General features: G+C 68.6%; 52 protein-coding genes (1 of these 52 running past the window's edge). 24 read left to right on the forward strand and 28 right to left on the reverse strand.

The features are described 5' to 3' along the window. Positions 1-223 precede the first annotated feature (223 nt). Positions 224-1,027, reverse strand: coding sequence for a hypothetical protein (locus IPG50_38400; protein MBK6698014.1), 804 nt, complete (start codon positions 1,025-1,027; stop codon positions 224-226). A gap of 252 nt (positions 1,028-1,279) precedes the next feature. Continuing rightward, positions 1,280-2,959: a methylmalonyl-CoA mutase gene (locus tag IPG50_38405; protein ID MBK6698015.1), complete on the reverse strand. Its 1,680-nt coding sequence runs from the start codon at positions 2,957-2,959 to the stop codon at positions 1,280-1,282. 26 nt (positions 2,960-2,985) lie between these two features. Here IPG50_38405 and IPG50_38410 point away from each other — a divergent pair, with 26 nt between their 5' ends. The 3 genes from IPG50_38410 to vanZ all read left to right on the forward strand — a co-directional run bounded on the left by IPG50_38410 (position 2,986) and on the right by vanZ (position 4,504). Further along, positions 2,986-3,276, forward strand: coding sequence for a hypothetical protein (locus IPG50_38410; protein MBK6698016.1), 291 nt, complete (start codon positions 2,986-2,988; stop codon positions 3,274-3,276). Positions 3,277-3,383: 107 nt separating this feature from the next. After that, positions 3,384-3,968, forward strand: coding sequence for a hypothetical protein (locus tag IPG50_38415; GenBank protein ID MBK6698017.1), 585 nt, complete (start codon positions 3,384-3,386; stop codon positions 3,966-3,968). Between the two features lie 101 nt (positions 3,969-4,069). After that, positions 4,070-4,504, forward strand: a complete 435-nt coding sequence (gene vanZ / locus IPG50_38420) for a VanZ family protein (GenBank protein ID MBK6698018.1) — start codon at positions 4,070-4,072, stop codon at positions 4,502-4,504. A gap of 93 nt (positions 4,505-4,597) precedes the next feature. On the opposite strand, the gene IPG50_38425 is transcribed toward vanZ, so the two are convergent. Continuing rightward, a complete protein-coding gene (locus IPG50_38425) occupies positions 4,598-4,903 on the reverse strand; it encodes a hypothetical protein (protein ID MBK6698019.1) in 306 nt (101 codons plus the stop codon). A gap of 213 nt (positions 4,904-5,116) precedes the next feature. On the opposite strand from IPG50_38425, the gene IPG50_38430 reads away from it, so the two are divergent. The 8 genes from IPG50_38430 to IPG50_38465 all read left to right on the forward strand — a co-directional run bounded on the left by IPG50_38430 (position 5,117) and on the right by IPG50_38465 (position 11,544). Continuing rightward, positions 5,117-5,566, forward strand: coding sequence for a hypothetical protein (locus tag IPG50_38430; GenBank protein ID MBK6698020.1), 450 nt, complete (start codon positions 5,117-5,119; stop codon positions 5,564-5,566). 789 nt (positions 5,567-6,355) lie between these two features. Then, complete coding sequence (locus IPG50_38435) at positions 6,356-7,171, forward strand: MBL fold metallo-hydrolase (GenBank protein MBK6698021.1); 816 nt, start codon at positions 6,356-6,358, stop codon at positions 7,169-7,171. Between the two features lie 42 nt (positions 7,172-7,213). Continuing rightward, positions 7,214-8,062 carry a phytanoyl-CoA dioxygenase family protein gene (locus tag IPG50_38440; protein ID MBK6698022.1) on the forward strand — a complete coding sequence of 283 codons (849 nt, stop codon included), beginning with the start codon at positions 7,214-7,216 and terminating at the stop codon, positions 8,060-8,062. A gap of 330 nt (positions 8,063-8,392) precedes the next feature. Further along, positions 8,393-9,130, forward strand: a complete 738-nt coding sequence (locus IPG50_38445) for a hypothetical protein (protein ID MBK6698023.1) — start codon at positions 8,393-8,395, stop codon at positions 9,128-9,130. Between the two features lie 361 nt (positions 9,131-9,491). After that, positions 9,492-9,644: a hypothetical protein gene (locus tag IPG50_38450; protein MBK6698024.1), complete on the forward strand. Its 153-nt coding sequence runs from the start codon at positions 9,492-9,494 to the stop codon at positions 9,642-9,644. A gap of 254 nt (positions 9,645-9,898) precedes the next feature. Next, a complete protein-coding gene (locus tag IPG50_38455) occupies positions 9,899-10,057 on the forward strand; it encodes a hypothetical protein (GenBank protein ID MBK6698025.1) in 159 nt (52 codons plus the stop codon). Between the two features lie 61 nt (positions 10,058-10,118). Further along, positions 10,119-11,066 (forward strand): GMC family oxidoreductase, encoded by a 948-nt coding sequence (locus tag IPG50_38460; GenBank protein MBK6698026.1) that lies wholly within the window; start codon positions 10,119-10,121, stop codon positions 11,064-11,066. After that, entirely contained in the window at positions 11,053-11,544 is a 492-nt protein-coding gene (locus tag IPG50_38465; GenBank protein ID MBK6698027.1) for a hypothetical protein, read from the forward strand. Before IPG50_38460 ends, IPG50_38465 begins: the two co-directional genes overlap by 14 nt. 5 nt (positions 11,545-11,549) lie before the next feature. Here IPG50_38465 and IPG50_38470 read toward each other — a convergent pair whose 3' ends face one another. Beyond that, a complete protein-coding gene (locus IPG50_38470; protein MBK6698028.1) occupies positions 11,550-12,710 on the reverse strand; it encodes a hypothetical protein in 1,161 nt (386 codons plus the stop codon). Positions 12,711-12,737: 27 nt separating this feature from the next. Here IPG50_38470 and IPG50_38475 point away from each other — a divergent pair, with 27 nt between their 5' ends. Together IPG50_38475 and IPG50_38480 are read left to right on the forward strand one after the other, a co-directional pair. Continuing rightward, entirely contained in the window at positions 12,738-13,691 is a 954-nt protein-coding gene (locus IPG50_38475) for a putative metal-binding motif-containing protein (GenBank protein MBK6698029.1), read from the forward strand. Next, entirely contained in the window at positions 13,618-14,829 is a 1,212-nt protein-coding gene (locus IPG50_38480) for a hypothetical protein (protein ID MBK6698030.1), read from the forward strand. The genes IPG50_38475 and IPG50_38480 overlap by 74 nt, the downstream gene beginning before the upstream one ends. A gap of 40 nt (positions 14,830-14,869) precedes the next feature. On the opposite strand, the gene IPG50_38485 is transcribed toward IPG50_38480, so the two are convergent. Further along, positions 14,870-15,379 (reverse strand): hypothetical protein, encoded by a 510-nt coding sequence (locus IPG50_38485; GenBank protein MBK6698031.1) that lies wholly within the window; start codon positions 15,377-15,379, stop codon positions 14,870-14,872. Positions 15,380-15,496: 117 nt separating this feature from the next. Here IPG50_38485 and IPG50_38490 point away from each other — a divergent pair, with 117 nt between their 5' ends. Continuing rightward, positions 15,497-16,003: an acyl-CoA thioesterase gene (locus tag IPG50_38490; GenBank protein MBK6698032.1), complete on the forward strand. Its 507-nt coding sequence runs from the start codon at positions 15,497-15,499 to the stop codon at positions 16,001-16,003. Here the strand turns inward: IPG50_38490 and IPG50_38495 are convergent. Further along, on the reverse strand, positions 15,982-17,442 hold the full coding sequence (locus tag IPG50_38495) for a glycogen synthase (GenBank protein ID MBK6698033.1): 1,461 nt from the start codon (positions 17,440-17,442) through the stop codon (positions 15,982-15,984). The two genes, IPG50_38490 and IPG50_38495, sit on opposite strands and share 22 nt — an antisense overlap. 213 nt (positions 17,443-17,655) lie before the next feature. On the opposite strand from IPG50_38495, the gene IPG50_38500 reads away from it, so the two are divergent. Both IPG50_38500 and IPG50_38505 read left to right on the forward strand, forming a co-directional pair. Further along, positions 17,656-19,674 carry a methyltransferase gene (locus IPG50_38500; protein ID MBK6698034.1) on the forward strand — a complete coding sequence of 673 codons (2,019 nt, stop codon included), beginning with the start codon at positions 17,656-17,658 and terminating at the stop codon, positions 19,672-19,674. Further along, positions 19,671-20,309, forward strand: coding sequence for a hypothetical protein (locus IPG50_38505; protein MBK6698035.1), 639 nt, complete (start codon positions 19,671-19,673; stop codon positions 20,307-20,309). Before IPG50_38500 ends, IPG50_38505 begins: the two co-directional genes overlap by 4 nt. Positions 20,310-20,322: 13 nt before the next feature. Here the strand turns inward: IPG50_38505 and IPG50_38510 are convergent, their stop codons facing one another. Genes IPG50_38510 through IPG50_38535 form a run of 6 tightly spaced genes read right to left on the reverse strand, consistent with a single transcriptional unit; the run spans position 20,323 to position 26,785 of the window. Beyond that, positions 20,323-21,153, reverse strand: a complete 831-nt coding sequence (locus IPG50_38510) for a hypothetical protein (GenBank protein ID MBK6698036.1) — start codon at positions 21,151-21,153, stop codon at positions 20,323-20,325. Beyond that, a complete protein-coding gene (locus tag IPG50_38515; GenBank protein ID MBK6698037.1) occupies positions 21,150-22,310 on the reverse strand; it encodes a hydrolase in 1,161 nt (386 codons plus the stop codon). Before IPG50_38515 ends, IPG50_38510 begins: the two co-directional genes overlap by 4 nt. Further along, complete coding sequence (locus tag IPG50_38520) at positions 22,307-23,308, reverse strand: MoxR family ATPase (GenBank protein ID MBK6698038.1); 1,002 nt, start codon at positions 23,306-23,308, stop codon at positions 22,307-22,309. Before IPG50_38520 ends, IPG50_38515 begins: the two co-directional genes overlap by 4 nt. 35 nt (positions 23,309-23,343) lie before the next feature. After that, a complete protein-coding gene (locus tag IPG50_38525) occupies positions 23,344-23,589 on the reverse strand; it encodes a hypothetical protein (protein MBK6698039.1) in 246 nt (81 codons plus the stop codon). A gap of 48 nt (positions 23,590-23,637) precedes the next feature. Further along, positions 23,638-24,741, reverse strand: coding sequence for an SDR family oxidoreductase (locus IPG50_38530; protein MBK6698040.1), 1,104 nt, complete (start codon positions 24,739-24,741; stop codon positions 23,638-23,640). A gap of 43 nt (positions 24,742-24,784) precedes the next feature. Further along, positions 24,785-26,785, reverse strand: coding sequence for a hypothetical protein (locus IPG50_38535; GenBank protein MBK6698041.1), 2,001 nt, complete (start codon positions 26,783-26,785; stop codon positions 24,785-24,787). 327 nt (positions 26,786-27,112) lie between these two features. On the opposite strand from IPG50_38535, the gene frr reads away from it, so the two are divergent. The 3 genes from frr to IPG50_38550 all read left to right on the forward strand — a co-directional run bounded on the left by frr (position 27,113) and on the right by IPG50_38550 (position 30,747). After that, entirely contained in the window at positions 27,113-27,670 is a 558-nt protein-coding gene (frr, locus tag IPG50_38540) for a ribosome recycling factor (GenBank protein ID MBK6698042.1), read from the forward strand. Positions 27,671-27,798: 128 nt separating this feature from the next. Then, the gene (locus IPG50_38545) at positions 27,799-28,848 is read left to right on the forward strand and encodes a Stp1/IreP family PP2C-type Ser/Thr phosphatase (GenBank protein MBK6698043.1); all 1,050 of its coding nucleotides are present in this window, start codon (positions 27,799-27,801) and stop codon (positions 28,846-28,848) included. Positions 28,849-29,148: 300 nt separating this feature from the next. After that, the gene (locus tag IPG50_38550) at positions 29,149-30,747 is read left to right on the forward strand and encodes a methylmalonyl-CoA mutase family protein (GenBank protein ID MBK6698044.1); all 1,599 of its coding nucleotides are present in this window, start codon (positions 29,149-29,151) and stop codon (positions 30,745-30,747) included. A 208-nt stretch (positions 30,748-30,955) separates the two neighbouring features. On the opposite strand, the gene IPG50_38555 is transcribed toward IPG50_38550, so the two are convergent. The 12 genes from IPG50_38555 to IPG50_38610 all read right to left on the reverse strand — a co-directional run bounded on the left by IPG50_38555 (position 30,956) and on the right by IPG50_38610 (position 45,290). Next, positions 30,956-31,594, reverse strand: a complete 639-nt coding sequence (locus IPG50_38555) for a MarR family transcriptional regulator (protein ID MBK6698045.1) — start codon at positions 31,592-31,594, stop codon at positions 30,956-30,958. Between the two features lie 294 nt (positions 31,595-31,888). Beyond that, a complete protein-coding gene (gene hemG, locus IPG50_38560) occupies positions 31,889-33,313 on the reverse strand; it encodes a protoporphyrinogen oxidase (protein MBK6698046.1) in 1,425 nt (474 codons plus the stop codon). Next, the gene (hemH, locus tag IPG50_38565; GenBank protein ID MBK6698047.1) at positions 33,310-34,248 is read right to left on the reverse strand and encodes a ferrochelatase; all 939 of its coding nucleotides are present in this window, start codon (positions 34,246-34,248) and stop codon (positions 33,310-33,312) included. Before hemH ends, hemG begins: the two co-directional genes overlap by 4 nt. 3 nt (positions 34,249-34,251) lie before the next feature. Beyond that, a complete protein-coding gene (gene hemE / locus IPG50_38570; GenBank protein MBK6698048.1) occupies positions 34,252-35,277 on the reverse strand; it encodes a uroporphyrinogen decarboxylase in 1,026 nt (341 codons plus the stop codon). Positions 35,278-35,316: 39 nt separating this feature from the next. Further along, positions 35,317-36,753: a Si-specific NAD(P)(+) transhydrogenase gene (gene sthA, locus IPG50_38575; GenBank protein ID MBK6698049.1), complete on the reverse strand. Its 1,437-nt coding sequence runs from the start codon at positions 36,751-36,753 to the stop codon at positions 35,317-35,319. Further along, a complete protein-coding gene (locus IPG50_38580; protein MBK6698050.1) occupies positions 36,750-37,571 on the reverse strand; it encodes an HDOD domain-containing protein in 822 nt (273 codons plus the stop codon). Before IPG50_38580 ends, sthA begins: the two co-directional genes overlap by 4 nt. Positions 37,572-37,761: 190 nt before the next feature. Then, the gene (locus tag IPG50_38585) at positions 37,762-39,618 is read right to left on the reverse strand and encodes a hypothetical protein (GenBank protein MBK6698051.1); all 1,857 of its coding nucleotides are present in this window, start codon (positions 39,616-39,618) and stop codon (positions 37,762-37,764) included. Positions 39,619-39,696: 78 nt separating this feature from the next. Continuing rightward, the gene (locus tag IPG50_38590; protein MBK6698052.1) at positions 39,697-40,104 is read right to left on the reverse strand and encodes a hypothetical protein; all 408 of its coding nucleotides are present in this window, start codon (positions 40,102-40,104) and stop codon (positions 39,697-39,699) included. A 64-nt stretch (positions 40,105-40,168) separates the two neighbouring features. Next, positions 40,169-40,633, reverse strand: coding sequence for a hypothetical protein (locus IPG50_38595; GenBank protein MBK6698053.1), 465 nt, complete (start codon positions 40,631-40,633; stop codon positions 40,169-40,171). Positions 40,634-40,709: 76 nt separating this feature from the next. After that, complete coding sequence (locus tag IPG50_38600; protein MBK6698054.1) at positions 40,710-42,572, reverse strand: 4Fe-4S binding protein; 1,863 nt, start codon at positions 42,570-42,572, stop codon at positions 40,710-40,712. Positions 42,573-42,934: 362 nt separating this feature from the next. After that, on the reverse strand, positions 42,935-43,987 hold the full coding sequence (locus IPG50_38605; GenBank protein ID MBK6698055.1) for a DUF362 domain-containing protein: 1,053 nt from the start codon (positions 43,985-43,987) through the stop codon (positions 42,935-42,937). Positions 43,988-44,210: 223 nt separating this feature from the next. After that, entirely contained in the window at positions 44,211-45,290 is a 1,080-nt protein-coding gene (locus IPG50_38610; protein MBK6698056.1) for a hypothetical protein, read from the reverse strand. 107 nt (positions 45,291-45,397) lie between these two features. On the opposite strand from IPG50_38610, the gene IPG50_38615 reads away from it, so the two are divergent. Continuing rightward, complete coding sequence (locus IPG50_38615; protein MBK6698057.1) at positions 45,398-46,849, forward strand: MATE family efflux transporter; 1,452 nt, start codon at positions 45,398-45,400, stop codon at positions 46,847-46,849. Between the two features lie 34 nt (positions 46,850-46,883). Further along, on the forward strand, positions 46,884-47,846 hold the full coding sequence (locus tag IPG50_38620) for a pyridoxal-phosphate dependent enzyme (protein ID MBK6698058.1): 963 nt from the start codon (positions 46,884-46,886) through the stop codon (positions 47,844-47,846). Between the two features lie 31 nt (positions 47,847-47,877). On the opposite strand, the gene IPG50_38625 is transcribed toward IPG50_38620, so the two are convergent. Beyond that, positions 47,878-49,584 carry a hypothetical protein gene (locus IPG50_38625; GenBank protein MBK6698059.1) on the reverse strand — a complete coding sequence of 569 codons (1,707 nt, stop codon included), beginning with the start codon at positions 49,582-49,584 and terminating at the stop codon, positions 47,878-47,880. Positions 49,585-49,631: 47 nt separating this feature from the next. On the opposite strand from IPG50_38625, the gene IPG50_38630 reads away from it, so the two are divergent. Beyond that, positions 49,632-51,689: a serine/threonine protein kinase gene (locus tag IPG50_38630; GenBank protein MBK6698060.1), complete on the forward strand. Its 2,058-nt coding sequence runs from the start codon at positions 49,632-49,634 to the stop codon at positions 51,687-51,689. Between the two features lie 41 nt (positions 51,690-51,730). On the opposite strand, the gene IPG50_38635 is transcribed toward IPG50_38630, so the two are convergent. Together IPG50_38635 and IPG50_38640 are read right to left on the reverse strand one after the other, a co-directional pair. After that, positions 51,731-53,203: an MCE family protein gene (locus IPG50_38635; GenBank protein ID MBK6698061.1), complete on the reverse strand. Its 1,473-nt coding sequence runs from the start codon at positions 53,201-53,203 to the stop codon at positions 51,731-51,733. Between the two features lie 57 nt (positions 53,204-53,260). Next, positions 53,261-54,700, reverse strand: a complete 1,440-nt coding sequence (locus IPG50_38640) for a M23 family metallopeptidase (protein ID MBK6698062.1) — start codon at positions 54,698-54,700, stop codon at positions 53,261-53,263. A 455-nt stretch (positions 54,701-55,155) separates the two neighbouring features. Here IPG50_38640 and IPG50_38645 point away from each other — a divergent pair, with 455 nt between their 5' ends. Both IPG50_38645 and IPG50_38650 read left to right on the forward strand, forming a co-directional pair. Then, positions 55,156-55,872 carry a tetratricopeptide repeat protein gene (locus IPG50_38645; GenBank protein MBK6698063.1) on the forward strand — a complete coding sequence of 239 codons (717 nt, stop codon included), beginning with the start codon at positions 55,156-55,158 and terminating at the stop codon, positions 55,870-55,872. Positions 55,873-55,893: 21 nt separating this feature from the next. Continuing rightward, positions 55,894-57,006, forward strand: coding sequence for a DUF2062 domain-containing protein (locus tag IPG50_38650; protein MBK6698064.1), 1,113 nt, complete (start codon positions 55,894-55,896; stop codon positions 57,004-57,006). Between the two features lie 15 nt (positions 57,007-57,021). Here IPG50_38650 and lipB read toward each other — a convergent pair whose 3' ends face one another. Further along, positions 57,022-57,671 carry the 3' portion of a lipoyl(octanoyl) transferase LipB gene (lipB, locus tag IPG50_38655; protein MBK6698065.1) on the reverse strand. Its footprint extends 91 nt past the window's final position, so 650 of the gene's 741 nt are visible here — the last part of the coding sequence; the start codon falls outside the window, past its right edge; it ends in the stop codon at positions 57,022-57,024.

Genomic DNA, 57,671 nt, shown 5'->3' on the forward strand with positions numbered 1-57,671 from the left:
CTCATGATGGGCACGCCAGCACGTCCCGTGCCGTCTTCGTTCCAGCGCGAGGAACATGCTGAAAGACCTCGCCAACGGTGCGATCCAACATCGACGGCCACGGCACCCGCGAGCGGGCCTCCCGTTCGTGTGCAGACGAGTTGCACCTCCTGTGCACTCGGTCCAAGCGGCCCGCCTGGTCCCCGCGTGGCCCAAGGGCGTCGCCGCACGAAGGGGCGCCTCGCTACAGCGCCTCCACGACGGAGTGGACGCGGTTGCCCTCGACGTCGAAGCCGATCACGATGGCGTCCTGGTAGTCGGGCTCGCCGGAGCCGCGCCCGTAGACGGCGTAGGCCACGACGTTCGTCTTCGCGGCCGTCGCGAAGACTTCATAGATGGCGTGCGTCTCGGCCGAGTAGTCCGTCCCCGGCACGCGGCGCTCGTTGATCTCGCGAACCGCTGACGAAAGGGGGCCCGCGAGGCTCGCCGGCGCGTCGCCCACCTCGATGGCGTTGGTCAGCGCTGCCGCGCCGCCGCGACTTGGATCGATAGCCTCGAGGATCGCGTCAAGCGCGGGGGCACCGGCGTCGCTCGGAACCGCGCCCCAGAGCGCCCCGGTCAGCTCGAAATACGTCGTCGCCGAGGCGAACCCTACCCGACCTCGGATCGCCCGCTGCGCGCTGGTCGGGATCGTCGCGGTGTCCGCAAATCGCGTCCAGACTTTGCCAAGCGAAGGAGTGCGCGCCTTGAACGCGCGCGTATACGGGCAGCGCACGTCGGCGGGGCCCGTCGCGCTCTCCACGAGACCGTAGGTGTGGCCCGTGTCGCTGCGCGTCAGGTAGACGACACAAGTGCTCGCATCCAGGAACGTGCCCGTCACTGTGCCCACGAGCCGGCATTGCAGAGTGTCCGCGTTGCTCGCGGTGCGACAGCTGCGAGCGGTGATGGCGTCCGCGCTCTCTTCGTCGACGTCGTCGACGGAGCGCAGCGAGCCGCCGCAAGCGATGGTGGTGAGCGCGAGAGCGAGCATGAGAATCGGAGAGCGCATGTGCCCGCCGGTGCAGGTCGCATGCCCACGAGCCATCGCGCGAACACCGCACCGTTGACGGGCGAAAACACGAGGAGCGTGACTCTTCTGCGCAGGTCCTCGTCGCAATAGGCGACCTTGCACGGCAAAAGCTCAACGCGTCGCCGACACGTGTGTCGACACAGTCTGCTGACGTGTCAGGCGGGGCGGGCGCAGAGCTTGGCCTCAGCGTTGAGATACGCCCCTTCCGGGCGCTTGCGACGCGGCCCCCTTCTAGAGGACGACCGTCTCCACGTGCTCGCCCCACACCTCGCGGAGCACGTCGGAGATCTCCCCCACCGTCGCGCTCGCCCTCACGGCGTCGAGCACGAGCGGGACCAAGTTCGCGTCACCGCGCGCCGCTTGGCCAATCGCCAAGAGCGCGGCGGTCACCTTCGCACCGTTTCGGCGCGCGCGCACAGCGCGAACGCGCTCGACCTGCTCGCGCTCGATCTTCGGGTCGATGCTCATGACGGGCACCGGCGCCGAGTCCATCACGAAGGCGTTTTGCCCCACGATGAGCCGCCGCTTTTGCTCCACGTCGAGCTGATACTCGTAGGCGGTGTTCTGGATCTCACGCTGCGGGTAACCTTGCTCGATGGCCGGCACCATGCCGCCCATCGCGTCGATGCGTGCCAGGTAGGCCTTCGCCCCCTCTTCGATCTGATGCGTCAACGTCTCAACGGCGTAGCTGCCCGCCAGCGCATCGACGAAGTCCGCCACGCCCGACTCCTGCGCCACGATCTGCTGCGTGCGGAGCGCCACCGTGACCGCCTCGCTCGTCGGCAAGCCGAGCGCTTCGTCGTAGCTGTTGGTGTGGAGCGATTGGCAGCCGCCGAGTACGGCCGCCAGCGACTGCACGGTGACGCGCGCCACGTTGTTGATGGGCTGCTGCGCGGTCAGCGTCATGCCCGCCGTCTGGCAGTGAAACCTGAGCGCGCGGGCCCGATCGGTCTTGGCGCCGAAGCGCTCCGCCATGAGCGTCGACCACAAGCGGCGCGCCGCGCGAAACTTCGCGACCTCCTCGAGGAGGTTGTTGTGCACATTGAAGAAGAACGAGAGCTGCCCACCGAAGGAGTCGACGTCGAGCCCCGCGCGGAGCGCCGCCTCCACGTACGCGATGCCGTCGGCGAGCGTAAAGGCCACCTCTTGGATGGCGTCGCAGCCGGCTTCGCGGATGTGGTAGCCGCTAATGGAAATCGTGTTCCATTTCGGGACCTCCTTGCCGGCGAAGGCGAAGATGTCCGTGATGAGGCGTAGCGACGGGCGCGGCGGGTAGATGTACGTGCCGCGGGCCATGTACTCCTTGAGGATGTCGTTCTGAATCGTGCCGCGGAGCGCGGCGCGGGGAACGCCGTTCTCTTCCGCCACGGCGATGTACAGGCAGAGCAAGATCGACGCCGTCGCGTTGATCGTCATCGACGTGGAAATCTTGTCGAGGGGCAAGCCCGCGAGGAGCACGCGCATGTCTTCGATGCTGTCGATGGCCACGCCCACGCGGCCAACCTCACCAAGGGCGCGGGGATCATCCGAGTCACGGCCCATCTGCGTGGGCAGGTCGAAGGCGACGCTGAGGCCCGTCTGCCCTTGCTCGAGCAGGTAGCGGTAGCGCTCGTTCGACTCGGCGGCGGTGCCGAAGCCGGCGTATTGGCGCATGGTCCAAAGGCGACCGCGGTACATGTTGGGCTGAACCCCCCGCGTGAAGGGCGGGCGACCGGGGACGCCAAGATCGCGTGACGCGTCGAAGCCGATGGCCTCCAAGTCGTCGGGGCCGTAAAGGGGCGCCGCGTCGGCGTGGCCCGCGAGCACCGGTGCGCGCTTTCGGGGTGCGTCCTTCGCCTCGCTGGGAGCGAGCGTCGTCTTTTGCCAGGTCTCTTTGAGCGAGCGGTAGTCCGCCGTCGTGTCGCGCGTCATGGGGGGCATGTGATAGAACGCCACGGGTGAAGCGTCGAGTACCGACGGTGGTGCTCAGCTTGATGTTTCTCACATCCGGCTACGCCGCCTGGGACAACGTCCTCTCCGACAACGCCCCGGTGCGCGCCGAGGCGGAAGCGCTCGCTTGCGGTCGAAAAGCCTGCAGCGAGAAGCACGGCATGACCAAGGCCGATCGCGATCCCTTCGGGCAGACTTTCGAATTTACCTGGCGCGATGCCAAGGTGCGCGTCGAGTGCCGGCGGCCCGCGTGGATCGTGGGGGCGCGACGGTGCGCTGCGGGGGAGGTTCGGCACTAGGTGCCTTGCGGGTGGCATTGAACGCTCGTCTCGGTCGTCGGGCAGCGGAACGACACCCGCGTCGATCGTGCGTGGCAAACGCGGACTCTCGATGTAGAAATCGTGCCATGAACCGTCGTGACCTCGCCTCTGCGTCGCTGGTCATCCTGATCTTGCTGCTCTCAGGGTGCGACCGCGCCAACAGCGCAGCCGGAACCGCCGCTTCCTCGGCAACCCCTTCCTCGGCAACCCCTTCCGCGGCGCCGCCGAGCACGGCGGCGACCGCTGCACCGGCCGCCGTCGATCCTTTCAAGTGGGGATTCTGCGAGCTCAGCCTAGACGGAGCGCCGGCGACCAAACACCCCGGGGGCGGTTACAAGGTCGCCTCACGTCACTGGGCCGACGGCCCAAACCGCGCCAAGGTCGAGCCGCTCATCCTCAACTGCGGCCCCGTCGACTTGAGCACGTCAACCAGCAACGAGGCGCAGTACCCAATGAAGGCGGGAAAATACAAGGTCGCGCAGTCGGCCACGCAGCCCGGATGGTTCGTGTCCTCCACAGTCCCGAATGCCAAGGGCGACCTCGTGATTGACGCGTGGGACAAGAGCGGAATCCGAGGCTCCTTCGAACTCACCGGTACTCCGGCCGGCAAGGCGACCAAGTACGCAGGCAAGTTCGACTTCAAGTGCCCGCCCACGCTGGCGTGCAAGTAGGCTTCGCTGCCCCCTGACGCGCGCTCGGCCACCTGGCCCAACGGTCGCCGACGGCCGCCGAGCGGTCGAATGCATAGGCACGCCCAAGCGTCTTAGTGGTGATGCGCCATCACGCTCGTCGTCCGCTCGTTTCAACGGCTCCGTCGCCGACGCTCCGCTGGTGGCTCGCGTTCGTCGCCGCGGCCGCCATCGCCGCCCTCGGGGCCGGCATCGCGTATGCGCGGCTAGTCCCGCCCTTCGTTGCCGCCCGCGGTCTCGACAAGGTTCTCCACTTCGCCATGGGAGCCATCCTCGCGGGGCTCCTTGATGGCGCGCTCCGGGGCCGGAGCCTTCGCCCCGGGTCGCGATGGGCCGCTCACGTGCCGCTCGCGGCGGCAGCCATCTTGTTGCCGGCGGGACTCGAAGAACACATGCAGCGGTTCTCGTCGTCGCGGTCGTCGTCGCTCGCGGACTTCGCAGCGGACGCGCTGGGCGTCGCCGTTGGCATTGCGGTTTCGCGCTTGGGAAGGCGCGCGTGGACCACGACCGCGCCCTAGCGGACGCGGTCCCCCGCCGGCGTGTGCCGCCAACGAAGCGCGGGCAATGGCCCAGCGTAAGTCCCAGCAGGTGAGTCCCGCCGCCGCAAGTCATCAGGCGCCGCCGTCCGAGTACTCGTAGCCGCTCGGCGCCGAGAACCCGGGGTCCACGTCATAGGAGTAGCCGTCCATTCGCGAGACGTTGCTCGCGTCGAGCGTCGCGAAACCTGCTTCGTAGCCCCCCTGGCTGTCGTTGCTGCTGTCGTTGCTGCTGCTGCTGCTGCTGTCGCCGCAGCTACCACCGTCACCGCAGCCTCCGTCGCCGTCGTCCCCTCCCGTGATTTCCGCGAGGGCGCCCTCGTCGAGTTCCATGAGCGTCGTTGAGACCAGAGCCGCGGACTTGGGTGATTGACCGTTCATGCACCCAACGTCAGCATCGGCCGTGCCGGCCGCGCCGTGCCCAATTTGTGGGGAGAAACGGCGGATGACCGGCGGGCGCGTAGGATGTCCGTTGCCTCCCCGGGCAACGGCGCCCGCCGAGAGCGCAACGCGCGACCTGCGATCAGGTGACGCGCCCCCGCACGGCTTGATCGTAGGGGACCGGTCGCCCGCGCCGCCGCGTATGCTCGCGGCATGAGGAGCGGCGGAAGCTCTTGGTGGTGGACCTGCACGATCGGCTTGGCCGCAGCGGTCGGCTGCGGAGCGCCGTTGCCCGCGGCGTCGGTGGAGCCGTCACCTGTGGCGCCGGCCGCACGCGCCGCCCCGCTGCCGAAGCGCGCGGGCGCACCGCGCGACGCCGAGGCTCCGGTCGTGCTCGTGGTGCACGAGAGCGGAACCTCCGGAGGGCGCGACTTGTTCGCGCCGGGTGCGTCACCGGAGTCGGCCGTGTCGCACTGCGGCGGCGGGCGCGGGTACGTGCTCCTCCGAGCGCAGCTCGTCGATACGCGGCTCGTCGTCGGGAGCCCCCTCGAGCGTGAAGGACTTAGTGACGGTGACGTCCAGTGCGTCCGCGAAGCCCTTGGAGCGGTCCCGCTCGCCGGCGGACGCGCCGGCGAACAGCTCGTCTATGTCCGGCTGCGGTAGCGCCGGCGACCGCCTCGATCGGGTAACTTTGGCACCCATGCCAACGGAACTTCTCCAGCTGAGGGTCTGCAACGTTTCGGCGGTGCCTGTTCAGGCGCTGACACTCCTGCTCGCGCTCGCATCGCGAGGGCTGCTTGACGCCCAGAGCGCAATCGCGCGGCGGTTCTTAACACCCAGTCTGCACTTCACGGCTGGCGGGCGGAGTCGCGTGCTCCAAGAGGTCGTGGATGCCTGGCTGCTAACGTGCGCGGACCCGAAGGCGCCTTCGGTGAGTGAACTAGAGCACCTGCTGGACACCGTCCCCGAGTTTCGCGAGGTCTACGATGTGGTGATCGAAGGCACAACCTGGAGCCTGCGCGCACGGCCGCCCTCTCGACCTTTGCGAAAGGGCGATTGGGCCAAGAGCCAGTGGCAGTTCGTGTTCCCACTTGGGCGCCGTCGTCACTTCTTCGCTGTCGCCGGAGAGGAGTTCCTGGCGCTCACAGACCTGTTTCAGTACCTCAACGGCACCCACACGGCACGGCAACTGAGCGCGTTGTTTCCCAGCCATCGACCGCTGGTCAAGCGCTTCCTCGCCTTCGCCCGAGCCCATCGCCTGCTCGTCCCGGTTCGCCGAAGAGCGGCGCGCCCTCGACCGGGCGTCGAGTTCATCTCACACTCGAGCCTCCAATTCACCACGAGGAGCGCCGTTGTTCTCGTCGACCCTTGCTTCGTGCTGAGCGAGGGGAACCTGCCGCCACAGACCGTGATCGCCGCCGGTTCGATGCCAAGTTCCAACAGGTGGAACATGTGTCGGCAGTGCTTCTCACGCACGCGCACTGGGACCACGCTCACTTGCCCACGCTCTTTCGGTACCGTCGGGACGTCCCCATCTTCGTCCCCAAGGTCACGAAGGAGACCTACTACAACCCGGCGCTCGCACCTTTGCTTCGAAGCCTTGGCTTCACCGACGTACGCGAAGTCACCATGTGGAAGCCGGAGCGCATCGGCGATGTCACCTTCACGCCGGTCCCATTCTTCGGAGAGTGGTTCGGCCCCGGCTCGCACTTTGACGCCTTCTGCTACCTCATCGAGGCCAACGGGGTGCGGTACTTGGGCACCGTCGACAGTGAACGGAGCGAGCGCGGAGACATGGACGACGTGTTCAAAGAGCTGCGCGAGCGGACCGGCCCGGTGGACTGCGTGTTCTTCTGTAGCTCCGGCCAGACCCACGCCAACCCCGTTCTGTGTGGCGCGCCCGCGCAGTACTCCAACGGCTTCGACGTGCACGCGGCGCTCATGCGCTACCACCCAAACACCGACGCCATTGCGCGCTGGAGTCGCGTGCTGGAGCCACGCGTCATCATCCCGTACGCCGAGTTCATCTTCTCGGCGACGCCTCCGCGGCCGCCGGTGGACCTCCAGGCGATCAAGGGGACGTCGCACTTCAACCACTACTGGCGCGACCTCCAAGCGCACGCAGCAGGGGGCCCGGGGCTCGCCGCATGGAAGCGCGCCCTCAAGAGCATGCTCCCTCGATTGCCGAAGAAGACCCAGTTGCTCATGATGTCACCCGGGGAGCGCCTGCGGCTGGGTCAGGCCGTGCGTAGCGATCGGCCGCAATAGAGCAATCGAGCCCTCGGAAGGCACGCAACTGGAGCTGACACGATGACGAAGAGCACCAAAGCGATGAAGCGACCGGACGTTGCCAGGGAGCGCAAGGAACCCCTCCGGAGGGGCATCTGCGCGCTGCGGAAGGTCTCCGTGGCAGAGCTCGAACAAATCGCTCGCGAACGCATCGCGCGAGGCGAAGCCATGAGGCCCATCGAACCATCGGTGAAGCTGGTGGCCGCGCAGATTCGCGACCGTGTCCAACGTGATGGTTTCGCGGTCGTGCGCGAGCTCGTGCCCACCACCCTCGTCGACGAGCTCCGTCGCCAGGTATACGCGGCGGTTGCCCGGGGCGGTCTCGAACACCGCGCCCGTGGCGACGCATCGGCATTTCACCTCGCCCACGTACCGGCAGACCTCATTAAGTTCAACTCGCGCGCTTTTGTGGCGCGACTGGCCTCAGGACGACCGTTTCGTGCGCTGGTGGATCACGCGCTCAAGGCGCTGAGACCGGTGACCGGGCCCGCTTGGCCGATTCAGGCTGAGCACGGCCGTTGGCTACGGCTCGGGATGCCGCGAGGTCTCAACCGCAGGATGCCCCCGCACCAAGACATCTTCTATCTGCCCGGATCGGAGAAGTTCATGACGGTCTGGATGCCTCTACACCACTGCCCCCGCGGTTTGGGCGGCCTGCGCGTCGTCCCCCGAAGCCACCTTCACGGGGCCTTCTTCCACGATGGGAAGAACGGGGTCCCGGTGCGGGGGGCCAGACTGACTTGGAAGAGCTTTGACCTTGAGGTCGGCGACGCGATCATCTTCGACCGACATCTGCTTCATGCCTCGGGCATCAACCGCTCCAAGAATCAGGTCCGCTTCTCCTTCGACTTCCGGCTCGCCATGCTTTGACCAGCGGCCCGTCGCGCCGTTGCGCGTGACATTCGGCGCAGTTAGCGTGCGCGCATGGCCCTGCCCATCATTGGAGACAAAGTAATTGGACTGATCGGCCCCGACGAGCTCCGAGGCCGCGCTCCACGGCCTGCGCCGGCCTGGCTTCCCGAGGTCGTCCAAGAAGCCGCGACAGCCGCCCAGGCTCGCTTGCGTCGCAGCGCATGGTCATCCAATCGATCCGTCCACGCGTTGGTCCACGCGATTTTTGAACAATCGGTGTGGTCGGGGCCCTTGTTGTCGGCGCGCACCGCCAGCTCACTGTGGGGAAAAGCCGCGCTCGTCCGAGCCATGCCGAAGTACCGTCTCGCAGACCTGGTGGTCATGCGAGACAACAAGCCTCTCGACTTGTCGCCGCTCGGCAAACCAACGGCGCGACTCGGTAAGAACGTGGAAGTCTTGCTGCGGGAGTTGCACAAGCCGAACACGGGCTTTCGACTGGGCAGCGTGCAGCTCTACCACCCCCGCGTGAGGACGTTTGCAGACCGCCTCGCAAAGATCCTGGCGACCAAAGTGAACGTGAACGGCTATGCCTCGTTCTCTCAAGGCACCATTTTCCCAGAGCACTGGGACGCGCATGATGTCGCCCTCGTGCAAACGCACGGCAGGAAGGAGTGGCGCGTTCGTCCGAACTCGCTCCCGATGCCCGTCACCGCCCACCGTAGCGTCCTCAGACCTCACCGCGGCGCCCGTCCCACGACCTTTCGGCTAGCGCCGGGAAGACTGCTCTTCTTGCCAAGGGGCCATTGGCACGTGGGCAAAGGCCTCGACTCCATCCACCTCACATTCGGGCTTCCCGAGGACACGGTCGCCCTTCGAATCGCGGACGCGGCGCTTTGGACGCTCGCTCGACATATCCAAGAGGTCGCCTACCGAGCGCCCATGTTCGTGTTCGATCCCCAATCGCCGCAGGCGCACACCGCGCTGCGAAATTGCATCGAGGGATACCTCTCCGAACTACGCTCGGCGCTGCTCGACACGAAGCAATTGAGCAACCGCCCTGCCTTCTTCGGTCGCCGCTTCTTCTAGCTCACTCGAGACCGGGCGCCGCCGGCGACGGTCTACGACGGTCCACACGAAGTGCGGCCTGCGCGGCGGCCGCCCTCATGGATCAGCACTTCCACAGGGGAGAGCTGGCGGACGCGACGTTTCGGTGCCGCGCCCGTTTGCCAGGGGGGCGGAGGACGCCCCCGAAAGGGGGGGGCGTCGGGGGGGAATTCTCCGCGGCTGGCGCGCGACGGTGCACGCCGGCAGCCGTGAGAGGAGTTCCTTGCGCAGCTCACGAAGACTTTCTCGATGGTTCGACTTCGACCTCTTGCGACGCATCGCGCGACTGGTACGAGGCTTCGTCGCGAGGAACGACGAACCAATTCCTCCGCAGGGAGCGATCATGAAGAAGCAAGCGCAGCCGAAGAAGCCGAAGCAAGAGCAGAAGAAGGACAAGCGATCGGAGAAGCAAGTCGTTGTGCTTAGCGATCTCGAGTTGAAGCACGTCAGCGGCGGCCGAACCGCGGCCGCGTTCTGCACGACCCCCTGGGACTGAGCAGACGACCCGCAGGCGCTCGCCCGTCCCCCGCAAGGGGGACGGTGTGACTCTGTTGCGGGGCCGGAACACGCCCAGAAGAATGTGTCGGCACATGTGCTGGTGATCGTGTCGGGCTTCTGCCGTGCAAGGGTGTCGCTCGCGCAGGCATTCCGCGGGATTGGCCTGCAGAAACGAGCGATCGCCCGGCGGCATGAGAGCTGCAGCCATGCGGAGAGGAACAGAGAGTTCCGCCGCAGGGAGCGACAGCGACCATGAAGAAGCAAGCGCAGCCGAAGAAGCCGACTCAAGAGAAGAAGAAGAAGGACCAGCGATCGGCGAAGCGGATTGTTGTCCTCAACGACCTCGAGTTGAAGGAGGTCAGCGGCGGACGAACCGTCGCGGCCATGTTCTGCACGTGCCCCTGGGACTGAGCCTCCCGAGCCGTCGGTCGCCGTCTCCCCGCAGGGGGGACGGCAAGGCTAGAATGCCCCCGTGCCTTTGCCGGACGTAGACGTCATCATTGTCGGCGGTGGCTTCACGGGTCTCATCCTTGGGGAGCTGTTGTCGGTCGCCGGCCTTCGATGCCGAATCCTCGAAGCCGGGCCTGCGCTTCGGGCGACGCCTTCGCTTGTCGACGCTGCCTCGCTTCAGCAACACCCCGATCCTGCACGATGGGAGAGTCGCTTGGTGGGCGTCGGCGACGTTGCGGCCGGTTTGCCGGGTGCACGAACCCGCATCAGAGCCGTGGGAGGCCGTTCGCTAGTTTGGGGAGGCTGGTGCGAACGCTTCGACACAACTGCACTCGCCGACGCGCGGAAGGTTGGCGCGCCGTGGCCAGTCAGCGGCGAAGAGCTCCTGCCCTTTTATCGCAAGGTCGAGCGCCTCCTGACGGTCCGTAGTCAACGCGGCGGCTTCGAAGGACTCGCGACCAAGCTGGGCCTCAATGTTCAGCCACCGCGCATCGCTCGCGATGGTCAGCGCGTGCGGACGGCCCTCAGCCTACGGCGCGCTCGACGACACGTCGTCACGGAGGCCATCGTTCGCAGGGTCGTGTTTCGCGATTCGCGGGTTCGCGGAGTCGAGTATTGGAACCGTGCAGGGCGCCTGGATCAGGTCTGCGCGCCGGTCGTCGTGCTCTGCGCGTCGCCAGAAGAGACGATTCGGATTCTCCTGACGGAGCCTCCTCCGCCGATCGCGGACCGCGCGCATTTGGTGGGACGCGGCTTGGTTGATCACATGATGCTCAGCTACGTGGCGGCAGCGCCAGGTCCCGCCAAGACCGGTTCCCCCGCACCGGCGGAAAGGCCGCGTTCATTCCGCGCTTCGTCAACACGAGCCGTGCAACCCGACGTCACTACATCGGTGGCTTCAGCTGGGGGTCCACGGCCCCATCGGCGCCTCGAGCCTTGGTGCGAATTGGTTGCCGATGCTTCGCATTGACAAGGACCGCGCGCACGAGGCGACCGCTTACATCGTGAGCGCCATGGGAGACGCGCTCCCCCACACAAGCCGGTTTATCGAGCTGCACGCGAGCGCGAGGGACACCTTGGGCCGACGCGTGCCCGTTATCCACCAGTTCACTAGCGAAAACGACCGTCTCATGATCGCCGACATGAAGGAGTCGGCACTGAGCGTCATCGACGCCATCACGCCGCACGGGAGCATCATCGTCCCCTTTCGCGATCCGATCCGGCACCGTGCGCTGTTCCACGAGGCCGGTGGCTGCGCCATGGGAAACAACCCCAAGACCAGCGTTACCGACGCCATGGGCCGCGTCCGGGGCACCCAGGGCTTGTACGTCGCCGACGCATCGGTCCTTCCAACGGGCGGAGATCGCCATCCAACGCTGACCCTCTTGGCGCTGGCGGCACGGGCCGCAGACAACATTGCCCGAGCCTCCAAAGCGGGCCTCCGGTAGCTCCGCTACTCCCCCTTGGTCGCCAAAATGCGCGCGAACGCCTCGCCGGCGGCGCGTGTCAGCTCATCGAGGTGACGCATCGCGAGCTCGGGCTTCTCCATCCCTTCGGCCAGCATCAGGACGAGCGGCCGGCCGCGCAAGCGCGCCGCCGTCACCGCGACCGAGTCCGAGACGGCGGGCAGGAGCGCCAAGAGCGGCACGTGCGCGGGCGCGGAGTAAATGGGACCGAAATACGTGCCGCCGGTGGCCACCGTCGCGAGCATGCTTGGCTCGTCGAGCGGCACCCGAAGGTCACGAATGGCGGCCTCGTCGCCCATCGTCGGCGTGCACAGGAGGCCACCGAAACCGTCCCTCCGGACGGCGAACAGGATGACGCGCCTGGCGTGCTCCATGGCGCCTTCCAAGAGCAGCCGCAAGATCTCGTTTCGGTCCGTGGCCGTCCGCATGGCGATGGCGGCGGGGCTCTCGACGGAGCGCGGCACGCGACTGTACGGGGAACGAAGCTCAAGCACCGGCTCTCCGTCGCTCATGCGACGCACCAACGGGATCGGCATCGACGGTTCTTGCGAGCGGCGCACGAGGGGAATGGCCGACGCGTCAGCGCCGCTCGCCGAGAGCGGCACGGCGCTCGGCGGCGCCGGTGGGCGCGCTGCGCCGCGTTCGCTTGGCGGCAGCACGATGCCTTCGGGAGCGCGCATGCTCACGAGCGTGCTCTCCATGAACGACTCCTCGGCCTTCGGCTTTGGCAGCGCAGAGACGGCGGCGCTCATGTCCGATAGCGACGCCCGCACCGCGACAACCTCCGCGCCCAGGTGGAACGTGAGCTCGCCGAGCGCGTGTTCGTCGCGCGGGTCGGCGAGCGCGACGACGGCTTGCTTCTTCCCGCCGGGGCCCGTCGCCTTGCCAACGGGGAGAGCCAAGAGACGTGCGCAGAGCCCCGGCGGGAGCTTGGCCAGCCACGTCACGTCAGGCACCAACGTCTTCGCGACCGGCGCGTCGGCGCGCGCAAGCTCCTCCTCGAGGCGCTCGCGCGGCAGAAGGTTGAGCTCGAGGACCGCGTGCAAAAACGGCACGTTCTTGGTCGTCGACAAGAAGAGCGCCTGGGCCACGGAGGACCACGGCAGGACTTCCGTGAGGACGAGCGCGCGGGCGAGGGCGGTGGACACCGGGCCCTAGGATAGTAGAGTCCTTTCGTGAGGCTGCGAAGGCGATTTTTCACGCTCCCCGAGCGGAGCGGCGTTGCGGGCCCTCGCGTCTTCGCCGCGCCGCGTCGCGCCGGCGCGGAACGGGGCGTCGCCATCGCCATCGCTTTGACGTGCAGCGCGAGCGTCGCGTGCGGCGACGGGACGAGCGCCGACCCGTTCGTGCGCGCGCCAGCCTTGGCCGACGCCGCCGCGGACGCACCCGCCGACGCGCCGACGGGCGTGACCGACGCGGGAAAGCTCGACCCTTCGTTAGGCGGCCCGTGCATCGACGACGGCCAATGCAACGACAACATCGCCTGCACACTCGACGCCTGCGACAAGACGGTGCCGGTGGGCGGCGCCGAAGGCGGTGTAGGGCGGTGCCGCTTCACCGCCGACGACGCACAGTGCGCCGACGACGCCTTCTGCAACGGTCGGGAGCGCTGCCTCCTTGGCGTGGGCTGCCGTCCGGGCCCGCCCGAGACCTGTCAAGATCAAGACAGCTGCACCATCGACTCGTGCGACGAGGCGACCAAGAGCTGCAAGCACGCACCTCGCGACCTCGACGGCGACGGCGATCCCGACGATCGTTGCTCCGCGAACCACGACTGCGACGATCAAGATCCCGATGTCGCGAGCACGCGCGGTGAGGTCTGCAGCAACGGACGCGACGACGACTGCGACGGCCAAGTCGACGAGGTCGCTTGCGTGTCCCCGAAGGCCGACACCTGCGCCGCTGGTCTCGCCATTACCGCGCCGGGCACCTACGGCCTGACGCTCGCGGCGGCGGCCGCCGACTATTGGCGCGAGCGAGCTCGTCTGCCGCTCCGCCGACAGCGCCACGCGCGTTCGGGCCCGCAACCTTGCCCCCGGCACCTACGCGGTCGTCGTGAAGTCCGTCGTCGAAGCCGACGTCGAGCTCGCCGTCGACTTCTTGCCTGCCTCGGCGCCGCCGGCCAATGAGACCTGCGCCACCGCAGCGCCGCTAACCGTCGGCACAGCAGAGCTCGTCAGCTTCATCGACGCTGCAAAGGACGTCGCGAGCGCGTGCACGCTCGCCGCCGGAGAGCTCACCTATTCGTTGTCGCTCGCGGCACCAGCCGACGTGAAGATCTTCACCAGCGTCCTCGCGGGCGCTGGCGTTCCCGTGGTTTCGCTCCTCAAGAGCGCGTGCGGCAGCGGCGACGAGGTACGTTGCAAGCAGGGCCTAGGCTTGCCGCTTTTCGCGCGAAACGTCGCCGCCGGCAACTACGTCGTCACCGTGGGCGCTTCGACGCCGATGGATCTCTCGGTGCTCGTGGTCGCGTCGGCGCCGACCATCGCCGGCCCTGGCGACAGTTGCGTCGCGGCGCCGAAGGCCGTGCACAACGCGGCGAACCTCTTCGACCTCGGCGATCGCGACGACGACATCGACGACAGTTGTTTCGAGCAATCGCCGGACTTGGCCTTCGACCTCGAGCTCACGGCGCCGAGCGACGTGCTCCTCGTCGGACGTTTTCCACCCGGCGACACGGGCTCCGTCTCCCTTGGGGACGCCACCTGCAGCAGCACGGGTCGCCTCGCGTGCGGCGTGTCCGACAGCCCCGTGCGCGTCAGCCGGCGCAACGTCGCCGCCGGCTCCCACGGCGTCGTGCTCGCCGACACCTACGGCCGCAAGGGCTCGCTCGACGCTTGGGTCCGGCCGACGACCCCACCGGTCGACGTGAACGCGTCAGACTCGTGCGGCGCCGGCCTGATCGTGGTTCCACCGAGCGGCGGCTACTTCTTCGGCAACACCACGAGCGGGCTCCACGATTTCTCGAACGGATGCGATCAGGCCTTCGCGCCAGCTGCGCCCGATCAGATCCTTCGGCTCGATCTCACCAAGACCCAACGCGTCATTCTCGACATGAGCGGCTCGACCTTCACGACCTTGCTCAACGTCCGCACGGGCGCCACCTGCCCCGGCGCCGAGGTGCCGGGCGCCTGCCACGTGGGCTTCGGTGGCAACCGCAGCTTCCTCGATCGCAGCCTGCCAGCGGGTACCTATTGGATCGTCGTCGACGGATTCAACGGCGACGGCGGCAACTACGGCCTCGACATCCGCGTCGTCGACCCCTGAGGCGGCGCCGCCCCTCGACGGTGGCGCGCCGAGGCGTGCGTCACTTGCCGTCGAAGGAGCGCTCGGCGACGGCCAAAGCGCGACAGCGCTCGGCCCCCTGCGGCTCGCACTCGACGACCGACTCGGCCTCGAAGTCCGCGTGGCCATCGGCGTCATCGTCGAGGCGCGCCAGCGCGCGCCCCCGGCTGGGCGTCAGGCGATGCCACTCGACCTCGACGTGCACCTGGCCGCGCGGGTGAAACGTCGCGCAAACAAACGCCTCCGCGGCGAAGCGTCGCTCGCTGGCGGCCTGGTCGAGCGACGCCCGACCGGAAGGCGGAACGGGGCCCGCGGAAGGCGGCAACACGCGACCCTCGCCGTGGTTCGTGCATCGCGCCAAGCCCGCCGCCAGCTCGTACGCGCGCCCTCGCGCTTCGACGATGCGCGCGGCGCGCGTGAAGTTACCGCGCCCGTATTTCGCGAAGAGGACGATGATCAAGACGCCGCCGGCGAGCGCGATGGGCAACCCCCACGCGATGAGGCGGCGTCCCGACATCGGCTTGGATCTCATGACGAGCGCCGAGATAGCGTCCATTGGGGGGCGCTGCTAGTGTCCGGCGCGTGCTCGCTCGCGCGGGAGCGCGGCACCAAGGCACGACCGCGGTCGGAGCGAAGGCAACGGACGAACATGGCATCCTCCAGCGAGCTGGCACCGCGGTCCGCCGCCGACTCGGTCACCGAGATGACCGAATACGTGCTTCCGCAACACGCGAACGCCCTCGGCTCCGTGTTCGGCGGTCAGATCATGGCTTGGGTCGACCTCTGCGCCGCCATTTGCGCGTCGAGGCACTCGGGCTGCACCGCCGTCACGGCCTTCGTCGACGATCTTGTCTTTCGCGCGCCCGTTCGCGTCGGCGAGGTCGTGCGGCTCCACGCCATCGTCACCGCGACCTTCCGCACCTCGATGGAGATCACCGTCACCGTCGAGGGCGAAGACGCGCGGACGAGGCGCCGGTGGCCTTGCGTGGAGGCACTCTTGACCTTCGTGGCCATCGACGACGCGCGCGCGCCAACGCCGGTCCCGCCGCTCACCTTGGCCACGGAGCGCGAACGAAGGACGCAGGCCCAAGGCGAAGAGCGACGCCGTCAGCGCCTCGCGCGCGCCGCAGAAGCTCAGGCCGACAAGGGCCCGTAGAGCAGCTCTTGGTAGAGCGCGCCCGCGTGCGTCCATGAGTGATCACGGGTCATGGCGCGCTTCACCAGGGCCGGGAAGCCGAAGCTGTCGCGGTAGGCGCTGAGCCCCTCTTCGCAGGCCAAGAGCAGGTCGAGCGAGCCGGGACTCCGGGCCACGAAGCCGACGCCCGTATCCCTCACGGCGTCGTACGGTTCCACGGTGTCGTGGAGGCCGCCGACGTCGGTGACGACGGGGATGGCGCCGTAGCGCATGGCGTAGAGCTGCGTGAGGCCACACGGCTCGAAGCGCGACGGCACCAGCATGAAATCGGCCGCGCCGTAGACGCGACGCGCGAACTTGTCGTCGAAGGCGAGCCGCGCCGCCACACGACCAGGGTACCGCGCCGCCACGTGGCGGAGGCCGTTCTCCAGGTCGTCGTCGCCGGTGCCCAAGAAGAAGACGCGCGCGCCCCGCGCCACGAGGGCCGGCACCACCGAGAGCGCGATGTCGATGCCCTTCTGGGCTGTGAGCCGCGAGACGCACGCGAAGAGCGGCGCCGCTGGGTTATCGAGGCCCACCTCCTGGAAGAAGGCGGCCTTGCTGGCGCGCTTCCCCTCCCCGGCGCTGTCCGCGTCGAACGTGTGCATCAGGGACGCGTCGGTGGCGGGGTTCCAGAGATCGATATCGATGCCGTTGGCGATGCCGACGAGCTTGCGCGCGCGCGCCCGCAAGAACGACGAGAGACCAAAGGCCATCGGCTCGCTGAGGATCTCGCGCGCGTAGGTCGGGCTGACGGTGCTGATGCGGTTGGCCACCGCGCACGCCCCCTTCAGCAAGTTGACGTTGCCCATCTGCTCCAGTGCCTCGCGATGAAAGAGCGCCCGCGGCAAGCCCAGGCGATCGAGGCTGCGGCCCGCGAGGACGCCCTGATACGCGAGATTGTGAATGCTCAAGATCGACGGCACGCGAGCCCACGCCTCGCCGAGGCGCGTTCGCGCATAGAGGATCGAGAGCGCCGCGTGCCAGTCGTGGGCATGCAGAACGTCGGCGGGCCCGCGCCACAGGCTGTTGGCGATCTCCAAGGCAGCGGCCGACATCACCGCGAAGCGAAGCTCGTTGTCGCCGAAGGTCCCGTGATCGTCGCCGTAGATGCCGCGGCGCGAGCCGAAGAGGTCGTCGTTCGCCACCATGAAGACGCGGACGCCTTGGACGTTGGCCTCGAGTACGCCCGAGCGCCTCACGTCGTGGGGGCCCCACCCGACGCGGGGAAAGATCGGATCGTCCCAGAAGCGCGCGCCGGCCGGCACGCGGGTCGTACCGTAGAGCGGAGTGACGAGCGCCACGTCTTCTCCCCGGTGAACGAGGGCGCGGGAGAGGCCTAGCGAAACGTCGCCGAGGCCGCCGGTCCGCGCGAGCGTGTCGACCTCCGCGGACACCATCAGAATCTTTCGGCCGGCCATCGTTCCTCCGGCCTATAGCAGATCTGCCTCGCGCGTCGCACACGCACGCTCGAAAACTGCAAGGGGGAAATCCCGCGCGCTCCGGTGCGCACTTGGTGCGGGAGGCGTCCAGTCTCACTGCGCTCGTTTCCAGCACCGGCGCACGCAGCAGAAGAAAGCGAGCCGCGCGGACCGCACACTCTGTTTCAGCGCGGCGTTGCGGAGTAGATTTCCGTGGCTTCAATGCCGCACGAGCCGCTTCATGTCGTACCCAACGTCGTCTCGTGCGACCACGCCGAGCCGTGCGGCGGCTGTCCCCTCATCGCACTCACCTACGCCGAGCAACTCGCCCACAAGGGCCGCCGCGTCGAAGAGACGTGCGCCCGGTACCAGACCTTCGATGCGCAGGTCGACGCCGTCTTGGGCGCCGAGGCCATCACCGGGTACCGCACGAGAGCAAAGCTCGTCGTCGGCGCCGGCGGTCGCATCGGCCTCTTCGCCAAAGGCGGGACGCATCAGCTCGTCGACATTCCCGGCTGCCGCGTCCTCTCGGCGCCCATCGCCCGCGTCGTCGACCTCTTGCGAACCACCACGCTCGCCGCGGAGCGGAGCGGCGGCATCATGGCGCCCTCGGCGTCGACAGCCCACGGCGCGCTCCGCGCCATCGACGTCCGCGACATCCAGCCGCCCGGCGGCGCCGCTGCCACCGCGACCGCCATCTTGCTGACGCTCGTCCTTGAGCGGCGCCGGGTGCACGATCTCGACCGCTTCCGGGAGGCCGCCACCGAGCTGATGGCGAAGGAGCCCAGCATTCGCGGCGTGGCGGCGAGCCTTCACGACGGCGAGAGCCCGCAGATCCTCGGCGACGAGCTCGTCGTGCTGGCCGGCGTCACGAGCCTCGTGGATCGCGTGGGCCTCTCCTCTCATCACGCGAGCCACGGCGCGTTCGTGCAAGCCCATCGCGACCAGACGGGCAAGGTTCACCGCATCCTCACGGAGGCCATCGGGGCGCTCGGGCCGGCGCCGCGCGTGCTCGACCTCTACGGGGGCGCGGGGGCCATCTCCATGGCCCTCGGCAAGATGGGCGCGCAAGTGCACTTGGTCGAGGCCTTCGCGCCGGCCGTCGAGCAAGCGCGCGCCGCGGCCCGCGAGCAGAACATTGAGCTCACGGCGGAGGCGGAGAACGCGCTCGTCGCGCTTCGGGCCCTCGCGGCCGCCAAGAGGCCCTTCGAAGCCGTCGTCGCGAACCCGCCGCGACGGGGCATGAGCCCGCTCGTGCGCGAGCTCATCGCCGTGCTCGGTCCATCGCGCATCGCCTACGTGTCCTGCGATCCCGACACGCTCGTCCGCGATCTCGATCACTTCGCGCGCCTCGGCTATCGCGCCGGCGCCGTCCGCCCCATCGACATGATCCCGCTCACCGAGGAGGTCGAGTCGGTGACGATTCTGGAGCGCGGCGAAGCGACGCTGCCACGGGTCCTGCACGAGGAGGCTGACATTCTCGTCGTCGAGAAGAGCGCGCACGAGCCCACGGTGCCGCAGGGCGAATACCTCTCGTCGCTCATGACGCGGGTGCGGCGCCTGCCGAACGCCGAGCGCGCCACGCCCGTTCATCGCCTCGACGTGGGAACGAGCGGTCTGGTGCTCTTCGTGCGGACGCCGGAGAGCGCGCCCATGTGGGCCAACGGCGCGAGCTGCCGGCGCGTCTACCTCGCCGCTGTTCGCGGCGTGCCGCCCATGAAGGGCGCGGTCACGCGAGACCTCCGCGAAAACGGCGTCCGCTACCCCGCGCGCACTCGGTATCGACGCCTCGCGGCCCTCGGCGGCCACGGCATGATCCGCGCCGTCCCCGAGGTCCCGCGCACGCATCAAGTGAGGCGCCACCTCGCCGCCGCCGGCCACCCGATCCTCGGCGACGATCGCTACGGCCACGGCCCCACGAACCGCTACTTCGAAGAGCGCCACACGCTCGATCGAACCTTCCTTCATTGCGTGCGGCTCGAGCTCACGCACCCGCAGTCGGGGGCGCGGCTCGTCGTCGAGGCGCCACTGCCCGGCGATCTATGCACCGTGCTGCACCGCCTCGGCGGCAGCGAGACGCTCCGCTTCCTCGAGCAGAAGAACGCGCTCGGCGGCTTCACCTCGATGCCACCTCCGCCCACCGAGAGCGAGAGCGAGGCCGACTCGCCCCTCGACATCGAGTTCGGCACGCCCACGCTCCGACCCGAGCCCATCACCGGCGACGACACGTGATCGACCTGCTCGTGGTCTCGGCCTTCGAGCCGGAGCTTCGCGCGCTCAGCGTCGGCCTCGGCGCACCGCTCACGCTCGGCGCGCGCTCGCTCTTGGCGATGCCGGTTGGCATTGGCCCACTGGCCGCCGCCGCAGGCTGCGCGGGCGCCATCGCGCAATGGAAGCCGAAGCGCGTGCTCTTCGTCGGGACCGCCGGCGTGTTTCCCTCGAAGGAATCGGCTTTCCCCATTGGAAAGGTTGCGCTGGCGCGAGCGACGACGTTCGTCGACGCTTCGGTCTTGGACGGCCGCGCCGAGCGACCGGTTCCTATGAGCTACGAGCTCGACGCGGACGCGCACGCGGCGTTGTCGCTGCCGAGCGCCAACGTGGCCGCCACCTCGGGCATCACCGTCGAGGCGGCCCTTGCAGGTTGCCTCGACGCCGCCGGCTACGATCTCGAGAACCTCGAGCTCGCGTCGGTGGCATGCGCGACCGCGCTCCGAGACGTCCCGTGCTCCGCGCTCCTCGGCATCTCCAACGTGGTGGGCCCGGACGGCCGCGCCCAGTGGGCCGCGAACCACATCGCCTCGGCCGCCTCCGCCTGCCGCGTATTGCGCGATTGGCTCGAAGCCGCGCCACCAGAGCGTTCGACCTAGCGGCGTCGTGAGCTCAGCGACCGGCCCGCTTGTGCCGGCTCGCCGCGAAGCGCACGGCCGCGTCGGTGTCGGCCTCCAGCCTTGTCAGCTCGGAGGGCGACGCGCGCCCTGACTCCGCAAGCGTTAGGCGCGCGAGGGCGCTCGGATGCTCCGCCAAGCGCCTCAGCGTGTCGCCCGTGAGCGCGCCGTTCTGCATCACGCTGGCGCGCACGGCCTTCACGCCGTCGTTGGCGAGCGCGAAGAGCGCTTCTTCCGGCGCAGCGGCGTTCCCTGCCACGGCCTTGCGCACGGGGGCCCAGTCGTGACGCCCGAGCTTCAGAAGGTACGCCGGCGGCGTGTTCGGGTTCTGGGCGACCTCCTCAAAGAACGACTGCCCTTCGGCCAACTCCACGAGAACCTCCGGCGGCATGCGCGGGTTCAGCGCGGCGGCGCGCCGCACATAAAACGCGGGGTGGCGCGCTAGCGCGGGGAGGAGGCCCGCGGGCATCGCCGGATGCGGGACGAGCCGCACCAGCGCTTCCTCGGGCATCGTTTGAAACATCGCGGGATCTTCGAGCAGGTAGAAGAGGAGCGCCGGGTTGTCGAAGAACTCATCGGGAAACTCCGCCGCCAGCGCCACGAGCGTCTTGGGCGTCGCGTTTGGGTTCTGGGCCACCGCGCGGCGAATCGACCGCTCCTTGGCTGTGGCGAGGAGCGCGAGCGTGGCCGGCTCCGTCATGGGATCGCTGGCCGCCGCGACCCGCGCATCGGAGGGCGCGACTCGCTCGTGCACCAGCGAGCCGAGCTCGGCCCACGCGTCGGGGCTCGCGTCGTCGTCGCCGCCTCCCGTATGGCGGCCCGTCACGTGCGCACCTCGCCCAGGCGAATGACCTCACCAAAAGGAAACGTTGCGTCCGCCGCGCCGCGCGCCGTCACGACCCACAGCGTTGGCAGTCGGCTCGCCTCGCGTGGAAAGTCACCACGCCCATCGGTCAGATAGACGAGCACGATGCCCTTGGTGAGGTCTTCCTCCCGCGCCGCGTGGGCGAAGAACGGAGCGAAGCTCGTGCCACCGCCGCCGATGGCCGCCGGAAGCGGCGCGTCGGCGTGAAACGCGAAGGGCCCATGCAGCGCGCGATCCGCGAAGAACAGCTCGAGCTCGAGGTGCGGGTACGTCCGCGCCATCTCCGCGATCTCGGTCATGAAGGCCGCGAGATCGGCCGCCTGAATCGAAGCGCTCGTGTCGACACAAACGAGCACTCTCAGCGACGAGCCAGCGAGCGCGTCGAGGTAGACGCCTTGCCAAAGAAAGCGCCGGTCGAAGCCCTCGAAGTCGGTGGGCGTGCGCACGAGGAACCGCCAGAGCTGCGCGCGCCAATCGAGGCGTGAGGCGCCGCCGGCGCGCAAGAGTCGGGTCATCGCAAGCGGGACGTCACCGCCCGCCCTCGCTTGTGCCGCTTCGGCCTCGCGCAGCGCTGCGTGCCAGAAGTTCTCGCGATCCTTCTCCCCGCGCGGCGTCGCGAAGAGCGCCCCCTCGGTCTCGAACAGGTCGGCTGGCGCCTTCGGCGGCGGGCGGATGGCTCGCTCCTTCAGGAGGAGGTCGTAGATGTCCTCCACGCGCCACGCCGCGAGCGCGTCGTCCCGGACCGCGTCCGGCGGCAGGGCCAACCCGAGCCCACCGATGATGCCGTTGACGACGATGTCAGCGGCCACGTTCCACGTTTCCTTGTCCCGCGATCGCTGCCGTGCAGGATGGTGAAGCGCCGCGTGGAGCAGCGCGTGCAGCACTGCGAAGTCGAGGGCGTCAGCCGACGCGCTTCGCACGAACGACGGTCGCAACAGGACGCGTTGACCGTCGGTCGCCGAACCGCCGCCGCCGATCGTCTCGTCAAAGGCGACATCCGCGAAGAGCGCGAGCGTCGCAAAGAACGGCGAGCGGACGCGAAGGCGCAACTTCGACTGCGTCACGCGCTCCATCAGCGGGTGCGCCACGAGCGCATCGGCCGCGCGCCCGGCGGTCACGCGCCGAGCCCGCGTTGGAAGCTCGTCAAGAACGCCTTGAGCTTCGGATCCGCGGCGACATCCTTGGCGAGCGCGCCGACCTGCCCCGAGGCGCGAAGCTTCGCGATGACGTTGCTGGCGAAGAGTTGCAGCCACTCGGTCGAGGCCTTGTCGACGAGCCAGCGCAAGCCCGCGATGGCGCGCGCCGGGCTGCTCACGCGCGAGGCCAGGCCGACCACGAGCGCGTAGCGCTCCGAAGGCTCCGTTGGAAACGAGAAGCCTTGCCCGCGCTCCCCGAGGATTGCCTCGAGATCGGGCAGCGCCGACGCGAGGCGAACGAACGCGTGAAACTCCGACGCCGGGCCGTCGCCGACGGCCGGCCCCACGTCGAGGCCCGCCGCGTGGAGCTTGCCGGCCATCTCCCACGACCGCGGCGAAGGCCACGCGACTTGCCCCGGGTCCATCTTGTGGAGGAGCGCGGGCCGGTACGAGAGAAACGAGAGCACGTCGGCCGAGAGCCCTCGCTCCATCGCGTAGCTGCGAAAGCTGTCGAAGTCGGCGCGTGCCTCGAGGTGCACGAAGCGGTTCGCGAGCGGCGCGGGCATGTCGAAGACCGCCGCCCGGTCCTCTTTGCGGTTGCCCGCGGCCCACAAGAACCAGCCGTCGGGGACCGTGTAGCTCCCGACGCGCCGGTCCAGGACGAGCTGCTGCGCGATGCCCTGGAGCGTCGGCGGCGCCATGTTGAGCTCATCCAAGAACAGAATGCCGCGGCCGCGCTGGGGCAGAAACTCCGGCGGATACCAGACTGCGACGCCGTCTTTGGCGACGGGGAGGCCACGAAGGTCGGTCGGCGCCAGCTGGCCCAGCCGCAGGTCGACGAGCGAGAGGCCCCGCTCGCCCGCCACCTGCGCGACGATGCTCGACTTGCCGATGCCCGGCGGGCCCCACAGCATGACGCTGAGCTTGAGCTCTTGATCGAGCAACGTGGAGAGGTATTGCTTGAGCTCGGCCGGCGTCATGTCGCGCGAGTGTATCCGACCCACGGCTCGTCGAGTCAGGGCTCGTCGAGGCGCACGCCGCCGACCTCCGCGAGCATGTCTACGAGGACCGCGTTGAGCTCGTCCTTACGAGCTTCGGGGCCGGCGATGGTGAGATCGCCGCCCTGCTCGGCGAAGACTTGGCAGAGCCCGTCGTGCGCATCGAGCACGCCTTTGACGAAGACCACGTCCTTGGTGCGCACGCGGACGCGAACGCTCACCATTCCTTCGCCGACGAGCGGCGCCACCGGCTTTCGCGACATGGGACGGCAAGCGTACCGCACCTGGTGCGTCACGCGTTGCCGAGCTGCTCACCCTAGCGGGTCGTCGAAGTGCGCGTCGCGCCGCTCTTGGCGCTCGCCTTGACGGCGCCGCACCGCGTCCACGAGCGTCTCCACGTATTGTTCGAAGGGCGGGCACGTGACGCCGGTCCCGGCGAGCAGCTCGGCCTGAGCCTCGCGCCCATACGTCACGCGCGAGACGAGCGCGTCGAGCACGGCCCTGGGGCTCCGCGCGAGCCGATCGATGCCCGGCACGTTGAGGAGCGCCTTGGTCACGTTAGCGGGCAAGAACCCTGGGCCCATGCGCCGCCCCGTCGCTTGAGCCACGAGTTCGAGGACGCGCCGCGCCGAGAGCGGACTCGGGTCCACGAGGTGCACCGTGCGACCCACGGCGCGAGCGTCGCGCCCTAACGCGCACGCCGCCTTGGCGACGTAGTCGACGGGCACGAGGTGCAGCGGCGCGTCGCCGCGACTCGGCAGCGGAATCGCGATCTCGCGCGGCGAAGTCATGATCAGGAGCACGAGGAGGTAGAAGCCCTCGAGGCCGTCGAACTCTCCCGTCGTGGAATCGCCCACCACGAGCCCTGCGCGCGCCACCACGACGGGGACCTTCGTCGCTTCGCGCATCATGCGCTCGGCGCGGGCCATGGTCTCCTCCGCGTCGTTGCGAAACCCTTCACGTGGGAGCGGATCGTCCTCGAGCACGAGTCCCTCTCGCTGCCCGGAGACCGTCACCGACGAGTGAAACACAAGCGCCCGCAGCGACTCGGTCATCTCCGCCAGTTCGAGGATCTCGCGGGCCGCCCCGACGTTCGTCTTGACGGCCACGGCCTTGGGCGTGGCCGGGTCGGTGGCGACGGCCACGTGGTGGATGCGATCGACGGTCGCGGCAAGCACTCGGAGCTCCGCGCCGGAGAGGCCGAGATCCATCGCCGACGCGTCGCCTTCCAAGAAGTCCACGCGCGCTGCCGCCGCCCCGTCGAGGGACGCTTCCACAGCGGAGCGCTCCTCCGCCGTGACGAGGGCGATGACGTGCGTGCGAGGCGCGCGGACGAGCTCGCGGAGGACGTGCCGAGCACGCAGGCCCGGCAGTCCCGTGAGCAAGACAACGTCGTCGTAGCCGGGGCGGCTCATGGACCGGGACGCGCGAGCTCGATCGTCGTCAGGGCGCGCATCGTCAGGGCGCGCAGTAGAAGAGCCCGACGCCCTCGAGCCAGCGGCCGAAGTTCCCTTGGTATTGCGCCGGGCTGCAGAAGGCGCCGGCGCCCGTTAGCCCGCTCGCGAAGCAGCCGGCCGATTGGTACTCGTCGCTGCACTGCCCGCCGTTGCGAACGCTGTTCTCGCACTGATTCCGGCTGGCGTTCGTGGGGCACGCGGAGCAGCTCTTCGTGAGGCAATCGGTGGCGCAACCGGTGTTGATGTTGCACGCGGGGTTCACGAAGGGCGCCACGCACTTGAAGACGCCTGTGCCTTCGTTGAAGGGATGGTGGAAGTTCTCGAGGCACGTGGCGCACGCCGGCGCGATGGTCTCGAGGACCGTGAAGTACGACTGGCAGGTCGACGAGTTGGGCCCCGCGGCGCACGCGGCGCGCGCGTCGGCGAGGTTCTGCGCACTGCACGCGTTCGTCGCCGTGACCGGCGTCGTCTTAACGCCGGCCGGGCACTTGCCGTAGGTGGCGGGGCAATTGGACGGCTGGCTCGAGCACACGCGCGGGACCGCGGTGATGTTGCAGGTGTCGCCTTGGCTCGTGCAATTTGCACACGTCGCGCCGCCGGAGCCGCACTTGCTTCCGGTGAAGCCCGCGTTGCAAACGCCGACGCTGTCGCAGCAGCCGGGGCAATTGGCCGCCGAGCACTGCGGAATGCAGCTCTTCTGCGCGGAGCAAACGTTGCCCTGCGTCGTGCAGTTCTGGCACGCGACGCCGCCGGTGCCGCAGGCCGTGTTGGCCGAGCCCGTGACGCACGTGTTGCCGTTGCAGCAACCGTTGGGGCAGGTGGCCGCGCTGCACGGCGGCGGTTGGCACGTCTTGCCCTGGCAGACATTCCCGTTTGCGGAGCAGTTCTGGCATGTGACGCCGCCGGTGCCGCAGGCCGTGTTGGCGGAGCCCGTCACGCAGGTGTTGCCGTTGCAGCAACCGTTGGGGCACGTGGCCGCGTTGCAAGCCGACACGCACTGCGCCGAGGTGCACACGCGCCCCTGCGCGGTGCAGTTCTGGCAGGCCTGCCCGCCCGTCCCGCACTGTGTTTGAAGAGTCCCGCCGACGCACGTCGTGCCCTGACAGCACCCGGTGCAGTTCTGCGCGTTGCACTGGGGCGGCGGGATCTGGCACTTGTTCTGGTTGCAGACGGCCCCCTGCCCGGTGCAGTTCTGGCACGCGAGACCGCCGGCGCCGCAAGACGCGTTCTGGTTCCCGGCCACGCACAGGTTCCCGATGCAGCAGCCGGGGCAGTTGCCGGGACCGCACGACGCGGTGACGGTGCAGAGGCCACCGATGGCGCCCATGGGCAGGCAGATCTCTCCCGGGGTGCACGTTTCGCACGCGAGGCCCTTCACACCGCAGGCCCCTTGGTCCTGCCCGAGTCGGCAGATGCCGCCCTGGCAGCAGCCGGCACAATTCTCAGGCCCGCAGGTCGGCGCCGCTTCGCACTTGTGCGTGGCGAGATTGCACGATTGGCCAACGGGGCACGCGGCGCATGCGCCGCCGTTGTCGCCGCAGGCTTGGTTCGATTCGCCGCTCAGGCACCGAGGCGCTTGGGGCCGGCAGCAGCCGTCGCTGCACGTCGCCGCGTTGCACGCGTTGACGTCGCGCGCGCAGGTCTTTCGCTGCGCGTCACAGAAGTCGAAGCCCTGGGTCAGGCAGTCTTCGCATTGGGCGCCGGCGCTGCCGCACGCGGTGAGCGTGTTGCCGGTTTGGCATCGGCCGGCGAGATCGCAGCAGCCGCCGGGACAGTTGAAGGCGTTGCATCCGCCAGCGTCGACGTCCGAGTCGCCGTCGCGCGCGACGTCGCCCACGGCGTCTCTTGCCGCGTCGCCGTCGAGGCGTGCGTCGGCGCTCGCGTCGACTCCCGCATCGATGAGACCACCGTCGCCGAGCTCGTAGCCGTCGAGGGCTGCGCGCCCGCAGGCCACGACCGCCAGGCCGAGATAGAAGGCCACGAGCAGGGTGCGAAGGGCCATGCTGCGGAGTGAAGAAGACGACCTTGCGGAAGCGGAAGACAAGCGCGACGGCATGACCCGAAAGGCTACCTGCTTTTCCTGGGCATTCCCAAGTCACTGGGGGCCCTCGCCGATGGCCACCCAGGTCCCTCACGCCCACCCAGGGCGACAAGCCCTCCCCCGCCCGCTCGGTCTCCCGCCCGCGCCCGTCCCGCGCCGGCCCCCCTCGCTCGGCCACCTTCCCAGACTGTTGGACCCCTGGTCCTTTTGGCAGCGGCGAACCTCAAAATAGCGGTAGGATGCTCGGCCCTGGGGGTGTGATCCCTGCAGGGTGCTGGAGGACGCAGGATGCTGGCCGACGTTCAGAAAGAGCTCACCACGTCGATTTCCAAGGCGTACGACGTCTTACGGCGCGACCTTTCGAAGCTTCGCGCCGGCCGTGCCAACCCGAGCCTCTTGGACAACATCCGGGTCGACTACTACGGCACCGGCACGGCGCTCGGCCAAATGGCCCACATCAACGTGCCTGAAGCTCGCTTGATCACCGTCAAGCCGTGGGACAAGTCCCAGATGAAGGCCGTCGAAAAGGCGCTCCGCGAGTCCGATCTGGGCCTTAACCCGCAGGTCGACGGCGACCTGATTCGTATCCCGCTGCCGCCCCTCACGGAGGAGCGCCGCCGCGACTTCGTTAAGATCGCCAAAAAGTACGGCGAAGAGTGCAAGGTCACGATCCGCAAGGCGCGCCACGAGGCGCTCGATATGCTGAAGCAAATCGAAAACGACGGCGACGCAAGCGCCGACGAGGTCGACCGGGCAAAAAAGAAGGTCGAAGAAGTTGTCGCCGAGGGCGGCAAACAAGTCGATACGATGATCAGCTCCAAAGAGAAGGACATCATGGAAGTGTGACGTCCAGGCGCGCGTCTACGCGCCCTCGTCACGCCTCCCGGAAACCCTCATGGACACCAGCGAACGCGCCTTGACACTCCCGGTGAGCGAATGAAATCCTGGCGTCTCGGAGGAAAGGCTTCTTCTTGATGCGAGCCATCGCAGCAGGCCAAACGGACGTCGGCCTCCAGCGCGAGCACAACGAGGATTCGTTCATCGTGCTCCAGGAGTTTGACCTCTTCGTCGTCGCAGACGGCATGGGGGGTCACCGCGCCGGTCATGTCGCCTCGAAGCTCGCCACCGAGACCATCGGTGAGTTCTTCAAGTCGACGGCCAACGACGACGTCACCTGGCCGTTTCATTTCGACACCAACCTGTCGGAAGAGGAAAACCGCCTCCTCACGGGCATCCGCGTCGCCAACCGCCAGATCTTCGAGCGGAGCACGCGCTCGCACGAGTACCGCGGCATGGGCACCACGGTCGTCGGCGCCATGTTCAGCCCGTCAAAGCGGCGCATGTTCATCGGCCATGTTGGCGACTCGCGCTGCTACCGCGTCCGCGGCCCCAAGATCGAGCAGCTCACGCGCGACCACTCGCTCATCAACGACTACCTCCTCGCGATGCCCGACCTTACGGAGGAGCAACGCAGCGAGCTTCCGAAGAACGTCATCACTCGCGCCCTCGGCATGCAGGATCAGGTCATCGTCGATCTGCAGCACGACGACCCGAAACACGGCGACGTCTACGTGCTGTGCTCCGACGGCCTCTCGGGCATGCTGACCGACGAGGAGATCCTGGGCATCGTCAACGGCACGCCGAGCATCAGCGAAGCCTGCCGCATCCTCATCCAGAAGGCCAACGAGCAAGGCGGCGAAGACAACATCACCGCGGTCATCATCAAGATCGAGGAGATGGAGGAGACCGCCACCATTCGACCCGAACCGGGCGAAGCCGCGGCGCTCCGAGCGGCCGCCGCCCTTGGCGAAGAGCCGACGGACCCGGGCCTCGCCAAGACGCCGGCGGCCGGTGGCACCGGCAGCGCGCCTCAATCGAAGCCCGATCCGCTCGCGAACACCGCCCCCGGCGACCCGCCGGCAGAAGCCGCGACGGAGCCGCCGACCGGCCCCGCCCCGGCGGAGCCCGCCGAGCCTGCGCCGGTCAAGTCGGACCGGAAGCCGCCGAGCAGCAAGCCTTCCTGACCCGCGCTCTTCGCGGTCGGGTCGCGTAGACGTCGGGGCCAAGCCGGGGCGCCGGCGGCCGCCTCGGGCCTCGACATCAATCGGGGCTCGACTACATTCCCGGGCATGATGAACGATCGGACCGGTCCCAACGCTGCCACCGTGGGCCGCGGCGAGGGCACCAACGGCGACGCCAGCGGTCACGCAAGCGGCCACGCCAATGGCACCGCCGCGACGGGCGAGGTCCCCGGCGATCTGGCGGCCCTGCGGACCGCCGTCGAAGCGTGGCGCGCGGGCCCCCTCAAGGCGAGCACCCAGAAGATGCCGCCGCGTCGGCCGCGCTTTTCGACCTGGAGCGATCTCGAGATGCCCGACGTGCTCACGCCAGCCGACGTGCCCGTCGACTACATGCGCGATCTCGGCATGCCAGGCGAGTACCCGTTCACGCGTGGCGTTCAGCCCACGATGTACCGGAGTCGCCTCTGGACGATGCGCATGTTCGCCGGCTTCGGCACGCCGGAGCAGACCAACGAGCGCTTCAAGTACCTGCTCGCGCAGGGGCAAACGGGCCTCTCCACCGCCTTCGATTTCCCAACCTTGATGGGCTACGACAGCGACTCTCCGCGCTCCCTCGGCGAGGTCGGCATGTGCGGCGTCGCCGTCGACACGCTACGAGACATGGAGATCCTGTTCGACGGCATCCCGCTCGACAAGGTCACGACGTCGATGACGATCAACGGGCCGGCCATCGTCCTGCTCGCCTTCTACATCGCCCTCGCCGATCAGCGCGGCGTGCCGCGTGACAAGATCGGCGGCACTGTGCAGAACGACTGCTTGAAGGAGTTCATCGCGCAACACGCGTGGCTCGTGCCCCCGCGCCCCGCCATGCGCATCGTCACCGACATGATCGAGTATTGCAGCAAGGAAGTTCCGCGATGGAACACCGTTTCGATCAGCGGCTACCACATTCGCGAAGCCGGAGCGACGGCGGCTCAGGAGCTCGCCTTCACGCTCGCCGATGGCGTCGGCTACGTCGAGAGCTGCCTCGAGCGCGGCATGAACATCGACGAGTTCGCGCCGCGCCTCTCCTTCTTCTTCGACGTCCACAACGACTTCTTCGAGGAGGTCGCGAAGTTCCGGGCCGCGCGCCGCGTCTGGGCTCGCCTCATGAAGGAGCGATTCGGCGCCAAGAAGGCCGAGAGCATGAAGCTGCGCACGCACGCGCAAACGGCCGGGGTGTCGCTCACGGCGCAGCAGCCCTACAACAACGTCGTTCGCGTCGCGCTTCAGGCGCTCGCCGCGGTGCTCGGCGGCACGCAGTCGCTCCACACCAACTCGCTCGACGAGACCTACGCGCTGCCCACCGAAGAGGCCGTCACCATCGCGCTGCGCACGCAGCAGATCATCGCCGAGGAGATCGGCGTCACGGGGACGATTGATCCGCTCGGCGGGAGCTACCTTGTCGAACACCTGACCGACAAGCTCGAGGCTGAGGCGCTCCAAACCATCAAGCGCATCGACGAGATGGGCGGCATGGTCGCCGCGGTCGAGAAGGGCTACCCGCAGCGCGAGATCGCCGCGAGCGCGTACCGGTTCCAGCGCCAGCTCGAGGCCAACGAGAAGATCATGGTGGGCGTCAACGGCTACGGGAACGCACAGGCGACGAGCCCCAACATCCCGCTGTTGAAGATCGACGAGGAGGTTCAGCGCGTGAAGATCGCGGTCCTCGCGGCGCTCAAGGCCTCGCGCGACGCGGGTCGCGTCAAGAGCGCGCTCGACGCCGTGCGCGCCGCCGCCTCCAGCAAGGCCAACCTCATGCCGCCGATCATCGAAGCGGCCAAGGCCTACGCCACGGAACAGGAGATCTGCGACGTCTTGCGCGACGTCTGCGGCACGCACACGGATCCCGCCGAATTCTGAGTCTCTGAAGCTCAGGCCTCGCTGCGGCCATTTCCTCGTGCGTTAGCTGCAGCGCCGTGCGCCGCCGTCACGGCGTGCGACCGCCCAGGACTTCGTGACGGCTCGGGCCAAGGTGCGACGAGCCGCATCTGGGCGACGGTAGACCGGCGCCGCGGCGCGTGTGGCCACCTCGCCCAAGGGACGTGTACCTCACCCATCGCACGATGCGTCATCCGCAAGGGACGCCAACGGGGACCGGTGCTGCCACGACGTCGCCGACGTCGTGGTGATGACCGTCCCACAGACCGCGGAGTTCGACGGAGCGATATCGGATGCCCGTCGCGATGGGCAGGTGGTCACCTTCGCCGATGTGAAAGTCGAAGACGTCCGTGGCGCGGACAGCGCGAATGAGAGATGGCAAGAGATCGCGCAGGTCGCCATCGAAGGGAAGATGCGTGTGACTTCCAGCCTGCGTCAGCGGAACGTGTACGAAGTCGAGGACGAGTAGCTCGGCCGAGTCTTGGACCGTGCCGCGCTCACCGTCGAGTGCGAGGACGTCGTCAAAGAGTGGCGCGAGCTTTGTCCTCCCTTCGCTCGTAAGTTCGACCACCTTGAAACAGCCGGCCCCGGCTTGGCGTCGACTCGAAACGAACCCGAGCGTCTTGAGTGCCTTCAGCATGCGGCTCACAACGGGGGCGCTCACGCAGAGCTCCCGAATGATGTCTCGCTGAAGCTGAGGGGAGTCCCACAGCAGGATCATGAGGTCTGCGCGGGCGGGCGTGAGTCCAACGGCCGCAGCGAGGCCGCGCGCCCACGGCCCGGCGAGCAGCATGGCGCGCTTGAAGGTGAGGCGTAACGGGGGCAGCATTCCACGAGTGCAGCAAACGTCAGGCCAAAAAGCCCGGCGGGCGCGGGCCGCGCGAGGCGGGGGGCCGGCCCGCGAAGCTCGCCAATTTGCATGCTAATTGGCGGCCGCCCGCGGCCCGCCCCCGCCCCGCCTCGCGCGGCCGCGCCGCCGGCCCCCTGGCCGCGGCCAATTCCCACTGTCCGTGGCCACACGAGCCGTCGTTGAACGGTCCGGTGTGCCCCGCTCAACGCAACGCGGTGCCCCAGTGCCACTCTCGTAGCCGTTCTCGCGACGGGGCTCGCGCCGTCCGCGCCGTCAGTGGCGCCGTTCGGCGTTGCGGCTCTCCACGTCGAGGATCGCTCCCGCGATCGCGTGGGCCTTCTTGACGCAGTCGGGAATGCCCACTCCGTCGACGCCGCTCGACGCGATCCAAAGCCCAGGGATCGCCGCGGCGAGCCGCGCGAGCTTGTCTCTACGCACCAGGTGACCGACCTTGGGCTGCGGGCTCGCGAGTACGTGGCGAACGACCTTGGCGTAGCTGAGGGGGCCCGAGAGCGGAATGAACGCGCCAAGCTCGCGGCGCGCCAGCTCCACGAGATCGTCGTCGCGCTCGTCGTTCGGCTCCCGCTCCGGCGACGCGGCAAGGAAGACGCGGAAGAGCGCGACATCCTCGGGTGTCCGCTCGGCCCACTTGCTTCCCACGAAGGTCGCCGCGACGAGGCGCGTTCCGGCCGCACGCGGCACAATGAAGCCCGTCGCGTCCAGCGCATGGCCGACCGAGCTCTTCGGCAGCGCCAAGAACACGGCGATGGTCGACGCGTAGTCCAAGATGCCCGCGAGGGCGCTCGCGAGGTCGGGATAAAGCGGCTCGACAAGCGGCGCCGCGTTTCGTGTTGGCAGCGCGAGCACCAGCTCATCGGCGTGCAACGTTGTTCCGGCGGAGAGCGTGACATCGTGGCCCGCGGGCCGAGAGCGCTCGATGCGAGCCACCGCTTGCTCGATCATCACGGTGCCTGCGCCCTCGACGCGCGCCCGAAGGGCGTCGATGAACGCGCTCATACCACCGCGAAGCGTCACGAAGGCGCTCGGCGCCGGCCTGCTTCTCGCGCCGCCGGCGGCCTTCGCGGCGCGCATCGCGCGCACGAGCGAGCCGTGCTTTTCCTCCGCGGCGACGAGCATTGGAAACGCCGCGCGCACGCTGATGGCGTTGGCGTCACCGGCGAAGATCCCGCCGAGGAGCGGCGCGACCAATCGATCGGCGATCTCTTCGCCGAGGCGCCTCGTGATGAAGGCGTGCACCGACTCATCGTCGCCGGCGTCGAAGCGACGCGCTGGAATGACTAGATCGAGGCCCGCCCGAAGCTTGCCCTCCCAGGAGAGGAGCGGCGTCGCTAGAAGCGGTCCGACCTCCGTGGGGATGCCAAGCACGAGGCCCTCCGGCATCGCGTGGAGCCGTCCCTCGTGCGCGATGTAGACGCGGCGGTTCTCTTCGCGTGTGCCGACGAGCTCGGTCTCGAGGCCTAGCTCCTTGGCGAGGTTCGACGCGTCGGGCTTGTTGGCCACCCACGCGTCGGGGCCGGCGTCGACGACGAAGCCCTCCTCGCGGAGCGTCTGAATGTTGCCGCCGAGCCGCGAGCGCGCCTCGATGAGCGTCACCGACACGGAAGCATCGCGCGCGAGGCGCTCGGCGCAGGCGAGCCCACTGATGCCACCGCCGACGACGACGACTTCGCGCTTCAAGGATCGCTCGCGTTGACGAGCGGTCGCGCGAGCGCCGCAATGACGGCGACGAGCGCCTCGTCGTCGTTGAGCGACCGAGCGCGCGACATCGTGAGCCCGCGAGCCGCCGCGAGCCCCTTCGCCTCCACGTCGAGGTCGTAAAGAATCTCGACGTGATCGGCCAGAAAGCCGATGGGCGCGAAGAGCACGTGCGTGTGCCCGCGCGCGGCCACGGCGTCGAGGGCCGCTGGCAGGTCGGGCCCAAGCCACGCGACCGGCCGGCCGCCGGCGCCAACGGCGGGCCCCTGGCTCTGAAAGGCGACGCTCTCTTGAAGGCCAGTCCCGGCGAGGCGAGCAACGACGCCCGCGACGCTCGCGCGGAACTCCGCTTCGTAGCGGTCGCCCGCGTCGATGATGGCCTTTGGCAAGCTGTGAGCCGTAAAGAGCGTCGTCGTGCGCGCACGAAGCGGCTCCGGGAGCTCAAGGAGCGCGGCGCGCACGTTCGCGGCGAAGGCGTCGAGCAGCTCCGGCGTTTGACCCCAGTTGCCGGTTGGCGCCACGCTCACGACGATGCCCTCGCCCGCGAGGTCCTGCGCCGCCTTCCTAGCCGCCTCCCCGTAGACGTCGCCGGAGTGTTGCGCGAGGGGAACGAAGATCGCGCGCTCGATGTCGCGCTCCTTGGCGAGCACGCGGAGCACGTCCTTCGCGAAGGGGTGCCACAGCCGCATGGCCACGGCGGCCGGAACGCCGAGCGCGTCGCCCACGCGTGAAGCGAGGCGTCGCGCGATGTCGTTGTACGGAGAGCGGCCTCCGATGACCTCGTAGCGATGCCGCAGCTCGGCGAGCAACTCTGGCGGCGGCGGGTGACCGCGCCGGATGTTCGTCACGAACGGCGGCAAATCGTCGAGGTTCTCGACCGTCCCGTGACCAAACAGCACAACGGCGGTGCGCGTCATGGCTCAGAGTTTGAACGTGTGAACCATTTCGGCAACCGCCTGAACGGTATCCACGGGGGTCTCCTGCAGGATGCCGTGCCCGAGGTTGAAGATGTGCCCCGGTCGACCGGCGGCGGCGCGCATGACGCGCTCGACGTGCGCCTTCACGACGGGAAGCGGCGCGAACAGCACCGTCGGATCGAGGTTTCCCTGGATGCCGCGATCGTGCCCGACGCGCGACCAGCCCTCGGCGAGCGGCGTGCGCCAATCGAGCCCCAAGACGTGCCCCCCCGCGTCGCGCATCACCTCAAGGAGCGAGTGCGTGCTGGTCCCGAAGTGAATCACGGGGACGCCCGCCGTCATCACGTCGCTCAAGATGTGCTTCACGTGGGGCTGCACGTACGTGACGTAGTCGTCCGGCGAGAGCTGACCGACCCACGAATCGAAGAGCTGAACGCAGTCGGCGCCAGCTTCGATCTGCGCGCGCAGAAAACGCCGGACGACCTCCGACAGCTTCGCCATGAGCGCGTTCCACGCCTCCGGCTCCGTGTACATGAGGCGCTTGGTCTTCACGAAGGTCGACGTCTTGCCGCCCTCCACGAGATAGCTCGCGAGCGTGAAGGGCGCGCCGGCGAAGCCGATGAGCGGGAGCTTGCCCGCGAGCTCACCCTTGATCATGCGGATGGCGTCCAGCACGTAGCCGAGGCCCTCTTCCTTCGGGTCAATGAGCCGCAGCGCATCGACGTCTGCGCGGGACTGGACCGGCTTGTGGATGACGGGGCCTTCGCCCTTGGCGAACTCGAAGGGCGCGCCCATCGGTTCGAGCGGAAGCAAAATGTCCGCAAACAAGATGGCCGCATCGACGCCGAGGCGAAGCGGCTGCATCGTCACCTGGCAAGACAGCTCGGGCGTCTTGCAGATCTCGAGGATCGTGTGTTTCTCACGAAGCGCTCGGTACTCGGCCATGTATCGACCCGCCTGGCGCATGAACCATACGGGCGTGACTTGCGTGGGTTCGCGCCGGCAGGCGCGGAGGAAGCTGTCGTTCACGGTCGCGCGAGTCTATCGCACTTTGCTCGCGAGCGGCCGCTACTCCGCAGCAACGGTCGCCGCGCCGGGCGCCGCCAGCGCGCGCGCACGCATCAGGTCCAGCGCGGCGACGCGGTAGCCCTCGGCCAGCGTCGGGTAGTTGAAGACGTGCTCCACGAAGGTGTCGACGGGCAGGCCGCCAGCCATGGCCATCTGGCCCACGTGGATGAGCTCCGCGGCGCCCTCCCCCACGATCTGCACACCCACGAGGCGGTGGCCGTCGGGCCCGGCGACCAGCTTGAGAAGGCCGTGTTCGAGGCCCGCGATGGTGCCGCGCGAGAGCGCGCTGAAGTCGGCGCGCCCCACAACGGCACCACCAAGCTTCGCGCGGGCCTCGCTCTCGGTCATGCCCACGGTGGCAAGCTCGGGGATCGTGTAGACGGCCGCGGGAATGCGATCGAGCGGCGGGCCCTGTTCGAGGCCGAGCCAGGCGCGAATGGCGCGCCTCCCCTGCTCGGCCGAGGTCGAGGCCAACGAGGGCGGCCCGATGACGTCACCGACGGCGAGCACGTGCGGCACGCGGGTCCGAAAGCGCTCGTCGACCTCGAGCACGCCGCGCGCGTTCGGCGCGAGGCCCGCCTTGTCGAGGCCGAGCCCCGACAGGTTCGCCACGCGGCCCATGGCGTAGACGGCCTTCTCGGCGTGAAAGACCTCACCCGACTCGAGCTCCACCGAGACGGTGCTCGCGCCGTCGAAGCGCACTTCCTTGATGGCTGCGTTCCCGACGAAGCGCGAGCCCGTCGCCTCGAAGGCGCGCACGAAGGTCGCCGTAATTTCGGCGTCACACCACGCGAGGGGCCGTTCACCCTTGTCGATCATCGTCACCTTGACGCCGAGCGTCGCGAAGACGGACGCGTACTCGGCGGCAATGACGCCGGCGCCGATGACGATGAGTGTCTCCGGCAGGTACGGTATCGAGAGGAGCGAGTCGCTGTCGTAGACAAACTCGTGGTCGATGGGCACGCCGCGTGGCGCCCGCGGCGTTGAGCCGGTCGCGACGACGATGGTCTCGGCCCGCACGCGTTGCCGCGGCCCCGCCACGCGCCGAACCTCCACCTCGTGGGGCGCGACGAAGCTCGCGCGACCGTGGATCCAGGTGACGCCCTCGACGCCGAGCTGGCCTTCGCGCAGGTGCCTGAGGCTGCCGACAACGTCGTCGAGCCGCGTCATGAGGCTCCTCAGCGTCGTTCCGTCGTCGAAGGACACGTCGAAGACGCCGCCGGTGCGACGACGAAAGCTCGAGAAGGCGACGGCCGTTTCGCGCAGCGTCTTCGAGGGAATGGTCCCGCGCTCGATGCACGCGCCGCCGACGGTGCGTGAGTCTTCGACCACAATAACCCGCTGGCAGGCGGCGGCAGCGGTCACGGCAGCGGCGTGGCCGGCCGGCCCGCTGCCGATGACGAGCACGTCGCAGGAGACAGTCTTTGCGTCGCTCATAGTCCTTTGGTCCACGAGATGAGCTCGTCTTTGCGGTCCACGATCGCGGAGAGGTCTTCGAGGTAGAGATTGATGGTCGCCAGCCGCGGCGAGAGCGCGTCGATGTCGAGCGGCTCACCGGTCTCGAAGCCGTGGGCGACGTCGTTGGCGACCGACACGATGCACGCGACGTCGCGCCCCAAGGGCGGCGCCGCCAGCGGACGGTGATGATGCGCGACCGCCGCGACGCTCCGAACGGGCAGACCCCAGGTGGCCAGCGAGCGCGCCCCCAGCTCTTCATGCAGGCTCATGGCCACGGCGCGCATCTCCTCCTCGGAGAACGGTCTCCCGCGCTTCTCGAGGCTCGCCATCGCTTGCATGACGACACTCTTGCCGATGTCGTGGAGGAGGCCGCCCATGAACGCCTCCTCGACGTTCTGCTTCAGCGTCCGCGCGATCTCTTGAGCCACGAAGGCCGTGAGCGTGGAGTGCCAGTAGAGGCGCCGCGTCTCGTCCTCGCGGCCGCGCACGAGGAAGACTCGCTCATCGCAGGCCACCAGCATCGAGATGCGCCGAATGGTCTCAAAGCCGAGGCGGCTGATGGCCTGCGGGACCGACACGATGGCGGCGCGCGCGGCGTAGGCCGGCGAGTTCGCGGTCCGGAGGATTCCGGCGGCCATGGCCGCGTCTCTCTTCAGGATGTCGGCCACGCTCCGGGGCTCTGTGCGTTCGCTCTTCGTCGCCTCCAGGACGGCCCGCGCCACCTCCGGCAAGACCGGCGGCTTCGCTTCCTCGAGCTCCTTGGCGACACGGTCCTCGAGTTCCAACGGCAAATCCACGGCGTCTCCCCTGGGTGCGAGCAGGTGGTTGCGAGCAGGGCACCGGCCCGTCTCAAGGTAAGGAACGGCCGACGAGCCGGATCCTGAACGGAGGACCAACGTCATGGCCCTGGCGACGAGCGAAAGGCGGCGGTCGCACTGGAAGAGGCCAGCGACGTCATCCGCGAACGGCCCACTCTAGACCGGGTGCCTAGTGCGGGTGATACAGGAGTTCGAGGGTCCAGAGCGCCTTGCGCGACGCGTCGCGCTGCCACGCTTCGCCGAAACGGCGCGAGACTTCGGCGAGCTTCGCCTCCAACTCCTTGGCGCCCACGGCGCGGGCCGCCTCACGGCGACGGGCCGTCGCCTCGAGGACGGCGAAGAGGCCGCAGCTTCGACACGCGGGAACGAACTCACCTTCGACCCATTTGCGCGCCTCAACGTGGAGCCGCGGCCTCGCCCCAAGGAGAGCGTGGAGGCGCAGCGGGTGCGTGTACGAGAGATCTTTCAGGCGACGAACGAAGGCCGCAGGCTCTTCGTGATCGGCGAGCCCGTGCAGCTCGAGATCGACAGAGGACCACTTGCTGCTGTCACCGCGCGGCGGCTTCGCTGAAGCGCTCAGCGCCAGGTGTTGCGCGAGCGTGTCGGCCGCGTGCGCCTCGGACTGGCCCAAGTACCGCTTGGTTCTCGCCTCGTCGTGAGCGAACCACGCTGCCACAGCGGCGACCACGAAGGCGTCTTGAGCGAGCAACGAGTGCGTCGTGATGCCGCCCTGCTCGTAGAGCTTGCCCTTGCTCAGCGCGTACTCGTCAAAGTACGTGTCGATGACGGCGAACTCCTTCGCGGCGCGCGGACCGTCGGCTGCGAGGGCCGCGAAGAGCGCCAGCGCCGCGTTCTTCGCGGCTCGACAGCCGACTAGCGTGCAGCGGTCGCCGTAGGTCTCGTCCCAGGAGTGACCGCGCATTCCCCAACGCGGCATGTCGAGCGCGAACTGAAAGGTGTCTGTGACAACGCCCACGGGGTTGCCGAAGCCGCCGGGCACGACCGACAGCTCCAGGTTCGCTTCGGGCATGCAGCCTCGGTAGTCGTTGGCGGTGCCAGCGAGGCAGTCGAGCGTCTTCTGCGACGCATCGGGCAGGCCGCGGTACCAATCCTTCTTGAGCGCACGGACCGCGTCATTCGTCTCAGGGCGAGGCGCCGAGACCACGGTCGCCTCGACCTCGCTCAGCGTGTAGGGCGCCCACGGCTCGAGGCCACGAGCCGCCTTGAAGGCGGTGGCCGCCTCGTCGACGCGGCCGAGGGACCAGAGCGTCTCGGCCTTCGCGCGGGCATCGGGACACGCGGCCATGGCGCCCTCCGCACCGAACAGATCGTTGCGGTCGAGCCGCGCGAGGATGTCGGCTCGACAGGCCTCGGGGCCCGAAACGACGACCGCGCTCTTCGGAGGCGGGCCCGCGATCACGTGCGAGCGACTGAGCACCGGCACCAAGCACACGGCCCAGCCCAAGGCGCCGAAGATCGTGAGCGCGAGAGGCACGCGCGAGCTCCCCTCGGCGAAGACGCCGACGGGCCGCTCGACCCAAGCGCCCTCGGGACGAGCGGTGAGCGAGAAGCGCGGCTCACGGTACCCGCCCTCGTCGTTGCGCATCACGACGCCTGAGGCGAGCACCGTGGCCCCCGTGTTGACGCGCCGCACCGACGTATCGCCGCGGTCGGCGGTCTCTTCGCGTTCGCCGAGGATGACTTGCGCAGCGCCCGCGAGCTCGATCTCTTGCCCGCCCGAGCGGAGCGCGAGCCGCTCAGGCCGCGAGGACGTCGCGTCGGGGTGCACCTCGAGCGTCGCGCGAATGGCGGGCCCGAAGCGCGTCGTGAGCTCGCCACCGTCGAGCGTGCCGCGGAGCACGACGCGCTTGCCCTGGTGAGCACCCAGCGCGCTCACGTCGATGGGCGCGCCTAGGCGGCGGCGGACGGCCTGGCGACGGCGGTGACGGAGCCAAAGGACGGCCGCGCCGGCAAAGGCCGCGGTTCCCGCGGCGAAGGCGCCGAACGACAGGAGGAGGAAGAGCACGGGCTCATGGAAGAACGCCTAAGCGGGAAGGTCCATGGGGATCGTTCCGAATCGACCTCACGGAACGTGGTGAGCAGCTCACAGCAACCTGGCCGCGCCAACAGGTGTCTCCCCTTCGAAGGCTTGGACGGCGTCATCCATGGTGCGAATCACTTGTTCCGCTGTGTCGGCCGACGAAAACCGCTTCACGAAGCACCTGACGCCGTCACCGTTGGACCGGAGGCGCATCTCCTCCAAAAGCGCCGCGCCAATGGCTTTCGGATGTGCGCCGTCACTCCCGTCGAAGATGACGATCGCCCACGCCCACGCGTAGCGCACAACCCATGTCGGGCGCTCCAGTCGCGCTGTGGCGTCCACGAGCGCATCCCACCAAGTGTGGTCCACCCTTGAGCGCGTGAGCACGTAGCCGACAACCGGCCTCTCGACGGCCTTCAGCGCGCCCTCGATACCGCCCAGGAGATCCGCGCGATCGACGATAGTGGTCATTTCGCTTTGGGGTGAGGCCGTGTGCCCGGCCCGCGCCGACAGGAAGCGTCCCAGGGCATGGCGTTCAACTTGGCCCCAAGACCAGCCTCGTGGCGGACTCAAGTTCGAGACCAGGGTAGACGCGCCCCACCAGGGCCGCAAAGTCACGCCGCAGGGTCACCAGTTGCGTGAGAAGTTCGCGGAGCGGCAGCACCTCGTCGCCCGGAGCGATCGCAGCCGTCAGTCCCGTACGCGCCACGGCCGCCATGTCGTCGTGGACTGTGATCGCTAGGCTCCGCTCAATCCCCTGTTCGTAGAAATCGAGCGCCGCAGGGGTGCCTGCCAAGAGTTGCTTTTCGACAGTGGGAAGCTGCTCGAGCACGATCAGCAGGTCTGTGGCGACGTCCACCGGCCACGGCTCACGAAACCCCTCAACGACGAACTTGAGCCCCGCCTCCTGAAGGTCGTCGCAAATCGACTCAAGCTGCGATCCCCCGGGTGCCACGCTGAGCTGGCGGGGACCGGATACCGCGAGCGCCGAGATGCTCATGTGGAACCTGGAAGGCATGACCGAGCACCTTTCAGTCACGCTTTCACGCTGACGAAGCAAGCGCGCTGTAGCTCGACTAACTCTTCTGATTGTAATTCGTGTTCTCGAGCAAGATCACGTTCGACTTCGAGCGCGTCTCGCCGACGCTCGTGATGTACACGGCGGGCTGATCGACGACGGGGCACACCTTCTCGCAGGCGCCGCAGCCGATGCACAGGCTCGGATCCACGTGCGGCCTCTGCAGGTGCACCTTCTTCATGGCCGGGTGCTCGCCGTTCGGGCCCGGCTTCGAGTCGCGCACGTCGGCCTCGACCTCTTCGACCCAGATGGCCTTCGGCGACGTCGGGCAGAACTCTTCGCAGACGATGCACGGCGTCTGCATGCTCCACGGCAAGCAGCGACCGACGTCGTAGAAGGCCGTGCCGATCTTGATGGGCGGCACCCCCTGCCCCATCTTCTCCTTCTCGGTGATCTTCTGGATGGCGCCGGTGGGGCAAACCTGACCGCACAGCACGCACGAGTGCTCGCAGTAGCCGATGCGTGCGATCAGGATCGGCGTCCAGATCCCCTCGATGCCCGCCTCAAGGAACGCCGGGTGCAAGGCGTTGTTGGGGCACACCTTCATGCACTCGGCGCAGCGAATGCAGCGCTCCATGAACGCGCGCTCTTCCACCGAGCCCGGCGGCCGGATCACCTTCGACTGGTAGTTGACGTCGAGCGCGTCAGCGATGCGCGCCGCCGGCAAGAACGCAGCGCCAACGCCCACCGACGCCAGCACCGTGCGTCGATCGGTGTCGGGCTTGGTGATGGCGCTCGCGCGGTTCGGCAAGAAGCGAAACTTGATGACGTCCTCGGGGCATGCCGTCTCGCAGTTCATGCACATGTGGCACTCGTCTTGGCGCCACTTGACGCCACCCTGCGGGCTGTCAGCGCCCTGGCAGTTGACGAGGCAGAGGTTGCAGTCGGTGCACTTCGAGTGATCCTTCTCCATGCCGAAGAGCGCGAAGCGGGAGAAGACACCGAGGAACGCGCCGAGAGGACAGAGGATGCGGCACCAGAAGCGCGGAATGAAGCGGTTCGCGAAGAGCACCGCCACGAGCAAAAAGACGATGAACCACGTCTGGTGGAAGTAGAACTGGTGCGACTGCCAAACGCTCGTGGCGAGGAAGCTCTGCGCGCTGTCCGCGGCGCCTTGCACGGGCCGGAGCGGCACCGATTGCACGCCGCCGAGCCCCCGACCCATCACGTACTGAAGCGCGGGGATGACGCCGAGGCCGATGGACCGGACCGCGATGCAGATCGGGTCGAAGAGACCGCCAATGGCGCTGCCGAAGACACCCGCCACGAGGAACGCGTAGAGCAGGTAGTACTTCGCGCGCTGGTAACCGTGGGTCTTGTTGGCTTCCACGCGCGAGCCGCCGCGACCGCGCCGCGAAGGCAAGAGCCACCCGAAGAAATGATGCAACGTCCCGAAGGGGCAGATCCATCCACAGAAGACGCGGCCGACGACGAGCGTGAGGGCGAGCAGGCCGACGCTCCAGAAGAGGCCTCGGTACACGGTGTGCGTCGAGAGGAACGTCATCGCCGCCACGAAGGGATCGGCGAGGAGGAACGCTTCGACAGGCAGCGGCAAGCGAACGACCGTGTCGGCCGACGCGGCGAACGAGCCTCGGAACGCGGTCTGCACGAGGAAGTACAAGAACAACGCGAGGAACGAGACCTGCGAGACGCGGCGCACCCAAACGAGCACGCGAATGACGCGGCGCGCGGGAATGCCGGAGCCGGGCCGCTTCGGATCGACTTTCTTCAGCTTCGGCTTCGGTCCCACGACCGAGACGGCGGGCCCCGACGTCGCGGCCGCGTCGCTCGCCGCGTGGCGTTCGTCGATGCCGAGGAGCGCGCTCAGCGACGCGAAACGAGCCTTCGCGGCACGCTCCATCTTCGCCGGATCCTTTGCCGCGTCTGTCGCTGAACCTGCAGACGCGGACGCAGTCGCGACGGGCGCCGCAGCCGCGCAGCCGCAGCCTTCGCCGCAGCTCGCCTTCTCAGCGCTCTTCGGCGCCGCAGCCGCACGCGACGCGGGCTCCGGCCGGTCGTCGAGCGCGTCGACCACACCAACGCGACCGGTCTTCCAAGGGATCACGTCAACGTGGGCGATCGAATCGAGCGGGACCGCGTCGAGCGCCGCCGCGTCGAGCCGCACGACGTGCGCCGGGAGCTTCGCGTCGTCGGTCCCGCACGTCTTGCCGGTCGACGCAGGGACCCTCGACGCTCCTTGGCCAGCGCCAGCGCCGACGGAGTTCATACTTCCCTCACGCGGAGGTTCTCCCAAAACATCGTGCCGATGCCGCGCTCGTGCCCCATCTTGAGATACGGCAGCTGATCGCGATGGTTGCCGAGGAGCGTGCACGCGAAGGCATCTGCGGCCACCTGGTCGATGGACGCGACGACAGTGTTGAGCTCTTTCGTGTCGTCGATGTTGCCGCCCTGCGGGCCATTGCGAACGAGCACGCGCATCGCGTCCACGATGGTCAACGTCGGTCGCATGAAGGTCGCGAGGTCGGCAATGGAGACGTCGATGTTCTGATGCAGCCGGTTGCGACGACCGCCGAGGACGCCGTACCAGTTCTTCATCGCGGCGGTGAAGCGCGCCAAGTTGTGGTGCTTCGCCACCGGCACGTTGATGACCTTGTCGGCTTCGACGAGCGTCGAGAAGATCGGCCACTCGTCGAGCACGTCGCCCTTGAGGCGCATCGTGCGGAAGCGATGTTCGGCCGGGAGCACGACCTCGGCACCGAGGCCGTAGGCCTTGCGCCAGATGCCCGAGCGCTGAAAGCAGCGGTTCGGATCGTTGCAAGAGCCGTCGGCCACGACGACCTTCTTGGCGCCGGCGTTGAAGGCGGCCTTCACCACGGCGCCGACCACGTCGGGGTTCGTGTTGGCGGCGTGCACCGGCATGCGATCCCAGCCGATGTTGGGCTTGACCACCACGACGTCGCCGCGGCTGACGAAGCGGCCCATGCCGCCGAGCGCCTCGAGGGCCCTGTTGACGAGGGCCTCCGCGGTCAGCGCCTCGGGAAGACCCTTGGGCGAGCGCGCGATGGCAAGCTCGCCGTCTTGCCCCTTGTGCGCATCCACGAGGCGATAGTCGCGGACCTGCCGGGCCCCTTGCCCAACGGCGGCACCGAAGCCGCCCTTGTCCCAGGTCAGCTTGCCGAGCGCGAGCGACGCGGCCGCCACGCCCGAAGCGAAGCCCACGCGCTGAATCAACTCGCGGCGCGAGGGGCGAGCCTGATCGGGCTCCTCTCGGGTGGAGGATGCGGTGGACGACTTCTCTTTGGGATCCACGCCCATCTCTTAGCCCTCGAAACGACCTCGCGGCAACTCCTCGTCGATCGAAGAGAGCCATGATTTCCAGGCTCACCGGACGTCGGCGGCCCCGGCCGAAACAGGACGATTCTAGTCCACTTCTGGGCGCTCGGGCACCGGAGCCTGTCGATTCCTCGGGCTTCCGGCGGCGGGTGGGGGCTCCGAGCCTCGCCGGTCGGCGGCGCAGCGGAGCCGTAGGGAACGCGCTCTAGTAGCTACTCCCGCCCCGCAACGTTGGATCCGCGGCCGCGTTTTCTCCCCGCGTCGGCTGGTCGCCACGGGCGAGGGCCCCCAGTTGGGCGCCCGCCATGGCCTTCAAGACGTCGGAGCCGGCGCCCACGAAGCTCGGCGCGATCTCGAAAGGCCAGTGAACGAACACGCGGGGCACGGCTGAGTAGTCCCGGCTCAGCCTGACATCGACGCCCGCATCGCCACGGCTCGACTCGAGGAGGCGCGTGGCCTTCTCCGGGTGGTCCATGACGTAGCCGACCGTGTACGTGATGTTGTTGCAGACGAACGAGTTGCCGCCGCGCGGGAAGCCCGCGAGGGTCACGCCGAAGACGACGTCGTCAAACGACACGCCGAAGCCCCCTCTCCGGCTCGCCTTCGCAATGGCGTCACGCCCGGCATTCTGAACGGCGGCCCAGGAGAGCAAGTTTGGACGAAGGTATTCGTCAGCCGACGCCGACGGAACGAGGGGCACATACTTCGAAGGGTCACCCGCGGGCCTGATGGTGTTGGTCCCGTCTTCGGAAACGAGCGCAGCGTTCATGGCGCCGAGTTCAAGCCAAACCTTCTCCCGAGCGCCGCCGATGCCGTTCATCATCACGAAATTCGGCGCGAACGCGTCCAGCTCACGCAGGACGAGAACGGCCGCGAGATCCCACGCAACGGGCAGCGTGAGAGCGCAGACCTCGACATCGGCATCGACGCCGGGGAGGCGCAGCAAGCGGCTGCCGACGCCAAGCTGCGTCGCGGGCGCCACCACACCTCCCCCGCGGAAGCCTCCAGAGACCTTCGCCTCAGGCACCACTTCGCCGACCATCGACCCTGTCGCGTTGAAGACGAACCCCGTCAACAAGAGGCGGGGCCGCGAGGCAGGCGTGGTGGGGCACCTCGCCTGGTAATTTCGGGCGAAAGCCAGGTTCACGTCGTGCTGGCGTCGGGCGTCTTCGCTACCGGTATCGATGACGAGCGCGCTCGCGCTCGCCGCTTCGCCGGCGCCATCACCGCACCCGGCGAGGAGCGCCATCGAAAGAAGCAAGGAGAGCCTAAGCGGATGGAGCATGAGCCCCGCCGTACAACTTCCGATCCAATGGCGAGCCCCTCGTTGCGAGGCCCAAATCGCTACACACCGCTGTAGCGAAGGCGAGGAGCGGCTAGAGTTCTCGCCTCGTGAGCCCGACCGAGCGCATCCTCCGCGGTCCCCTCGCCTTCGAGGTGGCGCGCTTCGGGCTTCCGCTCGCGTTGGGCATGGGCCTGCAGACGACGTTCAACCTCGTCGACGCGTACTTGATCGCGCGCTTGCCGGTGCGCGAGGTGGGCCCCGCGATGGGGGCGCTCGGCATCGCCGATCTCATCGCCGCCGTCGGCACCATCTCGAGCTACGGCATCACGACGGGCGCCGGCGCGATGTTGGCGCGCCGCGCCGGAGCCGGCGACGAGGCGGGCGTTCGGAAGGTCGCCTGGCAATCGACCCTCGTGGTCGCCGCGCTGGGCCTAGCGTTCGCCGTGCTCGGACTCCTCTTCGCCGGGCCCGTGGTGCGGGGCCTCGTGGGCGCGAAGGGCGACGTCGCCCTCTACGCGGAGCGCTACCTTCAGATCAGCGTCGGCGGCAGCTTCACGATCTTCTTCCTGCTGCACCTGTCGACGCTGCAGCGCGCCCTCGGCTCAGCGAAGACGCCGGTCGCGCTGCTCGTCTTCGGCAACGTCCTCAACGTCCTTCTGGCGGTCCTCTTGATTTTTGGTCCGGGGCCGGCGCCAGCGGGCCTCGGGTGGGCCGCCGAGCTCGCCCGCGCCCTCGGCGTTCCGAGGCTCGGCATGTTGGGGGCCGCGTGGGCCACGGTCATCGCCCGCGCGCTCGTGCTGGTGCCCAACGTGATCATCGTCATCCGTCGCTTCGGGCTGGGCGTGCCCGCCACGCAAGAGCGGGGCCCCGACGCCGCCGTCTTGCGCGAGCTCTTCCGCCTGGCCCTCCCCCTGAGCGCGCAGTTTCTCGTCCGCATCGGCTCCATGCTCTTGGCGAGCTCGCTCGTCGCACGCTACTTCACGACGGAGACCGATCAGACCGCGTCGGTGGCCATGGGCCTCGTGTTCCGTCTCGACACGCTCGCGCTGTTCGTGGCCATCGGCTGGGGCAACGCGGCGCAAACCTTCGTGGGCCAATGCCTCGGCGCGAACCTTCACCCGCGCGCCGTGCGGAGCGGTTGGCTTTCGGCGGGCTACGATCTCGTGACGGCAGCCGTCATCGCGCTCTTGGCGCTGCGCTACGGCTCCGAGCTGCTGTCGCTCTTCGATCCAGAACCGGGACCGCTGACGATCGCTTCGCAATACCTGAGCGTCGTCGCGCCGGCGTACCTCGGTCTCGGCACCGCCATCGTCCTCGGAGCGGCCATCAGCGGCGCCGGCGCGACGCGACTCGCGCTCAGCGTCGATCTCTTCGTGCTCTTGGCCGTTCAGACGCCTCTGTCCATCGTCGTGTGCGCGCGCGGCGGCAGCATCCGGGCTCTCTTTGCATGCGTCGCCGCGTCGCACGTCCTGGGCGCGGTGATCTACGCGGCGGTGTTCGCACGGCGTCGGTGGCTCGGCGCCCCGATGTCCGCGCCTTCGAGCAGCCCCCTTGGGTAGCCTCTCGGCTCGCTCTTTCGAGTACGCTCGCCCCGTGCAGCACGCCGAACTCCTCCTCGCCATTCGCGACGCGAGCGCGCGCATCGCGGACATCGTCCAGAGGACGCCGACGGTGCAGTCGGGCGCGCTCAGCCGCGCCGCGGGCGCCGCCGTTTACCTGAAGCTCGAGCACCTGCAACACACGGGCAGCTTCAAGCTGCGCGGAGCGTCCGCCAAGCTCACCAAGTTGCCGCGCGACGCGTCCGTCGTGACGGCGTCGACGGGCAACCACGGGCTCGCCGTGACCTATGCAGCGCAGGCCCTTGGCATGCGCCCACCGCGCGTGTTCGTCCCCAAGAGCGCCGACGCGGAGAAGGTCGAACGGCTTCGCGTCGCGGGCGCGGAGGTCGTCGTGGAAGGCGCCGAGTGCGTCGACGCCGAGGAGGCGGCGGCGGCCGCCGCCGTGCGAGCGAGCTCCGTCTACGTTTCGCCCTACAACGATCTCGACGTGGTGGCGGGCCAGGGAACGCTAGGCCTCGAGCTAGCCCTGGACCTCCCGCGCATCGACCGCGTCTACGTCGCCGTGGGCGGCGGCGGGCTCATCGCCGGCGTGGCGGCGGCCGTCAAGGCCGCCCATCCTTCGGCCCGCGTCATCGGGTGTCTGCCTGCGAACTCGGCGGGCATGGCGGCGTCGATTCGAGCCGGCCGCATCGTCGTTGCGCCGGAAGAGCCGACGTACTCCGACGCGACGGCCGGCGGCGTCGAGAGCGGCAGCGTGACGTTTCCCTTGTGCCAAGCGCTCGTCGACGAGTGGAGCACCGTGACGGAAGACGAGATCGCCGGGGCATGGCACGCGCTCTTCGCCGCCGAGCGTTGGGTCGTCGAAGGCGCCGCCGCGGTGCCGGTGGCAGCGCTCACAAAGACCCCGCCGCAAGCCGGGGAGCACGCTGTGATCGTGCTCTGCGGCCGCAACATCTCGCTAACGAAGCTCGAAAGGCTTCGGGCCCACGCGAGGTAGGCCTCGGGCCTCCAACGAGCGCGCGCCCCCGCTAGCGGCCGTGGCCTTTGCCCAAAATCTCCGGCATGCGCGCCGCCGGGTCGAACTCGTGCACGTGCGGCGGGTGGTGGCACGCGAGGCACTGGTCGCCCTTGGGCTTCGGAATCGGAACGGCGACCTTCGGGTTGTCGGCGTGCAGCGAGCTCGGCCCGTGGCACGTCTCGCACTGCACGTTCTCTTTGCCCTTCACCGCCGTCACGGTGGAACCGCCCGGCTGGTCGTAGCCGGTGACGTGGCAGCTCACGCAGTCGAGGTTGAACTCCTTGTGCTGCTTGGTGAGCGTCGCGTAGGCGCGGGCGTGGGGCGTCTTGTCCCAGACTTCGCGCGCGTCCGAGTGGCACGCGTCGCAGGCGTCGACGCCCGCGTAGCTCGGCTGGCCCTTCGCTACAGGCCGCGGCACTTTGCCGGCAAAGGCGACGCGGTTCGCCTCGTTCACGTGCTTGTAGTATGCACCCAGCCGATCGATGACGCCGGGGTCGGAGCCGAGCTTCTCGCGCACCTCGACGACTTGGTAGCGGAAGAAGCTGCCGGTGGCCGGCGCAGGCCGCTTGTCGAGCGACGCGCGCTCCGCCTCGAGCTTCGTGAGCTCGGCGCGGCGGGCCTCGATGTCGCCCTTCTGCACCTTCTGGCGAAGCTCGGCGCTGCTCTCGAGCTGCGCCACGCGCCCCCGCAGCTCCTCGATGCGGCGCTGCAGAGAAGAGCGCTTCTGGGCCTCCTCGAGGCCGCTACCGTCGGCGAACTTGAGCGAGCCATCGCGCACGAAGAAATCGAGCACGACGGCGGTGGTGAGGTGGTTGCCCGATTCGGCCACGATGACGTCACCGACGCGCTCGGCGCTCGGCGTCTCCGAGTTGCCTTCGCCGCGCGAGCTCGCCGAACCGCAGACGACGGCCAGCAATTCGGGGACGGCTTCGGCCACGCGCTTGGCTTCGCCGCGGCCGGTGGCGAGCAACGCCACGACCACTTGGGCCCCCTTCTTCTTGAGCTCGGCGACCTGCGCGCGAATGACGGGAATGGCCTCGGCGGCGGTCACCCCTTCCGGCGCGCCCAGCTCCGCACGGGCAAACGAGACGGCGCCCGCGAAGCCGACCTTGATGCCTCCCAAGTCGCGCAGCGACGGTCCACGCCAGGGCGCGGGTACGCCGTCGAGGTTGCCGGCCACGACCGCCGCACCGGTAACGCTCGACAGGCGCGCGAGCTCTTCGCCGCCGGCGGCCCAATCGTTGCGGCCCGGCGCGAAGGCGACGAGGCCCACGTGCGCGAGCGCCGAAGCCAGCGTCTCCGCCTTCTTGATGTCTTGCGCGCGCTTCTCTCCTGAGAGCGTGGGGTCGAGAAAGAAGAGGGGCCCCGCGCTCAGCACCGCCGACGCCGGAACGTTCTTCTTCTCCGCGAGCACGTACGCGGCGAGGTGGTCGAGCCCGCCCAGCTGATCCTTGACGCAGCCGCAGGGTTCAATCGCCCCCGCCACGTCGCTCACGGCGTAGAGGCGAAATGTGGGCGCGGCTACGCTCGCGGTCCCTTGCGCGGGCTGGCCTTGCCCCCCCGTCCCGCGGCAACCCTGGCACGCGAGCAGCGACAACGGCGAGACGCCCAGCGCCAAGCCCGACACCAAAAGGGGGGCCAAGGAGCGCAGGCCGCGCCGGGCAAGGCGGCGCGTCGATGCAAGGAAATGGCGGGTCGTTGGGAGGGAAGCGCGCATGATGGGATCGCTTCTTATTCGCGGCGGACAAGACTACTCTAGGGCACGTGCAAGGTGACAGTCCCCCAAAGCGTGCCCTGAGCGGCACGTTAGCGAATCCGGTTCGCATTGGGCCGTACCTGCTCGAGTCGCGCATCGCCGTCGGGGGAACGGCAGAGGTCTACCTCGCGAAGGTGGCGCCCGACGCGGCCGGCGATCCGGTGGGCCACGGAAATCCGTCACAACCGCTCATCGTCAAGCGTCTCTTGCCACACTTCTTGAGCGATCCCGAGGGCCTCACGATGTTCGAGCGCGAGGCCGCGCTCCACAAGTCGGTGCGCCACGAGAACGTCGTCACCGTCTTCGAGTCCGGCGTCAGCGACACCGGCGAGCCGTACCTCGCGATGGAGTACGTCGAGGGCGTTGACCTTTATCGACTGCTCCGGCGCCTCAAGCAAGAAGGTCGAACGGCGGCCACCGCGGTCGCCATTCACGTCGTCCGCGAGGTTCTGAAGGCCCTCGACTGCGTCCACGCGGCGCGCGACACGTCCGGCGTCCCGCTCGGCATCATTCACCGCGACGTGACGCCGTCGAACGTCGACTTGGCCCGCGACGGCCAGGTGAAGCTCGGCGACTTCGGCATCGCGCGCTCGACCTCCCGCGCCACCTTGCGCAACGCCGCCAGCGCCATGCTCAAGGGCAAGATTGCCTACCTTGCACCAGAGCAAGTCGCCGGCGAAGACTTCGACCATCGCGCCGACCTCTTCAGCGTGGCGAGCGTCCTCGCGGAGATGCTCCTCGGCAAGCCGCTCTTTCCCGGGGCCGGACAGCTCGCCATCTTGCTCGCCATTCGCGACTGCAACATCGAGCCGCTGCGCGAGATCGAGAACCAATTGCCGCCGGGCATGTTCCTCGTGCTCGAGAAGGCGCTCGCCCGCGATCCCGACGCCCGCTACCCCACGGCGGCGGCCTTCGCAGCGGCGCTCGCGCCCTTTGAGCCCGACCGCAGCTCCGCGCGGCGTGAGCTCGCGTCGCTCGTCGTTCACACGCAGGCCACGTCGGCGTCGAGCGACGCGCTCCAAGCGGTGCACAACAGCGCCCGCGCCCTCCGCGCCATGACGCCCTCGGCGGCCTTCGCGGTCTTCGACGCGTCGGCGCAACCGACCTCCAAGATCGAGTCGTTGCCTTCCGACGTGGTGACCGCCAACGGCACGCGCCTCGGGCCGTGGCCATTTGCACGCATCGTCGAGGCGCTCGCGACCGGCGAGGTCGGCCGCGGCGATCGCGTCGCGTACATGGGGCGGGGACTCACGCCGGTCGAGAACATCGAGGAGCTCGCGAGGTTCTTGCCGCCAGCGACGGCAGCCACGAGCCAATTGCCGGGCCCCGGCGCGCCGGACTTTCAAGACGACCTCCGCACGTCGAGCATGCTCGACGTCATGTTGCGGATCTTGGACCGCAAAGAGACCGGCGTGCTCTTCGCGGAGCGAAGCGACAAGCCGCTCCGCAAGGAGCTCTACTTCCGCGCCGGGCGCCTGCATCACGTCGCTTCGAGCGACGCGAGCGAGCTGCTCGGCGCGTACCTCGTTCGCCGAGGCCAGCTCGCCCGCGAAGAGCTCGACCTCGCGCTCGCCGTCTTGCCGCGCTACGGCGGCCGCATCGGCGACACGCTCATCGCGCTCGGCCTCGTGTCGCCGATGGACATCTTCCGCGCCATCCGCGAACAAGGCCGCGATCGTTTCGCCGACCTCTTCACGTGGACGCAAGGCACTGTCGTCTTCTACCGCGGGCAACAGGAGCCGCACGTCGAGTTCCCGCTCGACCTCGACTTGCCGCCGCTCCTCGTGGCCGGCGCCGAGGCGGCGAAGCCCGGCGACGCACCGCTCGACGCGTACCGCGAACGATTCGACCAGGTCGTGCAGCGAGGGAGCCTGGACCATCAAGGCCTCGCCCGCGGCATCGCGTGGCCCCCGCTCTTGGCGGAGGTCCAGAAGCTCGGCTCGGTGGGGCTCCCCTTGCGCGACCTCTTGAAACGCAAGGTCGCCACCGGCTCGAGCGCCCCCGATGTACTCCGCGCCCTTGAGGTCCTGCTGGCAGCGGGCCTCCTCGCGCTTCGCCCACGCTAGCCGATCACGCCGCTGCGCTCAGGAAGGCTCGCCACCAACCGCTAGCGAGCGCCGGCGGCGGCGCCGCCGCCGACCGTGAGCACGCTCTTCAGATCGTCGTCGTTGAAGCGGAGCTGCAAGCCCAAGAAGTAGTCGCGACGGTTCGCCAAGAAGAGGTGGTCGACGCCGCCGAGCAACCACAAGCGGTGAATGAACTCGTAGCCGATGTAGACGCGAAACCGCGGCTGGATCTCCTCGCCGAAGCCGAAGAAGTCGGAGCGCAGCTCGAAGCGATCGCGCAGGAGGTGCACGTCGAGGCCAAGGCCGCCGGTCGATTCCTTGATGCCGAAGCGGCCAGTGAAGGGCCCGAGGCGCCTCGCGAACTGCAGCGAAAAGCGGAAGGCGTCTGTCGTCGTCGTCGTGATGACCCGGTAGTTCGCCGGATCGCGCGGGTTCGTCGTCGACACGTCGGTCTGCGCAAAGCTCGTCTTTCCGCGCGGGTCGTTGATGAGCTCGATGACGTAGTACTTGTCTTCGCGGGGTTGGAGCCTGAGCTCGACGTAGCTCTTGATGGTGTTCGCGAGGAAGTTGTAGTCGCTGCGGAGGCCGACGATGGTCTGAAGGCGACTGATGCCGCCGACGAAGTCATTGACCCCCTCGGCGGCGCCCTGCACCTCGTTCACGAGCGCTTCGTCCTTGGTGAGCTTGCCGAGCGAGCCCTCGCCGCGCTCGAGGCGCCCCGCCACCGTGTCGATGCGCGAGAGCGCGCTCTCGAGGCTCCTCGACGCGCGCGAGATGCTCGCGACGGTCTCCTTGAGCTCGCTGCCGGAGCCGCCCTTCTCGGTCGTCGAGACGAGCGTCTTTACGTCTTCGGTGATGACGCGGACGTTCTCGAGGATGCGAGCCACCTGCGGCTCGCCGCCCTTGGCGATGGAGTTGACGCTCTGGAGCGTGTCGTGAACCAGCTCGCGGTTCTCGCGAATGGTCGCGTTCAGCGCCTCGGTCGCGTCGGCGAGGTTCTTGAGGATCGAGCGCATGTTCTTGCCGCCCTCGTCGGTGCCGACGGAGGTGGCGAGCTGCCGCGCGACGTCTTTGACGAGCGACGCGATCTCGGCGACGTCGCGCTTGATGTCGTCGACGCTCGGATCGGGCGGCAGCGTCTTGATCTCGTCGCCGTCTTTGAGGGCCGGCTCGTTCGTGCCCGGCGTGAGCACCAGGAGCGACTCGCCCAAGAGCGAGGCGCTCTTCTTGCCGACGGTCGCGTTCTGGTAGAGGACGACGTCTTGCTTGATGCGGAGCTGGACGCGGGCGCGCCCCTTGTCGAGGGCGATGCCCTCGATGGTGCCGATGGGTATGCCGGCGATGGTGACGCGGGAGTGGTTGGCCAGGCCCGCCGCGTCGTCGAGGATCGCGTAGACCTTGTAGCCGTTTCCTGAGCCGAGCTGTTTGTCGACGCCGCGGTACAAGAAGAAGGACGCGGCGCCGGCGGCGACGACGAACGCTCCTACTTTTGCCGCCTGCGTGACCTTCGCCATCCTGACGGGGGGACGCTACCAGTGTTCAGTGCCGCGCGGGAGCCCGAAGGCGGTTCCTCAATGGACGGCGGCGGCCGTGGCGGCGGACGCGCCTGCGTCACCAACCTCGGCGTCGGGGGCGCCGCTGTCGGGCAGCTCGTCGTAAATGATGTCGTCGCTCGAGGCCGCGGACGCGGACTCCGGCGCATCGGGGAGCAAGATGCCGTCGAGGGTGCGATCAAGCTCGGTGCGGGCCTTGTCGAAGGCGTCACGGTACTCGGCGCCGAGCGTCTTCATTCCGTCGAGCCGAAGCGACAAGGGGTCGAGGAAGGTCTCGCCGCGCTTGATCGCGAAGTGCAGGTGCGGTCCCGTCGAGCGACCCGTCGTGCCAACGTAGCCGACGAGCTGCCGCGCCTCGACGTGGGCGCCGGGACGCAGGCCGGCGGCGAAGCGGGAGAGGTGGCAATAGGCGCTCACGAGCCCGTTCGAGTGCGCCACTTGGACCATGTTGCCGTTGGGTCCCGCCATGGCAGCCGAGCGAACGACCCCCGACGACGTCGCGTAGATGGGCGTTCCCGGCGGCGCCGCGAAATCGACGCCGTTGTGCGGCATGATGACGCGCAAGACCGGGTGCATGCGCCGCGGATTGAAGCGCGACGTGATGCGGCCGAGCGGCACGGGCGAGCGAAAGCCGCCCTTGTAGGGCTGACGCCCGTGCTCGTCGTAGAACTGATGGCTTCGCTTCCGGGTTACCTGCCCCGACTCGTCAAAGCGGTAGACGCGGACGCGCTTCGCCTTCGGGTTGGCCGGCGTGTACTCGACGGCGTCGACGTGCGAGTAACGGGCAAAGACGCCCTCGATGCGCTCCTCCTCGGCCACGATGCGGAGCCGTGCGCCGGGCCGCATGTCGACGAGCTCCGCGTGGCCGTCGAGCGCGTCGTCGAGCATGCCCAACATGTCGTCGTCGAGCTCGGCCTGGAGGAGCGATTTCTTGAGATCGTCGCCGACGAGCACGGCGCGCGTGACGCGGCGCGCCTCGGGCGTAAAGACGACCTTCTTCGCCTCGAGCGTGTGCGTCGCTTCGTCGAGCCGCGCCTGCCACACGTCGAAGGGCGGCACGATGTACTCGAAGGCGACCAGGTCACCGCCGATGCGGCGCTTCGCGTAGACGAAGGAGTCGCCGGCGTGAGGCTTGTCGAAGACCTTCTGCCCCTTGAAGGCGTGGAGCGCCCGGTAGGCGTCGCGCACCAGGAGCCCCGACGAGACGAGGGCCGCGATGACGGTGCGCTTACCGACGCTGCCTTCCACGACCTGGAGCGTCGGGTCTTCTGTGAGCGAACGAACGCGAAAGACCTTCGGTGGAGGCGGCCCCGCGTCGCCACGTTCCGGGGCGCCCGCGTCCGCCGACGCCAGCGCCGACGCGGCGACGGACGGCAGGGGCGCTACCGCCTGGGTTGTCTCCGGCGGCGTCGCCGAGCTGGGGTCCCCCTCCAGGTAGAACGGAACGACCGCGATCATCGCGATCGCAAACACAACGAGGCCCCCACCGCGAGCATCAACCCGGAGGGTCGCCTTGGCCTGGAGGCGCTCGCGGCGACCGCCGTTGTTTCGGGCTGCGCCGCGGGGCGGTGACTTAGCTTGGCCCAGAGCCTGCGAAAGAAGTCCGACAGCGCGGAGACCATCGCCAAGGCACCCGGCGCCTCGACGCTCCGGAGCGATTCGCCGGGCATGCGCAGCGGACGCGACGGATCAAAGGGCGGCAGTCTTCGGGGCGGCTCAGCGCCCTCGGGCGACGCATCGCCCGGCTGCTCCTTGTCCCCGCTCATAGGGCGGCCGTTTACCCCTCTCCGAGCCCTGGTTCAATCGCGACGGCGTCGCCGCAAAGGGCGGAAAATGCCGCCCGCGCCGCTGCCACATGCCCGCGTCCGCTCCTCGCCCTTCGAGCCGGCGCCGATCCGCGCTATAGCCACCGCATGGACGAGCAGCTGAAGCAGCGCCTTTTGATGGGCCGGGAGCACTTTCAGAAGCGCGAGTTCGACCTGGCCGAGTCGTACTTGAACCAGGTCCTGGCGGAGAGCGATCGCTTCGCCGACGTCCACGACATGCTCGGCCTCATCAGCCACTCGCGCGGCAATTTCCAGGGTGCCGAGGAGCACTTCAAGAAGGCGTTGCTCCTAAACCCGTCGTACACCGAAGCGGCGCTCAACTTGGCCGTCACGCTGAACGACCGCGGCAAATACGCCGAGGCCAAGCAGGTTTGCGAACGCATTCAGGGAAAGCCGGCGGGCGGCGCCGGCGGCGCCCTCGAGCCGTTCGCGCGGGGCAAGCTCGCGAACATGCACGCCGACCTCGCGCAGGCGTACGCCGACAGCGGCCTGCCGCGAGAAGCCATCGCCGAGCTCGAGAAGGCCGTTCGCTTGTGCCCCCACTTCGCCGACCTTCGGACCAGGCTCGGAAACCTCCTCCGCGAGGGGGGCGAGCTCAGCGCGGCGCGGCTCCAATACGAGGCGGCCATCGCAGCGCGTCCCGAGTTCGTGGCGGCGCGCGTGCAGCTTGGCGTCACGCTGCTCGCCCTCAAGGAGCCCAGCGCCGCCGCGGAGCAGTGGCGCAAGGCCGCGGAGCTTCAGCCCGACAACGCGCTCGCCGCGATGTACCTGCGCATGCTCGAGCGAAGCCAAAAGGCCGAGTAAGGCTTCGGCGAGGCCTCGAAAATGACAGGGCGCGATGACGGCGTCGTGGCGCACGTCTGGCGCATCCTCCGTGGCGGGAGGCTCACGCCGAAGCGGGCCGCGCTGAGCGTCGCCTTGGGCCTCTTGGTCGGCGTCACGCCGCTCTATGGCCTCCACTTCTTCCTCGTCGTCGGCATAGGCCTTTGGCTTCGCCTCGACGTGCCGCTCGCGTACATGGCGGCGAACATCTCCGTGCCGCCGATGGCGCCGCTCTTGGCGCTCGTGGAGATTCAGCTCGGCGCGCTCCTTCGCACGGGCGCCCTCTCGCGCATCTCACGCAGCGACATCACCGCGCAGGGCGCGCTCACCTTCGCCAAAGACCTCTGGCTCGGAACGGCGCTCTTCGCTCCCGCCATCGCCGCATTCGGCGGCTCGGTCACCTACCTCGTGCGCCGCGCCTTCCCCTCACGAGGCCGCACCGACGAAAGAACCTTGGACGCGGAGGCGCTGGCGCGCACGCTCGCGCGCTACGAGAAGGAATCGTTCGCAAACCGGGCCTACGTGGCCATCAAGCTCGAGACCGATCCGGTCTTCCGCGACCTCGCGGCCGAGGGGCCTTTGGGACGCGTCATCGACATCGGTGCCGGTCGCGGGCAAGGGGCCCTCTACCTCCTCGAGCGCGGCGCCGCGACGCGATGCATGGGCCTCGACTGGGACGAAGCGAAGATCGCCGTGGCGAATCGCGCCGCCGCCGCCAACGTCGACGCCGCAAGCCTTGACGCCTCGTTCCGCGCCGAAGACGTCCGCAAGGCCACGCTCGAGGAGGCCGACACGGTGCTCCTCGTGGACGTGCTCCACTACCTCACGCGTGACGAGCAGTCGGCGCTCCTCCGCCTCGCAGCGCGGCACGCGAAGGACCGCGTCCTAGTCCGCGACGTCGATCCCGATCGCGGTCTCCGGAGCCGCATCACGCTCGGACTCGAGCGCCTGACGACGCGACGCTCATGGAACCGCGGCGAGCGCGTGCTGCCGCGCGCCATCGCCGACCTGGCACGCGATCTCGAGGACGAAGGTTTCGTCGTCGAGGGCGTCAGGCCGTGCTGGGGAGCGACGCCCTTTTCGAACGTGCTCTTGGTGGCCCGACGCAAGGCTTGAGCAGGCGCTCGTTCGCTATCCGCTGCTCGCGACCTCGTCGGCGAAGGAGACGTCGCAGTCGAAGACGCGCGCGAAGTGCGCGCTGGCGCGCTCCGCCAGCTCACGCATCGGAGGCGGAGCTTTGCCGAGCGCCTCCAGCGACGTCACGCCGTGGCCTGAAATGCCGCACGGCACGATGAGCCCGAAGCCGCGCAGATCGGTCGACGCGTTGAACGCGAACCCGTGCATGGTGACCCAGCGCGAGAGCCGTACACCGATGGCGCCGAGCTTGCGGATGCCGAGGCTCGGCGGCTCGACCCACCGAGTCGGCTCCGACGGGTCGACCCACACGCCGATCATGTCGTCGACGACGCCCGCGCCTAGGCCGAAGTCGCCGGCGAGCGCGATCATCACCGCCGCAAGGTCGCGCACGTATTTCCGCACGTCGCAGCGATCGGGCTTCAGGTCGACGATGGGGTAGCCGACGAGTTGCCCCGGCGCGTGGTAGGTCACGTCGCCGCCGCGGCCTGTCTCGAAGAACTCAACGCCGAGCTCGGCGCGAACTTCGGGCGTCGCCAAGACGTTCACGGCCTTCGCGCCGCGCCCGAGCGTGATGACCGGCGGGTGCTCGAGCAAGAGCAGCGTGTCGGGCGCCGTCCCCTCGATGCGCTCCGCCATGAGCTTCT

Source organism: Myxococcales bacterium, assembly GCA_016703425.1.
GTDB lineage: Bacteria > Myxococcota_A > Polyangia > Polyangiales > Polyangiaceae > JADJCA01.

Coding starts and splice junctions, on each gene's coding strand:
- IPG50_38400 (MBK6698014.1), bottom strand. CDS start 1,027: ATGCGCTCTCCGATTCTCATGCTCGCTCTCGCGCTCACCACCATCGCT.
- IPG50_38405 (MBK6698015.1), bottom strand. CDS start 2,959: ATGACGCGCGACACGACGGCGGACTACCGCTCGCTCAAAGAGACCTGG.
- IPG50_38415 (MBK6698017.1), top strand. CDS start 3,384: ATGAACCGTCGTGACCTCGCCTCTGCGTCGCTGGTCATCCTGATCTTG.
- vanZ (MBK6698018.1), top strand. CDS start 4,070: ATGCGCCATCACGCTCGTCGTCCGCTCGTTTCAACGGCTCCGTCGCCG.
- IPG50_38425 (MBK6698019.1), bottom strand. CDS start 4,903: ATGAACGGTCAATCACCCAAGTCCGCGGCTCTGGTCTCAACGACGCTC.
- IPG50_38430 (MBK6698020.1), top strand. CDS start 5,117: ATGAGGAGCGGCGGAAGCTCTTGGTGGTGGACCTGCACGATCGGCTTG.
- IPG50_38440 (MBK6698022.1), top strand. CDS start 7,214: ATGACGAAGAGCACCAAAGCGATGAAGCGACCGGACGTTGCCAGGGAG.
- IPG50_38445 (MBK6698023.1), top strand. CDS start 8,393: ATGCCGAAGTACCGTCTCGCAGACCTGGTGGTCATGCGAGACAACAAG.
- IPG50_38450 (MBK6698024.1), top strand. CDS start 9,492: ATGAAGAAGCAAGCGCAGCCGAAGAAGCCGAAGCAAGAGCAGAAGAAG.
- IPG50_38455 (MBK6698025.1), top strand. CDS start 9,899: ATGAAGAAGCAAGCGCAGCCGAAGAAGCCGACTCAAGAGAAGAAGAAG.
- IPG50_38465 (MBK6698027.1), top strand. CDS start 11,053: ATGCTTCGCATTGACAAGGACCGCGCGCACGAGGCGACCGCTTACATC.
- IPG50_38485 (MBK6698031.1), bottom strand. CDS start 15,379: ATGAGATCCAAGCCGATGTCGGGACGCCGCCTCATCGCGTGGGGGTTG.
- IPG50_38490 (MBK6698032.1), top strand. CDS start 15,497: ATGGCATCCTCCAGCGAGCTGGCACCGCGGTCCGCCGCCGACTCGGTC.
- IPG50_38495 (MBK6698033.1), bottom strand. CDS start 17,442: ATGGCCGGCCGAAAGATTCTGATGGTGTCCGCGGAGGTCGACACGCTC.
- IPG50_38520 (MBK6698038.1), bottom strand. CDS start 23,308: ATGACGCCGGCCGAGCTCAAGCAATACCTCTCCACGTTGCTCGATCAA.
- IPG50_38525 (MBK6698039.1), bottom strand. CDS start 23,589: ATGTCGCGAAAGCCGGTGGCGCCGCTCGTCGGCGAAGGAATGGTGAGC.
- IPG50_38530 (MBK6698040.1), bottom strand. CDS start 24,741: ATGAGCCGCCCCGGCTACGACGACGTTGTCTTGCTCACGGGACTGCCG.
- IPG50_38535 (MBK6698041.1), bottom strand. CDS start 26,785: ATGGCCCTTCGCACCCTGCTCGTGGCCTTCTATCTCGGCCTGGCGGTC.
- frr (MBK6698042.1), top strand. CDS start 27,113: ATGCTGGCCGACGTTCAGAAAGAGCTCACCACGTCGATTTCCAAGGCG.
- IPG50_38545 (MBK6698043.1), top strand. CDS start 27,799: ATGCGAGCCATCGCAGCAGGCCAAACGGACGTCGGCCTCCAGCGCGAG.
- IPG50_38550 (MBK6698044.1), top strand. CDS start 29,149: ATGCCGCCGCGTCGGCCGCGCTTTTCGACCTGGAGCGATCTCGAGATG.
- IPG50_38555 (MBK6698045.1), bottom strand. CDS start 31,594: ATGCTGCCCCCGTTACGCCTCACCTTCAAGCGCGCCATGCTGCTCGCC.
- hemH (MBK6698047.1), bottom strand. CDS start 34,248: ATGACGCGCACCGCCGTTGTGCTGTTTGGTCACGGGACGGTCGAGAAC.
- sthA (MBK6698049.1), bottom strand. CDS start 36,753: ATGAGCGACGCAAAGACTGTCTCCTGCGACGTGCTCGTCATCGGCAGC.
- IPG50_38590 (MBK6698052.1), bottom strand. CDS start 40,104: ATGACCACTATCGTCGATCGCGCGGATCTCCTGGGCGGTATCGAGGGC.
- IPG50_38595 (MBK6698053.1), bottom strand. CDS start 40,633: ATGAGCATCTCGGCGCTCGCGGTATCCGGTCCCCGCCAGCTCAGCGTG.
- IPG50_38600 (MBK6698054.1), bottom strand. CDS start 42,572: ATGGAGCGTGCCGCGAAGGCTCGTTTCGCGTCGCTGAGCGCGCTCCTC.
- IPG50_38605 (MBK6698055.1), bottom strand. CDS start 43,987: ATGGGCGTGGATCCCAAAGAGAAGTCGTCCACCGCATCCTCCACCCGA.
- IPG50_38610 (MBK6698056.1), bottom strand. CDS start 45,290: ATGCTCCATCCGCTTAGGCTCTCCTTGCTTCTTTCGATGGCGCTCCTC.
- IPG50_38625 (MBK6698059.1), bottom strand. CDS start 49,584: ATGCGCGCTTCCCTCCCAACGACCCGCCATTTCCTTGCATCGACGCGC.
- IPG50_38635 (MBK6698061.1), bottom strand. CDS start 53,203: ATGGCGAAGGTCACGCAGGCGGCAAAAGTAGGAGCGTTCGTCGTCGCC.
- IPG50_38640 (MBK6698062.1), bottom strand. CDS start 54,700: ATGATCGCGGTCGTTCCGTTCTACCTGGAGGGGGACCCCAGCTCGGCG.
- IPG50_38645 (MBK6698063.1), top strand. CDS start 55,156: ATGGACGAGCAGCTGAAGCAGCGCCTTTTGATGGGCCGGGAGCACTTT.
- IPG50_38650 (MBK6698064.1), top strand. CDS start 55,894: ATGACAGGGCGCGATGACGGCGTCGTGGCGCACGTCTGGCGCATCCTC.